Annotated in this window: 56 protein-coding genes, 2 tRNA genes and 1 rRNA gene (1 of these 59 only partly in view); 40 read left to right on the top strand and 19 right to left on the bottom strand. The window is 69.1% G+C overall.

Going from position 1 to position 56,307, the window contains the following annotated elements:
- Nucleotides 1–90: the 3' portion of a hypothetical protein gene (locus tag B116_RS0114135; RefSeq protein WP_027660446.1), read on the top strand. The gene continues 117 nt to the left of window position 1, outside the view; only the last 90 of its 207 coding nucleotides appear in the window; the start codon falls outside the window, past its left edge; it ends in the stop codon at nt 88–90.
- A 77-nt stretch (nt 91–167) separates the two neighbouring features.
- Here the strand turns inward: B116_RS0114135 and B116_RS0114130 are convergent, their stop codons facing one another.
- On the bottom strand, nt 168–986 hold the full coding sequence (locus B116_RS0114130; RefSeq protein WP_018724028.1) for an SURF1 family cytochrome oxidase biogenesis protein: 819 nt from the start codon (nt 984–986) through the stop codon (nt 168–170).
- Nucleotides 987–1,064: 78 nt separating this feature from the next.
- A complete protein-coding gene (locus B116_RS0114125) occupies nt 1,065–3,197 on the bottom strand; it encodes a transglycosylase domain-containing protein (RefSeq protein ID WP_027660445.1) in 2,133 nt (710 codons plus the stop codon).
- A gap of 121 nt (nt 3,198–3,318) precedes the next feature.
- Between B116_RS0114125 and cobC the strand changes: the two genes are divergently transcribed.
- Genes cobC through cobA form a run of 3 tightly spaced genes read left to right on the top strand, consistent with a single transcriptional unit; the run spans nt 3,319 to nt 6,846 of the window.
- Nucleotides 3,319–4,440, top strand: a complete 1,122-nt coding sequence (cobC, locus tag B116_RS0114120) for an Rv2231c family pyridoxal phosphate-dependent protein CobC (RefSeq protein ID WP_050591873.1) — start codon at nt 3,319–3,321, stop codon at nt 4,438–4,440.
- Nucleotides 4,440–5,531 (top strand): nicotinate-nucleotide--dimethylbenzimidazole phosphoribosyltransferase, encoded by a 1,092-nt coding sequence (cobT, locus tag B116_RS0114115; RefSeq protein ID WP_018724031.1) that lies wholly within the window; start codon nt 4,440–4,442, stop codon nt 5,529–5,531. The genes cobC and cobT overlap by 1 nt, the downstream gene beginning before the upstream one ends.
- A 34-nt stretch (nt 5,532–5,565) precedes the next feature.
- Nucleotides 5,566–6,846: a uroporphyrinogen-III C-methyltransferase gene (cobA, locus tag B116_RS0114110; RefSeq protein ID WP_018724032.1), complete on the top strand. Its 1,281-nt coding sequence runs from the start codon at nt 5,566–5,568 to the stop codon at nt 6,844–6,846.
- Nucleotides 6,847–7,040: 194 nt separating this feature from the next.
- Here cobA and otsB read toward each other — a convergent pair whose 3' ends face one another.
- The gene (otsB, locus tag B116_RS0114105) at nt 7,041–9,644 is read right to left on the bottom strand and encodes a trehalose-phosphatase (RefSeq protein ID WP_018724033.1); all 2,604 of its coding nucleotides are present in this window, start codon (nt 9,642–9,644) and stop codon (nt 7,041–7,043) included.
- A complete protein-coding gene (locus tag B116_RS0114100) occupies nt 9,641–11,041 on the bottom strand; it encodes an alpha,alpha-trehalose-phosphate synthase (UDP-forming) (protein WP_018724034.1) in 1,401 nt (466 codons plus the stop codon). Before B116_RS0114100 ends, otsB begins: the two co-directional genes overlap by 4 nt.
- Nucleotides 11,042–11,370: 329 nt before the next feature.
- On the opposite strand from B116_RS0114100, the gene ettA reads away from it, so the two are divergent.
- From ettA to B116_RS0114080, 4 genes are all read left to right on the top strand, one after another.
- Nucleotides 11,371–13,047, top strand: coding sequence for an energy-dependent translational throttle protein EttA (gene ettA, locus B116_RS0114095; RefSeq protein ID WP_027660443.1), 1,677 nt, complete (start codon nt 11,371–11,373; stop codon nt 13,045–13,047).
- A 3-nt stretch (nt 13,048–13,050) separates the two neighbouring features.
- Nucleotides 13,051–13,497 (top strand): acyl-CoA thioesterase, encoded by a 447-nt coding sequence (locus tag B116_RS0114090; protein WP_018724036.1) that lies wholly within the window; start codon nt 13,051–13,053, stop codon nt 13,495–13,497.
- On the top strand, nt 13,494–14,216 hold the full coding sequence (locus B116_RS0114085; protein WP_018724037.1) for a hypothetical protein: 723 nt from the start codon (nt 13,494–13,496) through the stop codon (nt 14,214–14,216). Before B116_RS0114090 ends, B116_RS0114085 begins: the two co-directional genes overlap by 4 nt.
- Before the next feature lie 130 nt (nt 14,217–14,346).
- Nucleotides 14,347–14,931, top strand: coding sequence for a type III secretion system chaperone family protein (locus B116_RS0114080; RefSeq protein WP_018724038.1), 585 nt, complete (start codon nt 14,347–14,349; stop codon nt 14,929–14,931).
- Between the two features lie 16 nt (nt 14,932–14,947).
- Here B116_RS0114080 and B116_RS0114075 read toward each other — a convergent pair whose 3' ends face one another.
- The 3 genes from B116_RS0114075 to B116_RS0114065 all read right to left on the bottom strand — a co-directional run bounded on the left by B116_RS0114075 (nt 14,948) and on the right by B116_RS0114065 (nt 18,108).
- Nucleotides 14,948–15,436, bottom strand: coding sequence for a globin (locus B116_RS0114075; RefSeq protein ID WP_317888964.1), 489 nt, complete (start codon nt 15,434–15,436; stop codon nt 14,948–14,950).
- A gap of 23 nt (nt 15,437–15,459) precedes the next feature.
- Complete coding sequence (locus B116_RS0114070) at nt 15,460–16,854, bottom strand: MFS transporter (RefSeq protein ID WP_027660442.1); 1,395 nt, start codon at nt 16,852–16,854, stop codon at nt 15,460–15,462.
- Between the two features lie 219 nt (nt 16,855–17,073).
- Nucleotides 17,074–18,108 carry a mechanosensitive ion channel family protein gene (locus tag B116_RS0114065; protein ID WP_027660441.1) on the bottom strand — a complete coding sequence of 345 codons (1,035 nt, stop codon included), beginning with the start codon at nt 18,106–18,108 and terminating at the stop codon, nt 17,074–17,076.
- A gap of 263 nt (nt 18,109–18,371) precedes the next feature.
- Here B116_RS0114065 and B116_RS0114060 point away from each other — a divergent pair, with 263 nt between their 5' ends.
- Complete coding sequence (locus B116_RS0114060; protein ID WP_012014741.1) at nt 18,372–18,905, top strand: HNH endonuclease; 534 nt, start codon at nt 18,372–18,374, stop codon at nt 18,903–18,905.
- 18 nt (nt 18,906–18,923) lie between these two features.
- On the opposite strand, the gene B116_RS0114055 is transcribed toward B116_RS0114060, so the two are convergent.
- The 3 genes from B116_RS0114055 to B116_RS0114045 form a co-directional block, all read right to left on the bottom strand.
- Nucleotides 18,924–19,763, bottom strand: a complete 840-nt coding sequence (locus tag B116_RS0114055; RefSeq protein ID WP_027660440.1) for a class F sortase — start codon at nt 19,761–19,763, stop codon at nt 18,924–18,926.
- 13 nt (nt 19,764–19,776) lie between these two features.
- Entirely contained in the window at nt 19,777–20,247 is a 471-nt protein-coding gene (locus B116_RS0114050) for a hypothetical protein (protein ID WP_026322045.1), read from the bottom strand.
- A gap of 112 nt (nt 20,248–20,359) precedes the next feature.
- Nucleotides 20,360–20,833 (bottom strand): Lrp/AsnC family transcriptional regulator, encoded by a 474-nt coding sequence (locus B116_RS0114045; RefSeq protein ID WP_018724045.1) that lies wholly within the window; start codon nt 20,831–20,833, stop codon nt 20,360–20,362.
- A 170-nt stretch (nt 20,834–21,003) separates the two neighbouring features.
- Here B116_RS0114045 and B116_RS0114040 point away from each other — a divergent pair, with 170 nt between their 5' ends.
- The 14 genes from B116_RS0114040 to B116_RS0113975 are packed head-to-tail and all read left to right on the top strand — an operon-like array spanning nt 21,004 to nt 33,876.
- Nucleotides 21,004–21,900 (top strand): tryptophan 2,3-dioxygenase, encoded by an 897-nt coding sequence (locus B116_RS0114040; RefSeq protein WP_027660439.1) that lies wholly within the window; start codon nt 21,004–21,006, stop codon nt 21,898–21,900.
- Between the two features lie 20 nt (nt 21,901–21,920).
- Nucleotides 21,921–23,210, top strand: a complete 1,290-nt coding sequence (gene kynU / locus B116_RS0114035) for a kynureninase (protein WP_027660438.1) — start codon at nt 21,921–21,923, stop codon at nt 23,208–23,210.
- On the top strand, nt 23,210–24,547 hold the full coding sequence (locus B116_RS0114030) for an FAD-dependent oxidoreductase (protein WP_027660437.1): 1,338 nt from the start codon (nt 23,210–23,212) through the stop codon (nt 24,545–24,547). Before kynU ends, B116_RS0114030 begins: the two co-directional genes overlap by 1 nt.
- A gap of 20 nt (nt 24,548–24,567) precedes the next feature.
- Nucleotides 24,568–26,049, top strand: a complete 1,482-nt coding sequence (locus B116_RS0114025; protein ID WP_027660436.1) for a 2-hydroxymuconic semialdehyde dehydrogenase — start codon at nt 24,568–24,570, stop codon at nt 26,047–26,049.
- Nucleotides 26,046–26,843, top strand: coding sequence for a 2-keto-4-pentenoate hydratase (locus tag B116_RS0114020; RefSeq protein WP_018724050.1), 798 nt, complete (start codon nt 26,046–26,048; stop codon nt 26,841–26,843). Before B116_RS0114025 ends, B116_RS0114020 begins: the two co-directional genes overlap by 4 nt.
- The gene (locus B116_RS0114015; protein WP_027660435.1) at nt 26,840–27,766 is read left to right on the top strand and encodes an acetaldehyde dehydrogenase (acetylating); all 927 of its coding nucleotides are present in this window, start codon (nt 26,840–26,842) and stop codon (nt 27,764–27,766) included. The genes B116_RS0114020 and B116_RS0114015 overlap by 4 nt, the downstream gene beginning before the upstream one ends.
- Nucleotides 27,763–28,818 (top strand): 4-hydroxy-2-oxovalerate aldolase, encoded by a 1,056-nt coding sequence (gene dmpG / locus B116_RS0114010; RefSeq protein ID WP_018724052.1) that lies wholly within the window; start codon nt 27,763–27,765, stop codon nt 28,816–28,818. Before B116_RS0114015 ends, dmpG begins: the two co-directional genes overlap by 4 nt.
- Nucleotides 28,815–29,588 carry a 2-keto-4-pentenoate hydratase gene (locus tag B116_RS0114005; protein ID WP_027660434.1) on the top strand — a complete coding sequence of 258 codons (774 nt, stop codon included), beginning with the start codon at nt 28,815–28,817 and terminating at the stop codon, nt 29,586–29,588. The genes dmpG and B116_RS0114005 overlap by 4 nt, the downstream gene beginning before the upstream one ends.
- Nucleotides 29,585–30,049: a RidA family protein gene (locus B116_RS0114000; RefSeq protein ID WP_018724054.1), complete on the top strand. Its 465-nt coding sequence runs from the start codon at nt 29,585–29,587 to the stop codon at nt 30,047–30,049. The genes B116_RS0114005 and B116_RS0114000 overlap by 4 nt, the downstream gene beginning before the upstream one ends.
- On the top strand, nt 30,046–30,570 hold the full coding sequence (locus B116_RS0113995; protein ID WP_027660433.1) for a 3-hydroxyanthranilate 3,4-dioxygenase: 525 nt from the start codon (nt 30,046–30,048) through the stop codon (nt 30,568–30,570). The genes B116_RS0114000 and B116_RS0113995 overlap by 4 nt, the downstream gene beginning before the upstream one ends.
- Nucleotides 30,570–31,655: an amidohydrolase family protein gene (locus B116_RS0113990; RefSeq protein ID WP_027660432.1), complete on the top strand. Its 1,086-nt coding sequence runs from the start codon at nt 30,570–30,572 to the stop codon at nt 31,653–31,655. The genes B116_RS0113995 and B116_RS0113990 overlap by 1 nt, the downstream gene beginning before the upstream one ends.
- Nucleotides 31,652–33,118 carry an amidase gene (locus B116_RS0113985; protein ID WP_027660431.1) on the top strand — a complete coding sequence of 489 codons (1,467 nt, stop codon included), beginning with the start codon at nt 31,652–31,654 and terminating at the stop codon, nt 33,116–33,118. The genes B116_RS0113990 and B116_RS0113985 overlap by 4 nt, the downstream gene beginning before the upstream one ends.
- A gap of 52 nt (nt 33,119–33,170) precedes the next feature.
- A complete protein-coding gene (gene ctaJ / locus B116_RS0113980) occupies nt 33,171–33,476 on the top strand; it encodes an aa3-type cytochrome oxidase subunit CtaJ (RefSeq protein ID WP_449619013.1) in 306 nt (101 codons plus the stop codon).
- On the top strand, nt 33,463–33,876 hold the full coding sequence (locus B116_RS0113975) for a DUF5130 family protein (RefSeq protein ID WP_027660430.1): 414 nt from the start codon (nt 33,463–33,465) through the stop codon (nt 33,874–33,876). The genes ctaJ and B116_RS0113975 overlap by 14 nt, the downstream gene beginning before the upstream one ends.
- A 69-nt stretch (nt 33,877–33,945) precedes the next feature.
- On the opposite strand, the gene pepN is transcribed toward B116_RS0113975, so the two are convergent.
- Nucleotides 33,946–36,492, bottom strand: a complete 2,547-nt coding sequence (pepN, locus tag B116_RS0113970; RefSeq protein WP_027660429.1) for an aminopeptidase N — start codon at nt 36,490–36,492, stop codon at nt 33,946–33,948.
- A 214-nt stretch (nt 36,493–36,706) separates the two neighbouring features.
- Here pepN and B116_RS0113965 point away from each other — a divergent pair, with 214 nt between their 5' ends.
- The 3 genes from B116_RS0113965 to B116_RS0113955 all read left to right on the top strand — a co-directional run bounded on the left by B116_RS0113965 (nt 36,707) and on the right by B116_RS0113955 (nt 39,241).
- Nucleotides 36,707–37,330 carry a mycothiol-dependent nitroreductase Rv2466c family protein gene (locus B116_RS0113965; protein ID WP_027660428.1) on the top strand — a complete coding sequence of 208 codons (624 nt, stop codon included), beginning with the start codon at nt 36,707–36,709 and terminating at the stop codon, nt 37,328–37,330.
- A gap of 122 nt (nt 37,331–37,452) precedes the next feature.
- The gene (locus tag B116_RS0113960; protein ID WP_027660427.1) at nt 37,453–38,667 is read left to right on the top strand and encodes a DUF1015 family protein; all 1,215 of its coding nucleotides are present in this window, start codon (nt 37,453–37,455) and stop codon (nt 38,665–38,667) included.
- A 106-nt stretch (nt 38,668–38,773) separates the two neighbouring features.
- Nucleotides 38,774–39,241, top strand: a complete 468-nt coding sequence (locus B116_RS0113955) for a ribose-5-phosphate isomerase (protein WP_018724063.1) — start codon at nt 38,774–38,776, stop codon at nt 39,239–39,241.
- 10 nt (nt 39,242–39,251) lie between these two features.
- Here B116_RS0113955 and B116_RS0113950 read toward each other — a convergent pair whose 3' ends face one another.
- Nucleotides 39,252–39,572 carry a hypothetical protein gene (locus B116_RS0113950; RefSeq protein WP_026322047.1) on the bottom strand — a complete coding sequence of 107 codons (321 nt, stop codon included), beginning with the start codon at nt 39,570–39,572 and terminating at the stop codon, nt 39,252–39,254.
- A gap of 22 nt (nt 39,573–39,594) precedes the next feature.
- Nucleotides 39,595–40,824: a GNAT family N-acetyltransferase gene (locus tag B116_RS0113945; RefSeq protein ID WP_027660426.1), complete on the bottom strand. Its 1,230-nt coding sequence runs from the start codon at nt 40,822–40,824 to the stop codon at nt 39,595–39,597.
- 133 nt (nt 40,825–40,957) lie between these two features.
- Here B116_RS0113945 and B116_RS0113940 point away from each other — a divergent pair, with 133 nt between their 5' ends.
- The 5 genes from B116_RS0113940 (at nt 40,958) to B116_RS0113915 (ending at nt 43,888) form a co-directional block, all read left to right on the top strand.
- Nucleotides 40,958–41,599, top strand: coding sequence for a hypothetical protein (locus tag B116_RS0113940; protein WP_027660425.1), 642 nt, complete (start codon nt 40,958–40,960; stop codon nt 41,597–41,599).
- 230 nt (nt 41,600–41,829) lie between these two features.
- Nucleotides 41,830–42,153 (top strand): DUF6059 family protein, encoded by a 324-nt coding sequence (locus tag B116_RS0113930; RefSeq protein ID WP_027660424.1) that lies wholly within the window; start codon nt 41,830–41,832, stop codon nt 42,151–42,153.
- A 124-nt stretch (nt 42,154–42,277) separates the two neighbouring features.
- A complete protein-coding gene (locus B116_RS0113925; RefSeq protein ID WP_033665686.1) occupies nt 42,278–42,628 on the top strand; it encodes an ArsR/SmtB family transcription factor in 351 nt (116 codons plus the stop codon).
- Nucleotides 42,628–42,909: a hypothetical protein gene (locus tag B116_RS0113920; protein WP_033660542.1), complete on the top strand. Its 282-nt coding sequence runs from the start codon at nt 42,628–42,630 to the stop codon at nt 42,907–42,909. The genes B116_RS0113925 and B116_RS0113920 overlap by 1 nt, the downstream gene beginning before the upstream one ends.
- Before the next feature lie 10 nt (nt 42,910–42,919).
- On the top strand, nt 42,920–43,888 hold the full coding sequence (locus B116_RS0113915) for an NAD(P)-dependent alcohol dehydrogenase (protein WP_018724069.1): 969 nt from the start codon (nt 42,920–42,922) through the stop codon (nt 43,886–43,888).
- A gap of 52 nt (nt 43,889–43,940) precedes the next feature.
- Here B116_RS0113915 and B116_RS0113910 read toward each other — a convergent pair whose 3' ends face one another.
- The 4 genes from B116_RS0113910 to B116_RS25145 form a co-directional block, all read right to left on the bottom strand.
- Nucleotides 43,941–44,459, bottom strand: a complete 519-nt coding sequence (locus B116_RS0113910) for a hypothetical protein (protein ID WP_223874582.1) — start codon at nt 44,457–44,459, stop codon at nt 43,941–43,943.
- A 399-nt stretch (nt 44,460–44,858) separates the two neighbouring features.
- Nucleotides 44,859–45,422, bottom strand: a complete 564-nt coding sequence (locus tag B116_RS0113905; protein ID WP_027660422.1) for a hypothetical protein — start codon at nt 45,420–45,422, stop codon at nt 44,859–44,861.
- 287 nt (nt 45,423–45,709) lie between these two features.
- Nucleotides 45,710–46,633 (bottom strand): adenosine kinase, encoded by a 924-nt coding sequence (locus B116_RS0113900; RefSeq protein ID WP_027660421.1) that lies wholly within the window; start codon nt 46,631–46,633, stop codon nt 45,710–45,712.
- A 912-nt stretch (nt 46,634–47,545) separates the two neighbouring features.
- Nucleotides 47,546–48,328 (bottom strand): XRE family transcriptional regulator, encoded by a 783-nt coding sequence (locus B116_RS25145; RefSeq protein WP_223874580.1) that lies wholly within the window; start codon nt 48,326–48,328, stop codon nt 47,546–47,548.
- Nucleotides 48,329–48,448: 120 nt separating this feature from the next.
- On the opposite strand from B116_RS25145, the gene B116_RS0113885 reads away from it, so the two are divergent.
- Nucleotides 48,449–48,862, top strand: a complete 414-nt coding sequence (locus B116_RS0113885; RefSeq protein ID WP_027660420.1) for a contact-dependent growth inhibition system immunity protein — start codon at nt 48,449–48,451, stop codon at nt 48,860–48,862.
- 227 nt (nt 48,863–49,089) lie between these two features.
- Complete coding sequence (locus B116_RS26680; RefSeq protein ID WP_223874579.1) at nt 49,090–49,311, top strand: helix-turn-helix domain-containing protein; 222 nt, start codon at nt 49,090–49,092, stop codon at nt 49,309–49,311.
- A gap of 196 nt (nt 49,312–49,507) precedes the next feature.
- Here B116_RS26680 and B116_RS0113880 read toward each other — a convergent pair.
- A tRNA-Gly gene (locus B116_RS0113880) sits at nt 49,508–49,581 on the bottom strand.
- Between the two features lie 281 nt (nt 49,582–49,862).
- On the opposite strand from B116_RS0113880, the gene B116_RS0113875 reads away from it, so the two are divergent.
- The 6 genes from B116_RS0113875 (at nt 49,863) to B116_RS0113850 (ending at nt 55,305) form a co-directional block, all read left to right on the top strand.
- A tRNA-Pro gene (locus tag B116_RS0113875) sits at nt 49,863–49,936 on the top strand.
- 143 nt (nt 49,937–50,079) lie between these two features.
- Nucleotides 50,080–51,426 (top strand): trigger factor, encoded by a 1,347-nt coding sequence (gene tig, locus B116_RS0113870; protein ID WP_018724078.1) that lies wholly within the window; start codon nt 50,080–50,082, stop codon nt 51,424–51,426.
- A gap of 170 nt (nt 51,427–51,596) precedes the next feature.
- Nucleotides 51,597–52,238, top strand: a complete 642-nt coding sequence (locus tag B116_RS0113865) for an ATP-dependent Clp protease proteolytic subunit (protein WP_018216647.1) — start codon at nt 51,597–51,599, stop codon at nt 52,236–52,238.
- A 14-nt stretch (nt 52,239–52,252) separates the two neighbouring features.
- Nucleotides 52,253–52,915, top strand: coding sequence for an ATP-dependent Clp protease proteolytic subunit (locus B116_RS0113860; protein ID WP_012183908.1), 663 nt, complete (start codon nt 52,253–52,255; stop codon nt 52,913–52,915).
- Nucleotides 52,916–53,119: 204 nt separating this feature from the next.
- Entirely contained in the window at nt 53,120–54,409 is a 1,290-nt protein-coding gene (gene clpX, locus B116_RS0113855; RefSeq protein WP_018724079.1) for an ATP-dependent Clp protease ATP-binding subunit ClpX, read from the top strand.
- 89 nt (nt 54,410–54,498) lie between these two features.
- Complete coding sequence (locus B116_RS0113850; protein WP_027660419.1) at nt 54,499–55,305, top strand: carbon-nitrogen hydrolase family protein; 807 nt, start codon at nt 54,499–54,501, stop codon at nt 55,303–55,305.
- Nucleotides 55,306–55,378: 73 nt separating this feature from the next.
- Here the strand turns inward: B116_RS0113850 and B116_RS0113845 are convergent, their stop codons facing one another.
- Nucleotides 55,379–55,600: a hypothetical protein gene (locus tag B116_RS0113845; RefSeq protein ID WP_026322049.1), complete on the bottom strand. Its 222-nt coding sequence runs from the start codon at nt 55,598–55,600 to the stop codon at nt 55,379–55,381.
- 631 nt (nt 55,601–56,231) lie between these two features.
- Here B116_RS0113845 and B116_RS0113840 point away from each other — a divergent pair.
- A 16S ribosomal RNA gene (locus tag B116_RS0113840) occupies nt 56,232–56,307 on the top strand; the annotation flags it as partial.

Here is a 56,307-nt window from a genome sequence, read left to right as displayed (position 1 = left end):
GCGCTGGTCACACTCGATTCGACGCTTGCCCGGGTCGCTGACGGGGTGCGCGCCCGGGGCCTGCGCATCGAGGAGCCCGTTTCGATCTGACGCCCGCCTGTGCCGTCCGCCTGCGCCGCCCGCCCGCGGTGCCGGTGTGGCGGCGGCGCGGACGTCGCACGTGATGATCAGGTGGAGGCTGTTTCGGCCGTCCGGTCGGTGGGACGTTCGCGCACCACGCCGGCCCGTCGCTGGGCTTCCCGCCGGGCGAAGTAGCCGAAGCCCAGCAGGGTCATCCCGGCGAAAATCCACCACTGCACGACGTACCCGTAGTTCTGCCAGTTGTTCGTGTAGCCGACCGGTACCGCCTGGAAGGTCGGGTCGGCGGTCGGGGTCTGCTGATCGAGCAGCACATAGCCGCCGTAGATCGGGTACGGCAGTTCCCCGGCCAGCTTGGGCAGGCTGACGCGGCGGGTCTCCAGTTTGCCGTCGCGGCGGGTGACCGGGAGCGAGCCGCCCTCACCGGCGCGGATCCGGCCGGTCACGGTCACCGGGCCGGCGGGGGCCGCGGGCACGGTCGGCTGGACGGTGGCGTCTCCGCCCGGCGCGGGCGGGACCCAGCCCCGGTTGACCAGCACGGCCGTGCCGTCGGTCAGCATCAGCGGGGTCAGCACCTCGAAGCCGACCGTACGGTCCAGCGAGCGCCCCCGGACCAGGATCACGTTCGCGGTGTCGTACTGCCCGGTGGCGTTGACCTTCGTCCAGGTCCGCTCGGTGGCGGGGGCGGGCCCGACGGTGCCGGCGTTCCCGGTCGGGGTGGTTACCGCCTCCGGCAGTGGCACCGGGTCCATCCGCTGACCAGCGTCGATCTGTTCGTTGATCGCGGTGCGGTCGTGGTAGCGAGCCAGTTGCCAGTCGGCGAGCAACACCATGATCGCCGCCGCGACCAGGGTCAGCGCGAGCGCGCCAAGCCAGCGTGGCGTCAGCAGGAACCGGTACACGGCCATGAGGTTACCCGGAGGCGGAGCGGGCCGATCGGCGCGACCACCGGTGGTGTCTGCCCCTTGCCCGGGTAGGCACCCAGGTCAGCCGACGATCGCGTCCGAGGGGGGCGTGAAGTCGCGGGTCGGTTTGTCCTCCAGCGCGTCGCGCAGGGTGTTGGCGACCGCGTGGATGGGAATCTGCGACTGGCCGTCACCGACGGCGTTGAAGGGGTTGTCCGGGTCGGAGATGAAGCTGGCCGCGGCTAGTTCGGGAGTGAACCCGACGAACCAGGCCGACCGGGTGCTGTCGGTGGTACCGGTCTTGCCGGCCACCGGCCGGCCGACGGTGCCGCGAACGCTGTCCGCCGTTGACCAACCGCCGCAGCCGCCCCGGGCTGGGGTGTCGCCGGTGGGGCAGCGGGCGGCGTCGGTGGCGGCCCGGGCGGCGTCGGCGCTGACCACCTGGCGGCAGCGGGGCTTGGCGACCTCCCGCTCGATCCCGCCGGCTGTCCGGAAGACCGCCGGGGTGCCGTCCCGGTTGTAGATCGCCTGCACCGGGATCGCCTCGCAGTAGCGGCCTTCGGCCGCGACGGCACCGTAGGCGTTCGCCATCTCCAGCGGGGTGGCGTCGGAGACCCCCAGGGTGAAGGCGCCCCAGGTCTTCGCGTTCGCCGGCGCGGCGTGGTGCCGGTCCACATCGGTGCGCCAGCGCAGCCCCAGCTGTTCGGCGAGGCGAACCGCCCGGTCTGCCCCGACCTGCTCCTCAAGCCAGACGAAGTACGTGTTGACCGATTTCCCGAAGCCGGACCACATGGTCTGCATGCCGGACATGGCGCCGCTCGCGTTCGACGGGGCCCAGCCGTTGTACACCTCCGACCGGTACCGGTGCGGCGCGTTGAAGGCGGTGTTCAGGGTCATACCCGCATCGAGGGCGGCGAGCATCGGAAACATCTTGAAGGTCGATCCCGCCTGGTAGCCGGGGAGGTCACCGCCGCCGAGCAGGGGGGTAACCGTGTTCGGGTAGTTGGCTTTGACCTTCGGGCCGGCCTCCGGGTTGCCGCTGAGCGGATTTTCGTCCAGGTTCAGGGAGTAGGTCCGGTTCACCGCCATGGCCTTGAGTCGCCCGGTGCCGGGCTCGGTGAGCACGATGCCGTTGGCGAACGGACTGCCGGTGTTCCCCTTCGTGCCGACGTTCTCCTCGGCCGCCTCCTGGATCTTCGGGTCTACGCTGAGCACGATCCGGTACCCGCCTCGGCGCAGCTTGTCCATCCGCTCCAGGCGGTTCTCGCCGAACGCGGGCTGGGCGCTCCACCAGTTCTTCACGTAGTCGCAGATGAACCCCCAGCTGTTCCACTCCGACGGCACCGACGCGCAGTCGTTGGACGGGTAGCTCAGGGTCAGCTGGATCGGTTCGGACTTGGCGCTGGTGGCAGCGTTCGGCGAGAGGTAGCCGAGTGCGGTCATTCGGTCCAGGATGTAGTTGCGGCGGGCGGTCGCCTCCTTCTGATCGGAACTGGCCGGGTCGAACCGGGATGGCGACTTGACCAGTCCGGCGAGGGTGGCGGCCTCGACCACGGAGAGGTCCTTCGGGGTCTTCGAGAAGTAGATCTCGCTGGCGGCGTAGATGCCGTAGGCGCGATGCCCGAAGTACGCGGAGTTGAGGTAGCGCTCCAGGATCTGCTCCTTGGTCAGCTCCTTCTCCAGGTCCATGGCCATCCGCATCTCCCGGACCTTGCGCAGGCTGGTCTGCTGGGTCGCCTCCTGCACCTCCTTCGGGGTGTTGGCGCTGTCCCGCAGGGCCATCCGGACGTACTGCATGGTGAGGGTGGAGGCGCCCTGGGAGATGCCGCTGGAGCGGGCGTTGGCGACGAAGGCGCGGGCGATGCCCTTGGGGTCGACGCCGCTGTGCTGGTAGAAGCGGGCGTCCTCGGCGGCGACGATGGCCTGCTGGATGTTCGGCGACATGTCGGCGAGCTTTGTGTACTGCCGGTACTCCTCGTAGAACATCGTCAGGACGGTCTTGCCATCCGGGGCGTACAGGTACGAGGTCTCGGCTGGCAGGGCCGTTTTTAGGATCTTGGTTTTGTGTTCCATCGCGTGCGCCGTGACCTTGGCGCCGAGGCCGGCTGCGGCAACGATCGGGTAGGCCAGGGCGGCGATGACGATGCCGGCGATGAGCCCGGCACGGAGAAGTGGGACGAGACGGCCGGCGGCAGCAAGGGGACGGTTGCTCACAGGGCCAAGTTATGACATTTCCGATTCGTACTAGAGAAATATTCATTAACCCGTCGCCCGTGACGTGGCCCACGTCCCGATGCGCTGTGCCACGCGCCCCCTTCCCGGCAGGATCGCGGTCATGCGTACGCAGTCGAGCGGGGGAGTGGCCGCGCCGGACAACCTGCCGGATGCCCCGGCGGACACCCCGGCGGCACCTGAGCTCGACCTCGGCCACCATGGAGATGTCGAGGCCGTACCCGGGCTGATCGATCTTGCGGTGAACGTGCGCCAGGCTTCGATGCCGGACTGGCTGGCCGACCCGATCACCGCTGCCCTCGGGGACCTGGCCCGGTACCCGGACTCCACCGCGGCGCGGGCCGCCGTCGCCGCCCGACACGGTCGGCCGCCGGCGCAGGTGCTGCTCACTGCCGGCGCTGCCGAGGGCTTCGTGCTGATCGCCCAGGCGCTGCGCGGAATCCGCCGCCCAGTGGTGGTGCACCCCCAGTTCACCGAGCCGGAGGCGGCCCTGCGCGCAGCCGGGCACCGGGTCGAGCGGGTGCTGCTCGACCCCGGCAGCGGGTTCCGGCTCGACCCCGCCCGGGTCCCGGCGGATGCGGACCTAGTCATGATCGGTAACCCCACGAACCCGACCTCGGTGCTACACCCGGCCGCTGATGTGGCCGCGCTCGCCCGGCCCGGCCGGGTTCTCGTCGTGGACGAGGCGTTCGCTGACACCACCCTCGTGCCCGGAGTCGCCGGCGAGCCGGAGTCGCTTGCTGCCCGGTCCGACCTGCCTGGCCTGCTGGTGGTGCGGAGCCTTACCAAGACGTGGGGGCTGGCCGGGCTGCGCGTCGGCTACCTGCTCGGTGCCGCGGAGCTGCTGGACCGCCTGGCCGCCGTGCAGCCGCTCTGGCCGGTCTCCACCCCGGCCCTCGCTGCCGCGACGGCCTGCGCCGGCCCCGAAGCGGAGCAAGCGGAACGCCAGATCGCGGCTGATCTCGCCGCCGACCGCGACCACCTCCTCGCCCGCCTGGCGGCCCTACCGGGGGTACACGTCGTCGGCCGGCCGACGAGCGCCTTCGTCCTCGTTCACTACCCGGGCGCCGACGCGGTACGTCGTGCCCTGCGCGAGCGAGGCTGGGCGGTGCGCCGCGGCGACACCTTCCCTGGGCTGGGGCCGGACTGGCTGCGGATCGCGGTTCGTGATCCGGCGACGACCGACGCATTCACCATCGTGCTGGCAGAGATTCTGGAGGGATGATGCTGGAGACGACGAGGGCGGCGATTGGACCGCTCGACGAGCAGGCGATGGCCGCCGCCGCGGATCTGCAGAGCCGGCTGACCAAACCCGCAGGCTCCCTCGGGGCGCTGGAAGACCTCGCCATTCGTCTCGCCGGCCTGGCCGGCACCTGCCCGCCACCGCTGCCCGAGCCGGCCGCGGTGGCCGTCTTCGCCGGAGACCACGGTGTGCACGCCCAGGGCGTCACGCCCTGGCCGCAGGAGGTCACCGGGCAGATGATCGGCAACTTCCTCGCCGGCGGGGCGGTGGTCAACGCGTTCGCCCGGCAAGCCGGCGCCGCGGTCACCGTCGTGGACGTCGGGGTCGCCACGCCGCCAACGCCGGTCGCGGCCGTACCGTCCGGATCGCGCCCGGCCAGCGGCGCCGGACCCCGGCTGGTCGAGGCGAACGTCCGGCGCGGTACCCGGGATCTGGCCGTCACTGCTGCCCTCACTCGGGATGAGGCCCGGGCCGCGGTGGAGACTGGCATTCGAGTCGCCGGCGAACTCATCGATGCCGGAGCTGCCATCCTGCTCACCGGGGATATGGGTATCGGCAACACCACGCCGGCCGCCGCGCTGATCGCGGTCTTCGCCGGGGCTGATCCCGCCACGGTGACCGGCCGGGGCACCGGAGTGGACGATCCAACGCACCAGCGCAAGATCGAGGTGGTCCGGGCGGCGCTGCGTCGGCATGAGCCGGACCCGACGGACCCGCTGGGCGTGCTGGCCGCGGTTGGTGGCCTGGAACACGCGGCCCTGACCGGGCTGATCCTGGGCGCCGCCGCCCGACGGGTGCCGGTGCTGCTCGACGGCGTCATCGCGGACTCGGCCGCGCTGGCCGCCGCGGCCTTCGCCCCGGCCGCCACCGGCGCGATGGTGGCCGGCCACCGCTCGGTCGAGCCGGGAGCCACGGTGGCACTGCGCCGGCTGGGGCTAACCCCCTTGGTTGACCTTGGGCTGCGCCTCGGCGAGGGCACCGGGGCGCTGCTGGCGCTACCGGTGGTCGCGGGCGCCGTCCGCGTGCTGCATGAGGTCGCCACCTTCGACTCGGCGGGAGTGGCGCAGAAATGAGTGCACCGACCGTCCGACCTGGCGGAACGGCGGCGTGAGCGGCAATCCGTACCCGCTCGGTCTGCGGCTGGCCGGTCGGCGGGTGGTCGTGGTCGGCGGCGGAGTAGTGGCCACCCGCCGGGTGCCGGCGCTACTCGCGGCGGGCGCGGACATCCTCCTGGTCGCGCCGGAGCTGACCCCAGCGCTGCGTGCCCATGCCGACGCCGGACGGCTGCGCTGGCAGCGGCGGCGGTTCGACCCGGACGACCTCGACGGCGCCTGGCTGGTGCAGGTCGCGGTGAATGACCCGAGCGCCGCCGCCGCGATCAGCGCGGTGGCCGACGAGCGGCGGATCTTCTGTGTTCGGGCCGACGACCGCGTCGCCGCCACCGCGTGGACACCGGCCGTGACCCGGCAGGGCCCGGTGACAGTGGCGGTCCTCGGCGGCGGTGATCCCCACCGGGCGATGGCCGTTCGGGACGCCGTCCGGGACCTGCTCGCCGCCGGGCCGGGCCGGCTGGCTCCGCCATCGGTCGATGCCGGGGCCGGCGGTGCTTCGGAGCCGGTGGACGTCGATCGCGGGCAGGCTTCGCCGCGCCCCACCCGCCGCGGTGGGCGGGTCGCCCTGGTCGGCGCGGGACCGGGTGACCCGGAGCTGATCACTGTCAAGGGACGGCGGCTGCTCACCGAGGCGGAGGTGGTGGTCGCCGACCGGCTCGTTCCCGGGCTGCTCCTAGACGAACTGGGCCCCGAGGTCGAGTTGGTGGACGCGGCCAAGATTCCCTACGGCCCGGCCCGTACGCAGGAGGAGATCAACCGGATCTTGGTGGATCGGGCGCTGGCCGGCAAGGCCGTGGTCCGGCTCAAGGGGGGCGACCCCTACGTCTTCGGTCGTGGTGGCGAGGAGCTGCTGGCCTGCGCCGGTGCCGGTGTACCGGTGACGGTGGTACCCGGAGTGACCAGCGCGATCGCCGCCGCGGCCGGCGCCGGTGTTCCCGTGACCCACCGGGCCGTCGCGCACGAGTTCACCGTGGTCTCCGGGCACGTTCCGCCGGACTCACCCGCCTCCATGGTGCGGTGGGAGCACCTCGCCGGGCTGCGCGGGACGTTGGTGATTCTGATGGGACTGAAAAATCTGGCAGCGATCTCCGCGACGCTTCTCGCCCACGGTCGCCCGGCCCAGACCCCGGCCGTGGTCGTGCAGGAGGGCACGACCGACGACCAGCGTACGATCCGCTCCACGCTCGGCGTGGTGGCAGCCGACGTGGCTGCGGCGGGCCTCCGTCCCCCGGCGATCGTGGTCGTCGGCGACGTGGTCGGGGCGCTGGACTCCTGAGGGCGGCCCGGCGTTCGTGGTGGTGGGCCAACGGCAGTGGCGATCGGTGCTCGTGGTGGCCCAACGGCAGTGGCGGGCCTCAAAGGCCAGTGGCGATCGGTGTTCGTGGTGGCCGGTGCTCGTGGTGGCGGCCCCGGTGCGGGGCCGCCACCACGAGGAGACTCGGCCGACGCGGTGCGCGTCGGGGTCGCAGCTCACTGCTTGAGCATGTTGTCCAACAGCAGGGCGCAGCGGATCACGCCAAGGTGGCTGTAGGCCTGCGGATGGTTACCCAGCCCGCGTTCGGTCAGTGGGTCGTACTGCTCGGGCAGCAGTCCGGTCGGCCCGGCGGTGTCGATCATTTGGGCGAACAGCTCCTCCGCGTCGCCGCGGCGGCCCGTGCGCAGGTACGCCTCGATCAGCCACGAGGTGCAGATGTGGAAGCCGCCCTCCCGACCAGGTAGGCCGTCCTCCCAGTGGTAGCGGTAGACCACCGGCCCGCTGCGGAGATCTGCCTCGATCTTGAGGACGGTGGAGACGAAGCGTGGGTCGTCCCCGGGGAGCAGGCCAGAGAGGCCGATCCAGAGTGAGGAGGCGTCACTGTCCTCGTGCCCGTACGCGACGCTGTACGCCTCGGCCTGCTCGTGCCAACCGAACTCGAGCACGTTGGCGCCGATCCGGTCGCGTAGCTCCACCCACTCGGGCTGCTCCGCGCCGCCGTGCTTGCGGACCACGTGCAGCGCCCGGTCGACGGTCAGCCAGCACATCACCTTCGAGAAGATGTGGTGTCGGGGCGCCAGGCGCGCCTCCCAGATGCCGTGGTCCGGTTCGTGCCAGCGGCGGCGGACCGCCTCCACCATGTTCTCCAGGACCCGCCACTCGTCGTCCCGGACGGAGCCGCGAGCGTCGGCCACGGCCGCGATCAGGTCGGCGATTGGACCGAAGACGTCGAGTTGGAGCTGGTGGTTGGCGAGGTTTCCGACCCGGACTGGTCGGGAGCCGGCGTAGCCGGGCAAGGTGTCGATGACGGCCTCGGCGCCCAATTCGTATCCGTCAACCGTGTAGAGCGGGTGTAGCCGTTCGGGGTGTCCACCGGTGCGGTCAACGACTCCGTCGATCCAGCGCAGCAGCGCCTCGGCCTCGTCGGTGGAACCCAGGTCGACCAGAGCGCGGGCGGTCAGCGCCGCGTCGCGGAGCCAACAGTAGCGGTAGTCCCAGTTGCGGACGCCGCCCAGCTCCTCGGGCAGGGAGGTGGTCGCGGCGGCCAGGATCGAACCGCTCGGCTGATGGCACAGCCCGCGGAGGGTGAGCGCGCTGCGGGCGACCAGGTCCCGACCGGTGGTCGGCAGCCGCAGCGTGGCCACCCAGTCTTTCCAGGGCTGCTCCGCCGCGGCCTGCCGTTCGTGAATCGGCTGCCGGTGGTGTTCCAGGCTGTGGGTGCCGAAGCGCATCTCCAGCACGACCGGCTCGCTCGCGGCGGAGAGGTCGACGACGGCCTTCGCCGTCTCGTACACGCCGTCGCTGACCACCTCCCACGTGACGCCGGGGGAGTAGAGCGCGACCGGGTGGTTGGAGCCGAGCACCAGCAGCCCGTCATCGAGCGGTTGGAGCTGGACGGCGACCTGGCCGAACTCGGGCCGGGGGGCGAATTCGAGCTGCGCCCGGCCGCGTCCGGTGAGCACCCGGACCAGGGTCGAGTCGGCGCTGACGATCGCCGGCCCATCCGGTGTGGTCTCGGTGGTTGGGGTGTCCAGCCAGTCGGTCACGGTCAGACCGGACCATCGAGTTTCCACGGTCATCGTGTTGGAGCGGTAGCGCTGCCCGAGCGGGATGCCACCGCGTTCCGGCACGACGCTGAAGTAGCCGGCGGGGCTGCCACCGACCAGGTCGGCGAAGATCGCGGCGGAGTCGGGCTTCGGGTTACACAGCCAGGTGACCTTGGCTTCGGGGGTGACGAGCGCGACCGTCCGGCCATTGGCCAGCATCGAGTGCCGCTCGATCGGCACCGCCCGTTCGCCGAAGAGCCAGTTCCGTCGGGTCTCCAGTAGCAGTCCGAGGGCGCGGGCGGCCTCGATCGGCTCGGCTACCCGATACTGCGCCTTGGTCTCGCCGGGCCCGATCTTGATGCCGACATCTGGCCCGTGCAGGTTGCCGAACGCGTTCTCATCGGTGACGTCATCGCCGATGAACAGCACCGCGCTGGCGGAGAGCTGGGTACGCAGCTGGTCAACGGCGGTGCCTTTGTGGGTGGCGACCACCGACAGCTCGATGACCTCTTTGCCCTGGGTGACGGTGACGTCGTCCCAGGTCGCGGGGCCATTGCGGACCGCCTCGACGGCTGCGGCGGCGACCTGCGGGTCAACCCCGCGGGTGTGTACGGCGACACTGGCCGGCTTGCGCTCCAGTCGAACTCCGGGGTGGGTGGCGACGATCTCGCGCAGTGCGTCGCGGAGCCGGGTGCGGACGGCGACCAGCTCGGGGGAGAGCCGTTCGACGAAGCCGATGTCGAACTCGGAGCCGTGGCTGCCGACGAGATGGACCTCGCTGGGCAGCCGGGACAGGGCGGCCAGGTCCCGCAGTGCCCGCCCGGAGACGACCGCCACGTTGGTCTGCGGTAGCGAGGCGAGCGCCCGTACCGCCGCCGCGGCCTCCGGCAGCGGTACGGCCCGGCTCGGGTCCTCGACGATCGGGGCGAGGGTGCCGTCGTAGTCACAGGCGATCAGCAGCTGGGGGACGCGGGCGATGCGGCCGATCGCGGTGCGCAGCTCTTGCTCCAGGCCGCCACCGACCGGGTTGCCGAGTGTGGTGCCGGTGCTCACGAGGCATCCGGTCCCGGCACGCCGAGTTCGGTGAGGAAGGACTTCGCCCAGTGCCCCACGTCGTGGGTGCGCAGATGACGTTGCATTGTCCGCATGCGGCGACGGGCCTCCGGCTTCTCTACGTGCACGGCCCGCAGTAGGGCCTCCTTGACCGCGTCCGGGTCGTGCGGGTTACACAGAAACGACTGACGCAGCTCGGTGGCTGCGCCGGCGAATTCACTCAGCACGAGCGCGCCACCCCGGTCGGCGCGCGCTGCTACGTACTCCTTGGCCACCAGATTCATTCCGTCTCGCAGCGGGGTCACCATCATCACGTCGGCGGCGACGTACATCGCGGCCAGTTCGGTGCGACTGTACGACTGGTGCAGATAATGCACCGCCGGTACCCCAACCCGGCCAAATTCGCCATTTATCCGACCAACCTCGCGTTCCACCTTTACGCGAAGTGCCTGGTAGTGCTCCACCCGTTCCCGGCTCGGCGTCGCTACCTGCACCATAACCGCGTCCGGAACTGTCAACTTTCCGTCAGAGAGCAGTTCACGGAAGGCCTTGAGTCGTAACTCGATGCCCTTGGTGTAGTCGAGCCGGTCGACCCCCAAGATGATCGTGCGTGGGTTCCCCAGCTCCTTGCGGATCTCCTCCGCCCGCGCCCGGATCGCCGGATCCACCGCCAGTCGCTCCATCTCCTGCGTGTCGATGGAGATGGGGAACGCGCCTGCCTTCACCCGACGGCCGTCGACCTGGATCATCTGCCCCTCGTAGCGCAGCCCGAGCAGGTGCCGGGCCAGTCGGACGAAGTTCTGCGCCGCCAGTCGTTGCTGGAAGCCCACCAGATCGGAGCCGAGTAGCCCGCGGAGGATCTCGGTGCGGAACGGCATCTGCATGAACAACTCGATCGGCGGGAACGGGATGTGCAGGAAGAAGCCGATCCGTAGGTCGGGGCGGAGCTCGCGGAGCATCGCCGGCACCAACTGGAGTTGGTAGTCCTGCACCCAGACCGTGGCGCCCTCCGCCGCGACCTCCGATGCGGCCTCCGCGAAGCGGGCGTTCACCAGCCGGTACGTCTCCCGCCAGCGGCGCTTGTATACCGGAGTCTCGACCGCGTCGTGGTACAGCGGCCAGATCATGGCGTTGGACTGCCCCTCGTAGTAGCGCTCCAACTCCTCCGCGCTCAACGGCACCGGATGTAGCCGGATGCCCTCCAGGTCGAACGGCTCCGGCGCGGCCCCCTTGCCGCCGGCCCAGCCCACCCAGGTGCCGTGGTGCTCGGCGAGAACAGGATGCAGTGCGGTCACGAGCCCACCCGGGCTGCGTCGCCACTGCCGTCCCTCGGGTGTGCTCACCTCGTCGACGGGCAGTCGATTGGCCACTACGACAAAGGAGCTGCGGACGGTCACGTTGGGCCACCTCCGGGTGCTGACGAATCCACCGCGTCGAGCGTACTGAGCGTAGCTGCGGCGTCTGGTGTACCGTGCCGGACTTACCCCACCTGCTTGCCGGTACCGAACCCCAAACGTGATCTTGTAGACAATTACTGGTGTTCTGTCGGGCGGCCAAGTCAGGTCGCCGGCCCGGCGGGGTGATGTGGGCGCAGCCGGGGTGACCTGTCAGGATTGACGGCGGGCCGGCGTGATCGGCCCGCCGACGGGCGACCTCGGCCCCGCATCCGCGGCCAGCCCCGCCCGTGTTGACCACACCCGTTGATCGATGGAGGGTAGCCCGCACCGTGGCCCAGTACATCTACGTCCTGGAAAAGGCGCGCAAGGCGCATGGCGACAAGGTCGTGCTCGACAACGTGACGCTGAGCTTCCTGCCGGGTGCCAAGATCGGTGTGGTCGGCCCGAACGGCGCCGGCAAGTCCAGTCTGCTGAAGATCATGGCGGGGCTGGACCGGCCGAGTAACGGCGAGGCCCGGCTGATGCCCGGCTACTCCGTCGGCATGCTGGCTCAGGAGCCACCGCTCAACGATGCGAAGACGGTTCTCGGCAACGTCGAGGAGGCGGTCGCGGAGACCAAGGCCAAGCTGGAGCGGTTCAACAAGATCGCCGAGCAGATGGCCACCGACTACTCCGACGAGCTGATGGCGGAGATGGGCCGCCTCCAGGAGGAACTGGATCACGCCGACGCGTGGGACATCGACTCCAAGCTCGAACTGGCCATGGACGCGTTGCGCTGCCCGCCGCCGGACGCCGACGTGACCCAGCTCTCCGGTGGTGAACGGCGTCGGGTCGCGCTCTGCAAGCTGCTGCTGGAGACGCCCGACCTGCTTCTGCTCGACGAGCCCACCAACCACCTCGACGCGGAGAGCGTGCAGTGGCTGGAGCAGCACCTGGCCAAGTACGCCGGCACCGTCATCGCGATCACGCACGACCGTTACTTCCTGGACAACGTGGCGGGCTGGATCCTGGAACTGGACCGGGGGCGGGCCGTCGGCTACGAGGGCAACTACTCCACCTACCTGGAGAAGAAGGCGGCCCGGCTGGCGGTCGAGGGCCGGCGGGACGCCAAGATGAAGAAGCGGCTCGCCGACGAGCTGGAGTGGGTCCGCTCCAACGCCAAGGCGCGCCAGACCAAGTCCAAGGCCCGACTCGACCGGTACGACGAGATGGCCGCCGAGGCGGACAAGACCCGCAAGCTGGACTTCGAGGAGATCCAGATCCCGCCGGGCCCGCGCCTGGGCAGCTCCGTGATCGAGGTGCAGAACCTCACCAAGGCCTTCGGCGACCGGGTGCTGATCGACGACCTGAGCTTCTCTCTGCCGCGCAACGGCATCGTCGGCATCATCGGCCCGAACGGCGTCGGGAAGACGACCCTCTTCAAGACCATCGTCGGGCTGGAACAGCCGACGGCGGGCAGCGTGAAGGTCGGTGACACCGTCTCCCTGTCGTACGTGGACCAGACCCGGGCGGGCTTGGCCGGGGACAAGACCGTCTGGGAGGCCGTCTCCGACGGCCTGGACCACCTGATGGTGGGCAAGGTCGAGATGCCGTCGCGGGCGTACATCGCTGCTTTCGGTTTCAAGGGGCCCGACCAGCAGAAGCCGACCAAGGTTCTCTCCGGGGGCGAGCGCAACCGGCTCAATCTGGCGTTGACGCTCAAGATCGGCGGCAACGTGATCCTGCTGGACGAGCCGACCAACGACCTGGACGTGGAGACCCTCTCCAGCCTGGAGAACGCGTTGCTGGACTTCCCCGGCTGCGCCGTGGTCATCTCTCACGACCGGATGTTCCTGGACCGGGTCGCCACGCACATCCTGGCCTGGGAGGGGGATGACCAGAACCCGGCGAAGTGGTTCTGGTTCGAGGGCAACTTCGACGCGTACGAGAAGAACAAGATCGACCGTCTCGGTGCCGAGGCGGCCCGGCCGCACCGGATCACCTACCGCAAGCTCACCCGCGACTGAACCATGGCGGACCGGTTTCTCTACCACTGCACGCTCCGTTGGTCCGACCTGGACGCGTACGGGCACATCAACAACTCGCGCTTCCTCACCCTCTACGAGGAGGCACGGGTAGCTCTGATGTTCGCCGGGGGCCGGGCCTGGGGCGTCGGCTCGTTCGCCGACGGCGTGGTGATTCGGCGGCACGAGGTCGACTATCTGAGGCCGGTCGACTACGCGCTCGGCCGGGCCACTGCGGAGGCGGCGCCGACTGTCCGGATCGAGCTCTGGGTGTCGGAGATCCGAGCCGCCTCCGTGACCGTCGACTACGAGATGTACGACGGTGATCTGCTGGTCAGTCGGGCCCGGTCGGTGCTGGTGCCGTTTGATCTGAGCCGGCAGCTGCCGCGCCGCCTCTCCGCCGAGGAGCGGGCCTTCCTGCGCACCTACCTCATCCAGGAGGGGGCGGCGTGACCGGCCCGGACACCGTGGGTCCGGGTGGTTCCCCGCCCACGGTGCCCGGTGGGGTGAGCCACGGGCTGACCGGTGTCGTTGACGCGGGCGCGTTCCTGGCCCGACTGGTCCGGCTGGACCGGGGGGCGTTGGTGCGGTTGCGGCCCGCCAGCGGGTCGGAGCGGACCGCCCTCTGGGCGCGGTTGCCGTGGGGGGTGCTGGTGGTTCACACGGTGGCCGGCGACGGCCCCGGTGACGCCACTGTTGCCGCCGGCGAGTTGTTGGCGGAGTTGACCGCGGGTGGCTCGGCGCTGCCCGTTCGGCGGGACGCACAGTGGCGCTGGCCACTGCCGCCGCCCGCCAGCCGGCAGGTGGAGACGCTTCCCGCGGCCGAGCTGCGGCGGGTGGCCGAAGCCGCCGCGACGGCCCTGCGCGATGCCGCCGGGCATGGGGTAGGGGGTAGGGCCCTCGGGGAGCGGGTGCTGCGCGATGCTCTTCTGGATCATGTGCCGGTGATCGTCACTCCGGACGACTCTCCCGCTACGCCGGTTGAGGTGCCCCAGCGGCTGGTTCAGGGCTTGGTCCGGATGGGCTTTCTCGGCGCGCCGGAGGCGCCCGGTGGGGTGCAGGTCCGGGTCGTCGGCCGATGGGTCGGCCTGGTCGGCCCCTACGGAGCAGTATGGTTGCAGAGGGTGACAGATCTGGCCATTCGCCCTATCCTTGGTCAGCAGTTCGGGTGACCCCCCATGGTCCTTCTGTCTTGGGGAGCTCATTAGGGGGGTGCTTCTTCCCGGCTGTCCGGGTACCGTCCATCCTCGGATCCAACGCAGCGTTAGGGGCTGGATCCGCTGGGGAGTGAGGTGGGTAGCGATGCCATGGTGGTCGTGGCGCCCCGGTTCCGCTGACGGCGGTGAGCCGGACAGCCGGAGCAGGGTCACGGTGGAGGACACGGCCCGGGTCAGCCCGCCGGCTCCCCGACAACCGGGCGACAGTTACTCCGGAGCTGACCGTTCCCCGGCTGCTGACACATCCGCCACGGTCGCACCGGTCACACTCAGCCGGATCAGCGCCGCGCTCGACCGGCTCGACGTGCGCTATCTGGCCGACGGCGACGGAAACCTGCTGGCGATGTGGGAGCGGCACGCGGTCCTGGTCGCGCTCGAGGGACCGGACGACGAGATTCTGGTGCTGCGCGTTCGGCCGCATGCGACCGTCCCGCCGGACTGGGAGGATCGGGCCTACCGGGTGGTCAACGAGTGGAACCACACCCGTCGCTTCTGTAAGGCGTACATCGGAGATCCGTCCGAACGGGGGCAGCTCCCGATCTATGCCGAGCTTCAGGTGCCGTTCGCCGCTGGCGTGCACGACGCGCTCCTGGTCGAAATGATCGACTGTGGGGCGGCGGTGGCCACCAGCTTCGTTGATTGGCTGCACGACGAAGGTGCCCTGCTCTGACCGCCCGGGCCCCCGGTCACGCCGGCGTGACCGGGTCCTCCGACACGTTCACCATGAAGTACGCAGCCCGCTCCAGATAGTCCCAGAGGGCGGTGGCGAGCTCCGGCGGCAGGTTCAGCCGGTCCACCGCCTGCCGCATGTGCCGCAGCCAGGCGTCCCGTTCCGCTGCCCCAATCCGAAACGGTGCGTGCCGCATCCGTAGTCGCGGGTGCCCACGCTGGGTGGAGTAGGTTTTCGGCCCGCCCCAGTACTGCATCAGGAACAGGGTGAGCCGCTCCGCAGCGGGCCCCAGATCCTCCTCTGGATACATCGGACGCAGCAGCGGGTCGCCGGCGACGCCCGCATAGAACTCGTCCACCAGCTTGCGGAAGGTGGGCTCGCCACCAACCGCATCGAAAAAGCTCGTTGAGGGGGCGGGGTTGCCCGATTCACCTGCGGGATGCACGGCTCCATCCTGCCAGGTTTTGGTGGCCGTCCGCCGCTGGCCGGACGTGGGTCGAATCACCTACCGGCCTGCCTCCAACCCGGTCAGGAGACGGTGTCGCGATGCCGCTTCTGAGTATCCCGCTGCTCCTCGTCCGGGTTACTGACTGGCTGGTCCGCCGGGTGGTCTGAACCCGGCCGGGGGCCAGGCGGTGCCGGCATCGGACTGGGGGCGTCAGCTCGCGAAGCCGCCTCGATGGCGGCGTCAACCTTCGTCTGACTCGGCCACGACAGTGCCACGGCGGCCATCAACAGCACCCCGGTGCTACTCCAGAGGCCGACCACGAGCGGGATGGAGAACCGCTCGGCGAGCAGCCCGGTGACCAGAACCGCCAGGCCCTGGATCACCTGCATGCCGGAGGCCATGACACCGAAGGCGCGAGCCCGGAAGCCGTCCGGCAGAGCCTGTACGAACAGGCCGTTGGCAGTTGGCAGCAGCCCGGCGACGGCGAATCCGCACCCGGCGGCCAGCAGCGCCACCACCAGTGGCGACGGGTCGAGCAGGCTGGGCACCAGCAGCAGCGGAGCCAGCACTGCCAGCGGACGCATCAGGGCGATCCGCCGGGCCGGCGTGACCAGCCGGCCGACGATCAGGCCGCCGAAGATGTACCCGACCGGCGCGGAGGCCATGATGACCGCCTGGGCAAGGCCCTGGTCCATGTCGTCGGTGTGCCGGCCAGCCCACGCCGCCGCCAGCCCTTCCGGGACGATGGAGAAGAGCATGGCGCTGAACACGAGGATCGCGATGGCGCGTAGCACGGGTTGGCCGAAGACTATGCGGAATCCCTCGCCGGTCTCCCGCAGCAGGTGGCTGCGGTGCGCGGCCTTCATCGCTGTTGGTCGGGCGATGATCCCGAGGCGGATCAGCGTGGCGGATACGGCGTAGGTAGCCGAGGTGATCAGCAGGGCGAGGCTGGGGCTGGCCGCCGCGATCGCCGCCCCGGCCAGGTAGCCAACAACCTGCGCGGCCTGGCCGATGCTGGCGTTGATCGACAACCCGACCACGAGGCGGTCACCGGTCAGGATCCGTGGCAGCAGCGCCGATCGGGCGGCCTGACTCGGCGGGTTGGCGAGGGTGGCGGTGAAGAGGAGCACCAGGATCAGTGGAGTCGGCATCCCGGGTACCGCGATGGCCAGCAGCAGCACCATCCGAATCAGATCGCAGATGATCATCACGGATCGGTGGGGATGCCGCTCGGCGACGGTTGCGAGCAGCGGACCGCCGATCAACCAGGGCAGGTAGCTGATAGCGAATGCCGCGGCGGAGAGCGCTACCGACTCGGTCTCTCGGTAGACCAGGAGGGTCACCGCAGCCTTCGCGAGGTAGTCGCCAACCCAGGAGAGGACTCCGGCCGTCAGAACAAATCGGTACTCGCGCTGGGCGAACACCTCGCTGAAGGTGGCCGGACGGGCTGGAGAAGGTCGGCCGTTGGGCACCATCGCCTCCATCGTTCCCGGACCTGGCACTCCTATTTGGCCGAGCCGGGAAGCATCGTCCGATTCGTCGACCAGCGAGGAATCTCCTCCGCTGCCGGGGAGCTGTCTCGGATTCTGCCGGAATCGCCGGCAGCCAGCCAGGGCGAAATGGTTGATCGTCGGATCGCCGACTGAACGAACGGAGGATGGTCGGAGAGGCCATGACCGAAACCACCGTTGCGGTCACGGTGTGCCGGTGGCCCGGGCCGCCTGCACCGGCAGGCCCGGGAACCGAGCCGCGGCGATCTTGTCGGTGAAGCCGGAGTTTTCCAGCGCGCCGGCCAGCCGGCGACGCAGTTCCCGGCCGACGGCGAATTGACCATCCGCCGTTGTCTTCACCACCGTGCGGATCACCGCGCCGTCCATCGTCATCTGCTCGACACCTAGCACCTCGGGCGGCTCAATGACCTCCGCCGCCAGCTCCGGGTCGACCGCGACCGATGCGGCTGCCTCCCGCAGCACCGCTGTCGCCTCCTCGGTGCTGGCGAAGCCGATCGGCAGGTCCACCACGACCAGCGCCCAGCCCTGACTCTTGTTACCGACCCGGATGATTTCTCCGTTGCGGATGTACCAGAGGACTCCGCGCGCGTCGCGTACCGTCGTCACCCGCAGGCCAACCGACTCCACAAAGCCGGTCACCTCACCGAAGTCGACCGTGTCCCCGACACCGTACTGGTCCTCGATCAGCATGAATAGCCCGGCGATCAGGTCCTTCACCAGACTCTGCGCGCCGAAGCCCAAGGCCACGCCGACGATGCCGGCGCTGGCGAGCAGCGGCGCCAGTTCGAAGCCGAACTCCTTGAGCACCATCAGCAACGCGATGCCAAAGATGAACGCCGTGGAGAGGCTGCGCAGCACCGAGCCGATCGCCTCGGCGCGCTGTCGGCGCCGCTCCGGCACGAACTCGCCCGGCTCGGTGGTCGCGGTGGGAATTCGCTCTCGCAACGGTCGCAGCATCGTGGGCATGCCTGCGCTGCTGGTGCTGCGGACGAGTCGCTTGATAGTCCGGCTGATCAGCCACCGGGCCACCAGGGCCAGTACCAGGATCAGGGCGATGCGGAGTGGCTTGATCAAGATCCAGTAGCTGCCCTCGGCGAACCACACCGCGCCGGTCAGATCGTAGAGAGCGGTGCAGAAGGGCTCCTGGAGGCACTCCGCGCTGGGCTCATCGGTGACGGGGGAGTCGGCGGCCACGGCCGAAACGATGGAGACATCCACCCTGCCTTCGTACCGCAGTCGACTCCGTTCGCCGCGCGCGGCCCGCCGGCGACGGCGAACCGTGGCCGGTGAGCCCGGGCCGGGTATCTCCAGATCGCCCCCCGCGGGGTACCCCCGATTAACACGTGCAATCCCGAGCCTTATCAGGGACGATTGGCGCACGGACGGCGATGATCTGGGGTCGACGTCTGGCCGGTGGGTCGCTGCGCCCGTTTCCGTCCGGTGGTGCGAGTGAGGGGCGCTGAACCGGAGGGGTGAGCGCGATGCCTGACATACGACCCACGGTGGGCTCCGGCGCGCTGGTCCTCAACGCCACCTACGAGCCCCTGTGTGTCGTGTCGGTCCGGCGGGCGGCCATCCTGGTACTCACCGCCAAGGCGGTCTGCGTCGCCGATGGTGACGGTGTGCTGCACAGCGCCCGCGACTCGCTGCCAGTGCCCTCGGTCGTGCGGCTCACCCGCTTCGTCCGGGTGCCTTTTCGGGCCCATGTCGGGCTGTCCCGGCGGGCGATCTTCGCGCGGGACGGGTGGCGATGCGCCTACTGCCGGGGCCCGGCGGAGACTATCGATCATGTCCTCCCGCGGAGCCGTGGTGGTCGGCACTCCTGGGAGAACGTGGTGGCGGCGTGTGCCCGGTGCAACCACACCAAGGGCGACAAGACGCCGGCCGAACTGGGCTGGCGGCTCCCCGCCCCGCCGACGGCGCCGAAGGGCATCGCGTGGCGGGTGCTCGGTCACCGACCTCCCGACCCGCGTTGGGTCGACTGGCTCGACCTGCGCGAGCCCGAAGCCGCCTGAGCGTCCTCCCCCGGGGGCCTAGCCGCTCCGCGCGTCGACCAGGGAGGCGAAGACCACCACGTTGTCGGCGTAGCCGGTCTGGCCGCCAACCCATCGGCCACCGCAGGTCACCAGCCGTAGGTTTGGTCGGTCGAAGTCTCCGAACACCTGGTCGGTCGGGAATCGTTCCTTGGCGAACCGCTCCACCGAGTTGACCTCGAAGACCGCGACCTGCCCGTCGGTCCGGTCCACCTCGACCCGGTCACCGGCGCGGAGGTTACGCAGCCCCTGGAAGACCGCCGGCCCGGTGTCGGTGTCCACGTGCCCGACGAGGACCGCTGGACCGTACTGCCCGGGTGTGGGTCCTTGGTCATACCAGCCCGCCTCCTGGGCGCGAGCCGCGTCCGGCGCCGCGATGGTGCCGTCCGGTGCCAGCCCAACGCTGTGCACCGGGGCCGCGACATCGATGGCATCGATCTCGACGGCGACCGGATTGCTCGCTGGTAGTACCGGAAACTTCTTCGGCGGCGGTCGCAGGCCGGCGGTGAACCGCTCCGGGAGGACGCTGATGCCGGTCACCTGTTCCACCCCGAGCATGGCGATGATCAGCATCATCAGGGCCCCGATGACCAGTACGGGCACCCCCGGGCTGCGGGAGAATCCCAGCCGCCGCCGGGCCCGTACCCACTGCCGGCGCGGACGCGGGGGCAGCGGCTCGGTGGCCGGGTCGGTGGTGACGACGCTCGCCGCGGACGCCTGCCCGGCGGCTCGGTGCAGCCGGCGGGCGGTCCCGGCGGCCAACCGGGCAGCGGCCGACACCGCGCGTCGGGTGCCGGCCCGGACCGCCCGTTGTCGAGTACGTCTGTCTGCGCGGGCCATGGCGACGTTCGGGTCAGGAACCGTTCCCGGCGCGGCGGTTACCGAAGAAGCCGAAGCCGATGGCCAGTGCCACCGCCACCACGCCCCCGACCAGTAGGTAGGAGCCGGTGCGACCGACGGCGGTGCCGCCGCTACCGGTCGCCGGTCCCTTCGTCGGCTGGGACATGTTGAGTACCGTCAGTGTCGTACTGGCGGTCTTGTTGTTTTCGCAGCGTAGATCAACCCGGTAGTCGCCGGCCCCTTTGTTACTCGGGATGGTGGCGTGGCCGGTGAGGAAGCCGTTGTCGGGTCGGAGGAAGACCTGACCATCGAAGGCGTCCGAGTGCACCGTCGCCTGACGGTTGTTGTCCTTGTCGCAGCTGGCTCGGAGATCGACGCGGGTGCCGGCCTGCGCCGGGTTCGGCGTGACCTCGATGAAGGTGTGTTCACCGGCGCTGGCCGGTGCGCCCCCGAACAGGACGAACGCCGCCACCAAGGCCAGCATGGCGAGTACGCGATGACCCCGCATGATTCCCCCTCCCGGTTCGACCACCGGACCCTCCCCGAGTACCGCGGCCTGCTTTCCCGCTGGCTTCCGGGCAAACCCTCGCGGGTGGTCAGCGGCGGCGGGACGGAGCCGGTTCGTTCTCATCGGAGCTGGGTGGAGTGACCGGACGCCAGCCGAGTGGGGTGGAGAGCACCATCGTGCTGGACGGTTGGCCGTACGGAGCGAGCCGATCAATAACCGCCTCGAACTCCTCGATCGAGCCGGCGGTGACGGTCAGCATGCTGCACGCGTCGCCGGTGATCCGATGGATCTGCATGATCTCCGGCCACTCTGTGATCTCCGGGCTGTTGAGGATGCAGCGGGCCCCGTAGCAGGACATGCGGATCAGCGCGACCACCGTTCGCCCGGCTCGGGCCGGGTCCACGTGTGCGTGATAGCCGGTGATGACGCCGGAGTCTTCCAGCCGACGTACCCGCTCGGCTACAGCCGGCGGGGAGAGGTGCACCCGTCGGGACAGCTCGCTGTACGACAGCCGGGCGTCGGCCTGCAGTTCGCGCAGCAGGGCCCAATCCATCTCGTCCACACTGGGGAACCTTACGTTCTCCAACCGAATCTGGGGTATCGCCTTGTGATTGGTAGGTGAACTGCCGTGACAGCCGTTGTCTCGGCATTCCACTGGCGCGACCCGTCGCGGCATCATGACCGCTATCGCAAATACGGCCAGATGGCCGGTTGAGCGGAGGGAGCGGACTGGTGGAACGAACAGAACTACGGGCGGCCACCGCGGCGGAGGTGCGGCCAGTAACCCCGCGGCAACGCGCTACCCGAGCCGCTCGCAACGGTGGCGAGCCGACCCTGGAATTCACTGGGCGGATTCCGTACGACGCGTACGTCCAGGCCAGCGTCCTGCACCGGTTGCAGACGCCGCTGAGCAGTGACCCAGGCGAGATGTCCTTCCTGGTGACCAGTCAGATCATGGAGCTGTACTTCAATCTGACCTGTCACGAACTGCGCGAAACCCAGCGGCTGCTGCGGGCGGACCGGATTCGGGATGCCCTGGCCCCGCTGCGTCGCGCCGCCTTGCACCTGGACGGGTTGAATGCGGCCTGGCGGAGCCTGCGCTGGATGACCCCCGCCGACTTCAACCGGTTCCGCAATCTCCTCGGCGAGGGCTCTGGCTTCCAGTCGGCGATGTATCGCCACCTGGAACTCCTGCTCGGTCTCCGCGATCCCGCCCTGATCCGTCCGTTCCGTCGGCAGGTCGAGGTACACGCAGAACTGACCGCAGCCCTGAACGCCCCCAGCCTCTGGGACGATGTGCTCGCTCTGCTCGCCCGGCACGGCCACGATCTTCCCCGGGAGCTACTCGGCCGCGACGTCGCCGAGGAGCACCAGCCGCATCCGGCGGTGGAGGCGGCCTGGGTGCGTATCTACGCCACCAGCCTGGACGACCAATTCCGGCTGCTCGGCGAGGCGTTGACCGAGGTGGCTGAGGGGTTCGGCGACTGGCGGTGGCACCACGTCAAGGCGGTGCAGCGGACGATGGGCGCCAAGGTCGGCAGCGGTGGCTCCGCCGGACTGGCTTGGCTGCAACGGAGCATGGCGCGGGTGGTCTTCCCGGAACTGTGGTCGGCCCGGACGGCGATGTGAGCGGGAAGCGGAGCGAACGCATGCACAAGGAAGAGCTGAGCCAGGAGGAGAAGGCGGCGAACCGCCTGGACACCGCTGACCCTGGCCACCGGCACCTGTTCCATGTCCCGCCCGCCGACGGCGGTTGTTACCAGCAGGCGGCATACCTGGCCGGGAACTCGTTGGGCCTGCAACCCCGGGCAACGAGGGACGAGCTCCTCGCCGACCTGGAGGCTTGGCGCTGTCTCGGGGTGGAGGGGCACCTGGCGGCCGACCGACCGTGGCTGCCCTACCACGAGTTGCTGACCGCGCCGACCGCCCGACTGGTCGGCGCGCGGCCGGCGGAAGTGGTGGTGATGAACTCCCTCACCGTCAACCTGCACCTGCTGATGGTGAGTTTCTACCGGCCGACCGGCACCCGTACCCGGATCGTCATCGAGGACAGCGCCTTTCCCTCGGACAGCTACGCCGTCCGTAGCCAGGCCCGGTTCCACGGCCTCGACCCGGACACCACGGTGCTGCGCCTGGCTCCCCGTCCCGGTGAGGACACCCTGCGTACCGCCGACGTGCTTGACCTACTCGCGGCGGAGGGCGACACGATCGCGTTGGTACTGCTCGGCGGCGTCAACTACCTGACCGGCGAGCTGATGGAGATCCCGGAGATCACCGCCGCCGGCCGGGCAGCCGGCGCGGTGGTCGGGTGGGATCTGGCGCACGCCGCGGGAAACGTGCCACTGGCCCTGCACGACTGGGGCGTCGACTTCGCGGCGTGGTGCTCCTACAAGTACCTGAACTCCGGGCCGGGCGGGCTCTCCGGAGTGTTCGTCCACGAGCGTCACCTCGCCGATCCGACGCTGCCCCGGTTCGAGGGCTGGTGGAGCACCGAGGCGGCTACCCGGTTCGAGATGTCGCCGGTCGCCCGACCGCCGGCGACGGCGGAGGCCTGGCAGGTCTCCAATCCACCGATCTTCGCGATGGGGCCGGTGCGTACGTCGCTGGAGCTCTTCGACTCGGTCGGCATGACCGCGTTGCGGGAGCGCAGTGTCCGGCTTACCGGCTACCTGGAGTGGCTGCTGGATCTGGTTACTCCGGGGCGGCCCCTGGCCGTGGTTACTCCGCGCGACCCGGCCCGTCGGGGCGCACAGCTGTCGGTGCGGATCGGCACCGGGAGCGCCGCTGATTTGGCGAAGCGGCTGCGGTTGGAGCACGGGGTTGTCGCGGATGCTCGGGAGCCAGATGTTGTCCGGTTCGCACCGGTGCCGCTTTACTCGACGTACCACGATTGCTGGCGGGTGGCCAACGCGTTGGCCGCTACGGTGGAGGTGCACTGATGAGCACAGAGCGCGCCGAGGTCGCCGTCGTCGGCGCCGGACTCTCCGGCTGCCTGCTCACCGCTTTCCTGGCCCGGCGGGGCTATCCGGTCGCCCTCTACGAACGGCGTCCTGACCCCCGGACCGGTCGGGTGGAGCGGGGCCGCTCCATCAACCTGGCGCTCTCCGAACGAGGGCTGGACGCGCTGCGCCGGATCGGCCTGGACGCCCGGGTGATGGCCGACGCGTTGCCGATGCGGGGCCGGATGATTCACCCGGTGGACGGCGAGCCGCAGTTTCAGGCGTACAGCGCGGCCGGGGATCGGGCGATCAACTCGATCAGTCGGGGGGCGCTGAACAACGCCCTGCTGACCGCGGCTGCCGCGCTACCGGGCGTGCGGGTCGCCTTCGACCACCGGTTGGTCGACCTCGACCCGGACACCGGGGAGATGACCTTCGAAACCCCACCGGGGAAGGTCACCGCCACCGCATCGGTGGTCCTGGGTGCCGATGGGGCCGGTTCGGCGGTTCGTGGCCAGCTACTCGGCCATGGGCTGCTGCGGGAGAGCCTGGACTTTCTCGACTACGGCTACAAGGAGCTGACCATTCCGCCGCTGGCCGGGGCCTTCGCGCTCGACCCGGAGGCGTTGCACATCTGGCCCCGGGGCACCTCGATGATGATCGCGTTGCCGAACCCGGACCGCTCCTTCACCTGTACGCTCTTCTGGCCCACTCACGGCACCGCGAGCTTCGCCTCGCTGGGCAGTCCGGCGGCGATCGAGCGCTACTTCGCGCAGCACTACCCGGACCTGCTCCCACTCGCGCCGACCCTGGTTGACGACTATCTACACAATCCGGTCGGAGTGCTCGGCACCGTCCGCTGTGATCCCTGGCAGGTGAACGGGAAAGTCGGGCTACTCGGCGATGCGGCGCACGCCATCGTGCCGTTCTACGGTCAGGGCGCCAACTGCGCCTTCGAGGACGTGGTGGAGCTGGACCGTTGCCTCGACGAGTGTGCCGACGACTGGTCCGCCGCGCTACCGCTGTTCCAGCGTCGCCGGCAGGCCAACGCCGAGGCGATTGCCCAGATGGCGCTCGCCAACTTCGTCGAGATGCGCGACCGGGTCGCCTCGCCGCTGTTCCAGCTCGGCCGACGGGTGGAGCAGACGCTGGAGCGGGCGCTGCCCGGCCGGTACGTGTCCCGGTATGAGTTGGTTTCCTTCTCGACCACCCCGTACGCGCAGGTGCGCCGTCGAGTCCGTCGCCAACACCAACTGCTGGGTGTGGCGGCCGGGGGCGTAGCGGCCCTGCTGGCCGGCGTGGTAGGGGCCGCGCTCCGCCGAGGGAGGCGCGGATGACCCGGTGGGATTCGCGCCAGATGACCGGCCGGGCACCGGACGGGCCGGCCCTGCTGCCCAACTTCATCGCTGGTGAGTTTGTTGACGCTGGTCGCCGCTTCACCAAGTACAGTCCGGTGACCGGGGAGCCGATCTTCGAGGTCGTCGCGGCGGATCAGGCCGGAGTGGACGACGCGGTGGCCGCCGCCCGCGCGGCGCTGCGTGGCCCGTGGGGCCAGCTCGGCGAACGAGAGCGCGCCGAGGTGCTGCTCCGAGTCGCCGACGAACTGGAGCGCCGCTTCGATGATCTGGTCACCGCCGAGGTGGCCGACACCGGCAAGCCGATTGCGCAGGCCCGGACGCTGGACATCCCGCGCGGCGCGGCCAACTTCCGTGCCTTCGCCGAGATCGCCGCGACCGCGCCGACCGAGTCGTTTAGCACCCGCACCCCAGCTGGTGGTCAGGCGCTGAACTACGCGCTGCGCAAGCCGGTCGGCGTGGTCGCTGTGATCGTCCCGTGGAACCTGCCGCTGCTCCTGCTCACCTGGAAGGTCGCGCCCGCGTTGGCGTGCGGCAACGCGGTGGTGGTCAAGCCCAGTGAGGAGACACCCGCCTCGGCGACCCTGCTCGCCGAGGTGATGGCCGCCGCCGGCGTGCCCGAGGGCGTCTTCAACGTCGTGCACGGCTTCGGGCCCGGCTCGGCGGGGGAATTCCTCACCCGGCACCCCGATGTCGACGCGATCACCTTCACCGGCGAGTCGACCACCGGCGGAGCCATCATGCGGGCCGCCGCCGACGGGGTGAAGGCGGTCTCCTTCGAGCTGGGCGGCAAGAACGCCGGGTTGGTCTTCGCCGACGCCGATCTGTCGGCGGCGGTGGCCGGCTCGGTGCGGTCCAGTTTCACCAACGGTGGCCAGGTCTGCCTCTGCACCGAACGCATCTACGTGCAGCGTCCGGTCTTCGCGGAGTTCACCGCCCGGCTGGCCGAGCGGGCCGCCGAGTTGCCGTACGGGTGGCCCGCTGACGAGGCCACGGTGAACATGCCGCTGATCTCGTCCGCGCACCGGAAGAAGGTGCTCGATCACTACGAGCTGGCCCGCGCCGAGGGGGCGGAGGTCCTCGCCGGCGGGGGGACGCCCCGCTTCGACGACGCCCGCGACGGCGGCGCGTACATCCAGCCGACGGTGCTCGCCGGGCTCGGCCCGGATGCGCGGACCAACCAGGAGGAGATCTTCGGCCCGGTCGTGCACGTGGCGCCCTTCGACGACGAGGAGGAGGCGTACGCGCTGGCCAACGGCACCGAGTACGGCTTGGCGGCGGCGGTGTGGACCCGGGACGTGGGTCGGGCCCACCGGGCCGGTGCCCGGTTGGACGCGGGGATCGTCTGGGTCAACACCTGGTATCTGCGTGACCTGCGTACCCCGTTCGGCGGGGTGAAGGCCTCCGGCGTCGGCCGCGAGGGCGGGCTTCATTCGCTGGGCTTCTATTCCGAGCTCACCAACGTCTGTGTGGACCTGACATGACCGTCGACTACGAGACCGCCGCCCGGGAGCTCATCGAGGCTCGGGAGAGCGGCAAACCCTGCCCTCCGCTTCGCGGGCGGCTCATCCCCGACGAGGACATTGACTCGGCGTACCTCGTGCAACAGGCGCAGGTGCGCCAGTGGCTGCGGCGCGGACACCGGCGAGTCGGCGCCAAGATTGGTCTGACCTCCGCAGCCGTACAGGCGAGTCTCGGCGTCTACCAGCCGGACTTCGGGGTGCTGACCGAGGCCATGGCGGTGCCCGACGGGGTGGAGGTGCCGTGTGGTCGGCTGCTCCAGCCCCGGGTGGAGGCCGAGATCGCGTTCGTACTCGGTGCGGACCTGCCGGACGAGCGGATCACCACCGCCGACCTGATCCGGGCGGTCGATCACCTGCTGCCGGCGATCGAAATCGTCGACTCCCGGATCGCCGGCTGGGACATTGCCATCGTGGACACGATCGCGGACAACGCCTCCAGCGGGCTGTTCGTGCTGGGTACCACGCCCCGCCGGCTCGCCGATGTGGATCTGCGCCTCGCCGGCATGGTGCTGGAGCAGGCCGGGGAGCCGGTCTCGGTCGGTGCCGCCGCGGCCTGTCTCGGCAACCCGCTGCACGCGCTGGCCTGGCTGGCGCGGACCTTGGCCCGTTCCGCTGATCCACTGCGGGCGGGCGACGTGGTGCTCTCCGGGGCGCTTGGCCCGTTGGTGCCGGTGACGCCCGGAGCCGCATATGAGGCGCGGATCTCCGGCCTCGGATCGGTACGTACCTGCTTCGCGAAGGAGGTCGAGGAGTGAGCGTCGGGGTGGCAGTGCTCGGTTCCGGGAATATCGGGACCGATTTGATGATCAAAGTTTTGCGGCTCAGCGACAGTCTGCGGATGGTCGCCATGGCGGGCATCGACCCGGACTCCGACGGGTTGGCTCGGGCCCGGCGACTCGGCGTCACCACCACCGCTGAGGGGGTGGCGGGGCTCGTGGCGCTGCCCGAGTTCGCCGACGTGGCGTTGGTCTTCGACGCCACCTCGGCCGGGGCCCACCGACACCACGACGCCGTGCTGCGCGCCCATGGCCGGGCCGTGGTCGACCTGACCCCCGCCGCGGTCGGGCCGTATGTGGTGCCGCCGGTCAATCTCGACGAGCACCTGCAGGAGCCCAACGTCAACATGGTTACCTGCGGCGGGCAGGCGACCGTGCCGATCGTCGCCGCCGTCGGCCGGGTCACCCCGGTCGCGTACGGAGAGATCGTCGCCTCAATCGCCGCCAAGTCGGCCGGGCCGGGTACCCGGGCCAACATCGACGAGTTCACCGAGACCACCGCCCGGGCGATCGAGGTGGTTGGCGGGGCCGAGCGGGGCAAGGCCATCATCGTGCTCAACCCGGCTGATCCGCCGCTGCTGATGCGGGACACCGTCTACTGCCTCTGCCCGGACGCCGACGCGGACCGAGCCGCGATCGCCACCGCCATCGCCGACATGGTCCGGGCCGTACAGGAGTACGTCCCCGGCTACCGCCTGAAGCAGGATGTGCAGTTCGACCGGGTGGACAGCTACCTACCGGCGCTCGGTCGGCGTCTCACCGGCCTGCAGGTCTCCGCCTTCCTGGAGGTCTCCGGTGCCGGGCACTACCTGCCCACGTACGCGGGCAACCTGGACATCATGACCTCGGCCGCGCTGCGGACCGCGGAGCGGCTGATCGCCCGGCGGGCGGTGCCGGCATGACTCAGCTCTACCTCCAGGATGTGACGCTGCGGGACGGGATGCACGCCATCGCCCACCGCTACACCGTTGACCAGGTGCGGACGATCGCCGCCGCGCTCGACGCCGCCGGAATCGCGGCGATCGAGGTGGCGCACGGCGACGGGCTGGCCGGGTCGAGTGTCAACTACGGGCACGGTGCGGCGAGCGACGCGGAGTGGATCGCGGCGGCGGCCGAGGTGCTGACCACGGCGCGGCTGACCACGCTGCTGGTCCCCGGAATCGGCACCATCGCCGACCTGAAGGCGGCGCGGGACCTCGGCGTGACCAGCGTTCGGATCGCCACCCACTGCACCGAGGCCGACATCTCCGCCCAGCACATCGGCTGGGCCCGGGAGAACGGGATGGACGTCTCCGGGTTCCTGATGATGGCCCACATGAACGACCCGGCCGGCCTGGCGGCGCAGGCCAAGCTGATGGAGTCGTACGGGGCGCACTGCGTCTACGTCACCGACTCCGGCGGCCGGCTGTTGATGTCCGACGTGGCCGAGCGAATCGACGCCTACCGGCAGGTGCTCGAACCGGAGACGCAGATCGGCATCCACGCCCACCACAACCTCTCGCTCGGGGTGGCGAACAGCGTGGTCGCGGTGGAGCACGGCCGGATCCTTGGGGCCGGGCCGCTGGACGCGCCGGCTGGCCGAACCGTCCGGGTTGACGCCTCCCTCGCCGGGCAGGGCGCGGGCGCGGGCAACGCACCGCTGGAGGTCTTCGTCGCGGTCGCCGAGCTGCATGGCTGGGAGCACGGCTGCGATGTCTTCGCGTTGATGGACGCGGCCGAGGACGTGGTCCGCCCGTTGCAGGACCGGCCGGTGCGGGTGGACCGGGAGACGCTTTCGCTGGGCTACGCCGGCGTCTACTCCAGCTTCCTGCGGCACGCCGAGCGGGCCGCCGAACGCTACGGCGTGGATGTCCGCTCGATCCTGGTCGAGCTGGGCCGGCGCCAGATGGTCGGCGGCCAGGAGGACATGATCGTGGATGTGGCGCTGGACCTGGCCGGCAAGGAGGAGATGTGATCGGACCAGATATCGCCGGGATCGCCGGCCAACTGGTCGCGGCGGCCGACCGGGGTGTGGCAATCGGACAGCTCGCCGCCGAGACCGGGCTCGACGTCGATGCTGCGTACGCGGTGCAGGCCGAGTTGGTGCGGCGCCGGCTGGACCGGGGTGAGCAGCTGGTGGGCCTCAAGATGGGGCTGACCAGTAGGGCGAAGATGGCCCAGGTCGGCGTGGACGAGGTGATCTGGGGCCGGCTCACGGACCGGATGCGGGTCGCCGACGGCGGAACCGTCTCGGTCGGAGACTTCATCCATCCCCGGGTGGAGCCGGAGGTGGCCTTCCTGCTGGACCGGCAGCCCGAACCGGGTGAGCCGGTCGCGGAGTTCGCCACCGCGGTCCGTGCGGTCGCACCGGCCATCGAGCTGATCGACTCCCGGTACGCGAACTTTAGCTTCTCGCTGCCGGACGTCATCGCCGACAACACGTCGGCGGGGGCCTTCGTGGTGGGGCCGTGGTGCTCGGTTCCGGAGGGCCTGGACAACCTTGGCGTGCTGCTGGAGATCGATGGACAGGTCACCCAGGTGGGGTCGACCGCGGCGATCCTGGGCGACCCACGCCGCGCCTTCGACGAGGGGGTCCGGCTCGCCGGCCAACACGGGGTTCGGCTCCACGCGGGCTGGGTCTTTCTGGCCGGCGCCGCAACGGCCGCTGTCGCGCTGCGACCCGGCGCGCACGTCCGTGCGGTGGTGGAGAAGCTTGGCACCGCGTCGCTGCGGGCGGCGGCGTGACCGGCCGGGCGCCATCGGCGCTGGAATCCGGTGGGCGGGCAGCCGCCCGGGTCGTGGCCGGGAAGGCCGTGCCGCGTGGATCGTTCCCGCACGTCAAGGTCGCCGGTGGCTTCATCTTCGTCTCCGGCACCTCCTCCCGCCGCCCGGACAACACCTTCGCGGGTGTCGCTGTTGACGAGTTCGGCACCACCGACCTCGATATCCGGGCCCAGACCCGGGCGGTGATCGCGAACATCCGGGATCTACTCGACCCGGTCGGTGCCGGGCTGGCCGACTTGGTGCAGGTGACCAGCTACCTGGTCAACATGAACGACTTCGGTGGCTACAACGAGGTGTGGGCGGAGTTCTTCGACGCGAGCGGGCCGACCCGGACCACGGTGGCGGTCCACCAGCTGCCGCACCCGCACCTGTTGATCGAAATGCAGGCCGTCGCCCTGTGCCCCGAAGGAGGTCCGTTGTGAGCGAGATCGCTGAGCCGTTCAGCTTCCCCGGTTGGATTGCGGATAACCAGCACCTACTGAAGCCGCCGGTGGGCAACAAGGAACTGCTCCCCGGCAGTTCCGACTTCATCACCATGGTCGTCGGCGGGCCGAACCAGCGCACCGACTATCACGTTGAGCCGTACGAGGAGTTCTTCTACCAGGTCAAAGGGGACATGCACGTCAACCTGATGCTTCCGGACGGGCCGCAGACGGTACACATCCGCGAGGGGCAGATGTGGATGCTGCCGCGCGGAGTTCCGCACTCGCCGCAGCGGCCGGAGGCCGGCTCGATCGGTTTGGTGATCGAGCGGGTCCGCGAGGAGGGCACCCTGGAACGGTTCCAGTGGTACTGCCCCGAGTGCACCAACAAGGTGCACGAGGTGGAGTTGCAGGTCCGGGACATCGCCGCCGACCTGCCTCCGGTCTTCGCCGCCTTCTACGCCGACGAGGCGGCGCGGACCTGCGACCAGTGCGGCACGCTGCATCCGGGCAAGGGCTGATGGGTACTCCGGTCATCGATGTGCACTCGCACGCCGTACCGCGGGGTTGGCCGGACCTCGCTGCGGCCTGCGGTGGTTCTGGCTGGCCCTGGCTGCGGGTCGACTCCGAGCGCGCTGCGATGATCATGGTTGGCGAGCAGGAGTTCCGCCCGGTCGGTGCGGAGTGCTGGGATCCGGCGATCCGATTGGCGGACATGGCCGCCGATGGTGTCGACGTGCAGGTGGTCTCGCCAACGCCCGTCTTCTTCTGCTACGACCGCCCCGCCGACCAGGCAGTCAAGGTCGCTCGGATCTTCAACGACCGCATGTTGGAGATCACGGCCGCCGGGGACGGCCGGCTGGTTCCGTTCTGCCAGGTGCCATTGCAGGACCCGGAGGTCGCCTGCGCCGAGCTGGACCGCTGCCTCGCCGCCGGGCACGCCGGGGTGGAGATCGGCAACCACGTCGGCGACCTCGACCTGGACGACAGCGGCATCGTCGAGTTCCTCACCCACTGTGCCGAGGTTGGCGCGCCGGTCTTCGTCCACCCGTGGGACATGCCCGGCGGGCCGCGGCTGGATCGGTGGATGGCGCGGTGGCTTACCGGGATGCCGGCCGAGACCCACCTGTCGGTGCTGGCGATGATCCTCGGCGGGGTCTTCGATCGGGTGCCGGAGACGTTGCGGATCTGCTTCGCGCACGGCGGTGGCAGCTTCCCGTTCTGGCTGGGCCGCGCGGACAACGCCTGGCACCGTCGCGGCAACCTGGTCCGCGGTGCCTCCGCCCGGCCCCCCAGCTCGTACGTGGGCCGGTTCTTCGTCGACTCGGTGGTGTTCGAACCGGCGGCGCTGCGGCTGTTGGTTGACACGATCGGCCTCGACCAGGTGCTGCTCGGCAGCGACTATCCGTATCCACTGGGGGAGCGGCCGGTCGGTGCGGTCGTGCACCGCTCCGAATTCCTCACCCCGGACCAGCGCGCCGGCCTACTCGGCGGCAACGCGCTGCGCTTTCTCTCCCCCCGGGGGCAGGGCGAATCCGGCGCGGCGGACCCGTACGGCCTGTCGGGGCAGCGGCCCGATCGGGCAGCGGGCAGGATAACGGCATGAACGAGTTGCACGATCTGACCGCGCTGGAGCAGGCCGCCGTGATCGCCAGCGGCGAGCGGACCAGCCGGGAACTGGTCGAACACCACCTGACCCGGGTGGCGGAGCTCGGTGACACCGTCGGTGCGTTCGTCACCGTCACCCCGGAGGCGGCTCTCGCTGCCGCTGACGCGGCTGACGCCGTTCCGAGCACGGCCCGGGGGCCATTGCACGGCGTGCCGACGGCGATCAAGGACCTGACCCTCACCGCCGGTGTCCGCACGACCTTCGGCTCCGCGGCCTTCGCCGACTTCGTACCGCCGGTTGACGCGGACGTGGTTCGTTTCATCCGGGACGCTGGCCTGATCAGCCTCGGCAAGACCACCACCTCCGAGCTGGGCTGCTCGCTCTACTCCGAAGGGCGGGTCGCCCCGCCGGCCCGTAACCCGTGGGATCTCGCCTACACCGCGGGCGGCTCCAGCGGTGGCGCGGCAGCCGCGGTGGCGGCCGGTCTCATTCCGGTGGCCCAGGGCTCCGACGGCGGCGGCTCGCTGCGTATCCCGGCATCGCTGTGCGGGTTGGTTGGCTACAAGCCCAGCCGCGGGGTGGTCTCCGGCGGCCCGATCGGCTTCGGTGCGTACGGCCTGCCGACCAGCGGCCCGATCGGGCGGACCGTGGCCGACGTGGCCGCGTTGCTTGACGTGTTGGCTCAGCCGGTTCCCGGCGAGCCCTACCTGGCGCCGCCACCGCCGGTCGGTGGCTGGCTCGCGACGGCCCGGAGTGCCACACCGGGCCGGCTGCGGATCGGCCGCTTCACCACCCCGATGCTCGCCGACGAGCCGGTGCACCCGGACTGCGTCGCCGCCGTGGACCAGGCCACCGACCTGCTCACCGCCGCTGGTCATGAGGTGGTCGAGGTGCCACCGCCGCTGACGCCGACAGCATGGCCGCTGTTCGAGATCGTCTGGTACGTGCTCGCGCTCGCCCCGGTGCCGCCCGAGCGGGAGAGTCAGCTGCTGCCGTTGACCCGGTTGCTGCGGGAGCGTGGGGCATCGATCTCTGCTGCCAGTCTGACCGCCACGCTCGGCGAGCTTCAGGCGCAGGTCCGGCTCGGGATACGCCGGACCGTCGGCTGCGATCTGCTGCTCTGTCCCACCCTCGCCGCACCGCAGGCACCAGTGGGCTGGTTTACCGACGTTCGTAACCCAGCGGACGACTTCGAGCGTCAACGGCGCTTCTCGCCGTTTTGTGCAATCTTCAACGTCACGGGTGACCCCTCGGTGTCGCTCCCGGTGGGTGCCACCGCCGATGGGCTACCGGTCGGCGTCCTTCTCAGCGGCCGGCAGGGCGACGACGCGCGGCTACTCGCCACCGCGGCCCAGCTGGAGCAGCTCAGTGGGGGGTGGGATCGCCACCCCGCAATCTGGCGGGCGGTTGACTCCGCTAACGTGAATACCACAAGCGGAGTCGGGGAATCGTCCGCATGACTGTCCACCCGACCCGGATTCCTGGTCTCTCTTTCGCCTGGGGGCGTTGGGATTGTCTGTAACCGATACGTTGCTGGTCTTCGTCGGAATCCCGGCGGTAGCAGCGCTGATAATCGCTGGTGTGGTCTACGCCGCCAGCAGCCGCGGCGCAGGTGGCGGTGGCAAGCGCTACCGGCCGGGCCGGCCCTTTGACTTCACTCCGGTCTGGTTCCTGAGTAGTCCGGAGGAGCTGGCCGACTCGGCGGGCACCGCACTGGCCGCCGGCGCCCAGGCGCCCGCGCTGTCGGGCCGTAAGCAGGAGCAGGCCGGCCAGAAGGCGCCGGCCGGTGGAACCGGAGGCGCAAGTGACCGTTGGTGAGCTGCAGTCGTCGTCTGAGACGGCGGCCCCGCCGGAGCTGGACGGCCCGTTCTCGACCCGCCAGCTGCTCCGGGTTGATGAGGCCATGCGCCTGGCCGACCAGAGCACCGGGCTGACCTTCTCGATCTTCGTCGGTGGCCTCGAGGAGCCGGTCCGGGAAGACGCCGAGCGGCGGCACCGCCAGCTCGCCGACCCCGACCGGTCGGTCCTGATCGCGATCTCGCCGAACCAGCGGCAGCTGGAGATCGTCACCGGCCAGCACGCCCGCCGGCGCATCCCGGACACGTACGCGCGGCTCGCCGCGCTGTCGATGGTGGCGGCCTTCGGTGGCGGTGACCTGACCGGTGGCATCGTCACCGGCCTCGACCAGCTGGCCAGCCACGCCGGTAAGGGCTGCTGACCCCCAGCAAGCACTCGGCCCGGGGCCGGTGTGGGCGAACGCTCCGCACCGACCCCGGGCCGACGCATGTCAGCCGCTTCGGGCGTCCCGCGCCCGGGCCTTGAGGGCCCGGACGACGCCATCGCGGCCCTCGGCGACCAGCCGCCGCAGCGGTGCCGGTTGGCCCTCGCCAGCCAGCCACCCGTCGGTCGCCGCCACGGTCTCCTCCTCAACCAGGTACGCCGGGTACGCCAGCAGGGCGAACTCCTGCGCCGGCTCACTGTCCCGGCTGGCCCAGACCTGCGCGATGGTGGCGAAGTACCGCTCCCGGTAGGGGCGGACCAGCTCGACCTGCGTCGGGTGGGCGAAGCCCCGCAACAGTGCGCGGTGCCGCCAGTTCGGCAGCGGCTCCGGACCGGTCAACCGGGCCCAGACGGCTGCCTTGTTCTCCGGCGTCGGCACGAGCGCGTGCGCGTACGCGGCTTCCCGCTCGCCGCTGGCGGTGCGGTCGGTGGCCAGCTCCGCCTCGATGTCGTCGGGGCCGGCCGCGCCGTTGGCCACCAGCGCGGTAAGTACCGTCCACCGCAGCTCGGTGTCCATGCGCAGCCCGGACGGCACGTCGTTCCCCTCCAGCCAGCCGCGCAACGTCGCCAGGTCCTCAGCCGACCGGCTGGCGGAGGCGTACGCCCGAGCCCAGGCGAGCTGGAAGCCGCTGCCCGGCTTGGCGGCGGCGAGGGCGGTCTTCGCGGTCCGAGCCAGGTCGGCCCAGCCGCTCGGTGCCCACGTTGGGTCAGCGTAGAAGGTGAGCGCGGTGGTGACCTGCCGCAGGGTGGCGGTGACCAGGTTGATGTCGGCCTCGGCGGGGAGGCCGGCGAGCACCAGCGCCACGTAGTCCCGGGCGGCCAGCTCAGCGTCGCGGATCATGTCCCACGCGGCAGTCCAGCACAGCGCCCGCGCCAGCGACGACTCGAAGCCGCTGATGTGCTGCACCACGGTGGCCATTGACCGCTCGTCGAGCCGCAGCTTGGTGTAGGTCAAGTCGTCGTCGTTGAGCAGCAGCACGTCCGCGGCGGGAACCCCGGCCAGCTCGGTCAGCTCGGTCGTCTCACCGACGACGTCAACTTCCAGCCGTTCGCGGCGGACCAGCCGGCCATCGGTGCGGTCGTAGAGGCCCACCCCGATTCGGTGGGTACGCAGGGTCGGGTGGTCGGCCGGCGCCTCCTGGCGGACCACGACCCGCTGGTAGCTGCCGTCGGCGCCGATCGTCACCTCCGGGCGCAGCGTGTTCACCTGGGCGGTCTCCAGCCACTGGGCGGCGAACTTGCGCAGCTCTCGCCCGGAGGCCGCCTCCAACTCGGAGAGCAGGTCGTCGAAGGTGGCGTTACCCCAGGCGTGCTTGCGGAAGTACGACCGGAGCCCGGCCACGAACGGCTCCTCGCCCACGTACGCGACGAGCTGCTTGAGCACGCTCGCACCCTTGGCGTACGTGATCCCGTCGAAGTTGACCTCGACCGCCTCCAGGTCCGGCATCTCGCAGTAGACCGGGTGGGTGGAGGAGAGCTGGTCCTGCCGGTAGCCCCAGTTCTTCCGCAGGGACAGGAAGGTGGTCCACGCCTCGGAGAAGCGGGTCGCGTGGGTGTTGCACCAGTGGCTGGCCCACTCGGCGAATGACTCGTTCAGCCAGAGGTCGTTCCACCAGCGCATGGTGACCAGGTCACCGAACCACATGTGCGCCAGCTCGTGCAGGATCGTGTTGGCGCGCTGCTCGTACTCGAAGTCGGTGACCTGCGACCGGAAGATGTACGCCGACTCGGCGTGCGTGACACAGCCGAAGTTCTCCATCGCGCCCGCGTTGAAGTCCGGCACCCAGAGCTGGTCGTACTTGGGCAGCGGGTACCGAATGTCGAACTGGGCGTGGAAGAAGTCGAAGCCCTGCTTCGTGATCAGGAAGAGATCGTCGGCGTCCAGGTACTGCGCCATCGACGCCCGGACGAAGACGCCCAGGTCGATGCCGTCGTGGCTGTCCCGCGCCTCGTGGTAGGGCCCCGCGCAGAGCGCGGTGATGTAGGTGCTCATCCGCACCGACTCCGCGAAGTGGACCGTCTTGAGACTCTCGCCGGCCGGCTCCTCCCGCTCCACGGGCATGTTGGAGACGACCTTCCAGTGCTCCGGCACGGTGGCGTGCCAGGTGTAGACACTCTTCAGGTCCGGTTGGTCGAAGGCCGCGTAGACCCGTTGCGCGTCTGCGGTCTCGAACTGGCTGTAGAGGTAGGTCTCGCCGTCGACCGGATCCACCGTGCGGTGTAGCCCCTGACCACTGTTGGAGTACGCGAAGTCCGCGTCCACCACGAGCGTGTTCTCGGCGGCCAGGTCGGGCAGGGTGAGCCCCTCCTCCGCCGACCAGCCGCCCAGCTCCAGCGGGGTGCCGTTGAGGGTGGCCGACCGTACCGACTGCGCGGCGACCTCGATAAAGGTACTCACACCCGGCTCACTGCACTGGAACCGGACTTCGGTCCGGGACCGGAACGTGTGACCCTCGGCCTGCACAGCGCTCGACAAGTCCAGGTTGATGTCGTACCCGGTCACGTCGAGTAGCCGGCTTCGCTCGGTGGCCTCCGCCTGCGTCAGGTTGCGCACTCCCGGCACTGTTCGTCTCCATCTCTCGTCTCGCCGCGGACGCGGCGTCGTCGGGCAACCGCTCGTAGCGGTCGCGCGAGTCGAGTCTTACACGCACCCGGGTCGGCGGGTGGGCCAGGTCACGGTCTCATTTCCGTGTTGTAGCTGGGTACTTGGGGCGAAGATCAGGTGCAGGCGCCGAGAACCGGCGCACCTGTCGTGAAGGGACTTCACTGTGAGTGAGCGTGTCGCCGTCGACATGTGGTTCGACCCGATCTGCCCATGGGCGTGGATCACCTCTCGTTGGCTGCTGGAGGTTGAGCAGGTCCGGGCCGTGGACATCCGCTTCCACGTGATGAGCCTGTCTGTTCTCAACGAAGGCCGGGACCTGCCCGCGGAGTACCAGGCGCTGATGAAGTCCGGGTGGGGCCCGGTTCGGGTCTGTATCGCCGCCGAGCAGCGGTACGGCACCGGGGTGCTGCGGGACCTGTACACCGCGTTGGGTAACCGGATCCATCTACAGTCCGAGCAGCTATCCGGGGAGCTGTTCACCGCTGCCCTGACCGACGCCGGACTGGATCCGGAGCTGGCTGGGGCGGCTGACAGCGCCGAGTACGACGGAGCGCTGCGCGCCAGTCATGAGGCGGGTATGCGGCCGGTCGGCACCGACGTTGGTACCCCTGTCATTCATGCCCCGGGCCCGGACGGGAACCCGGTCGCCTTCTTCGGCCCGGTCGTGACCCCGGCTCCCCGAGGCGAGGCGGCCGGCCGGCTCTGGGACGGCGTTCTGCTGGTCGCCGGCACGCCGGGGTTCTTCGAACTCAAGCGCTCCCGCGAGCTCGGCCCCATCTTCGACTGAGTGTAAGGCGGGCCCGGGCGGATGGCCGGGCCCGCAGTGCCGCCGGTGTCGGCCGGTCGCTCCGGTGCGCCGCGGGTGGGCCGGGGCGCCGGAGGTGAGCGATACCGGTAGCGTCAGCGGACATGACGGTCGCCCATCCAATCGCCCGGGCCTGGATCACCACTGGCGGCACCGGTGCGCAGAACTACGACGAGTTTGCCGACGACGCGGAGATCACCTCGATCATTGCGGTGAATCCACACAGCGCCCTCGGCATTGAGATGCCGCACCGGGCCCCGGAGAGCCAGGGGAAGGCGTTTCTCGAAGCGCTCCCGGAGGCGGTAGCCCGGCTCGCCGAGGCGAAGGCGGCGGGCAGCTACACCCCCGCCGAGCAGGTGGTGGTTCTCTACCGAATCAGCGCGCCGCAGGAGGAGCCGGGGTACGGGCTGTTCGTCATGGTCGATACCGACCAGATCTCCACCAGCGCCGCCGAGCCGGGTCTGGTCATCCGGAACGAGGATGTCTTCATCGCCAAGGTGCGCGAGCGGGTGGCCTTGGCCGAGGCACTGGGACATCTGCTGTCGCCGGTGCTCCTGCTCCAGACCGGCCGGGGCGACGAGCTACACACCGCCCTCGCGGCGGCGACCGACCGGGCCGGGGCGCCGGCCGCGACCGACACCGACCAGGCCGGGCGGACGCACGCCATCTGGCTGGTCGGTCCGGGCGAGCAGCAGGATGAGCTGACCGCGTTGGCCGGTGGCGGCGAGCTGGTCGTCGCCGACGGCAACCACCGTAGTCTCGCGGCCCAGACCGGCGGGCTACCGCGCTTTCTGGCCGTGGTCACCACGCCGGCCTCGGTCGCCATCGCCCCGTACAACCGGTTGGTTGACGAGCTCACCACCAGCCCGGAAGAGCTGATGGATCGGCTACGCGCCGCCGGTGCCCAGATCGAGCCGATCGACGGCCCGGTCGAGGTTCCGGCAGCCGGCGGCACCATCCACCTCCGGCTCCCCAATACGGCGTACGCCGTACGCCTGCCCCAGGTCGGCGCGGGGCGCCTGGAGAACCTGGACCATGCCCTGGTCGAGCGGTTGCTGCTGCGGGACGCGCTGGGGCTGGACCCGGGCGACAAGCGGATCACCTACGTCGGCGGCGACTACCCGGCGAGCTGGCTCACCGGTGAGGTCGACGCCGGCCGCGCCGAGCTGGCCGTGCTTGTCGCACCGGTGACCGTGGACGACTTCGTCGCGGTGAACCTGGCGCGGGAGAAGATGCCCCGCAAGAGCACCTGGTTCACCCCGAAGGCCCGGGGCGGACTGGTCGTCGCCGAGTTGCTGCCCGGACAGGGCGGAAGGTAGGCGCGTACTCAACCCGGGCTGTCTGACGTCGTCCCGGACTGTGCGGAAGTTGTCTCCGACCGACCCACGGGCGTCGGTCGGAGACGAGCCCTGTCAGACTGCCGGTATGCGTGTCTACCTGGGATCCGACCACGCCGGTTTCGAGCTGAAGGCGCACTTGGCCAACCACCTGGCCAAGGAGGGGTATGACGTGGTTGACGTCGGCCCGCACGCCTACGACCCGGACGACGACTACCCGGCATTCTGCCTACACACAGGCGACCGGGTGGTTGCCGACCGGGGTAGCCTCGGCGTGGTTATCGGAGGCTCCGGCAACGGCGAGCAGATCGCCGCGAACAAGATCGACGGTATTCGGGCCGCGCTGGCGTGGAGCATCGATACCGCGCACCTGGCCCGGGAGCACAACAACGCCAACATCGTCGCGATCGGCGGGCGGCAGCACACCCTCGATGAGGCCACCGCCATCGTCGAGGCGTTCCTGACCACCCCGTTCTCCGAAAAGCAACGTCACGTTCGCCGCATCGACCAGGTGGCCGACTACGAGCGCACCCGGAAGCTCCCGGAACTGCCCTAAACCGGGCCGGTCACCGACGGGGGAGGTCCTCGCGCGGAACCCAGTTGCGGCGGACCAGGACCACCCGAGCCTCCGCCTCCGCCAGGTCCTGCTCCGTCGGTTGGGTGGCGTCCCGGGCCCGCATCGCCGCGGTCACGCTTACCTGCGACGAGCCAGAGCCGACCAGGCCCCGCAGTCCGCGTTCGCTCTCTTCGGCGCTGCCCCGGCGGACTCGGGGCGGCCGGCCGCCGCTCTGCCCCCCGGCCGCCGTCTGGGCGGCCGGGCTCGGGCTCTCGGCAGCGCGGTCAGCGGGTTGCCGATGGCGCCGCCGTCGTCGCTCCATATCACCCATCAATCGACCGTACCCCGCGGCGTCAGAAGATCTCCATGGCAGCGGGAGCCCGCTGCCAACCGAAGGCCGGTCCGGTGGCGGCCAGAGCGCCGGGCCGCAGTTCCCGAACCCGACCGGCCGCCGCTAGCTCGCCCAGCCCGGTCCCGCCCAGGTACAGCTCACCGAGGGCCCGGACGTCGCAGGCCAGGTCGGCCGCCCCGGTGCTGGGTACGCAGCTGGCCCCGTCCAGCCCGCCGGTGAGCCGCCACCGGCCAGTGTTCTCCGCGAGTAGGTCGTCGGTGACCTCCAGCACCACGTCAACCGAGGTCGCGTACCGTCGGGCGGAGAGGGCCGCTGGCAGATTCACCACCCGCAACCAGAGGGCGTCGGTCAGCCGCGCGTCGAGCCGACGTGGCTCGTTGAGCAGCCGCAGCAGCGGGTCGTCCAGCGGTACGCCGCGTAGCGTGAGCCGGCGGGTCAGGTCGAGGGCGAGCAGCAGGCGCCACATCGCCAGATTGGCGGCCGGGTCGCCGCTCACCACCTCGTCAACCATGGTGACGGCTTTCGGCCCGACCGCGTCCCAGGCGTGGCGGGTGCGGAAGAGCGCGTACCCGTTGACGCCGTTGGGGCCCTCGTGCAGCAGAGCCCGACGTTCGGTGGCCCCCTCCCGGCGGGCGGCCGGGTCGGCCAGGACATAGTTCCACCACACCTCGCTGCGGCTGGACCAGCCGGGCCGGTCGGGCCGAACCCGGTCGTAAACCCGGGCCAGCTCGCCCTGGCAGTGCGCCGGTTTGATCAGGCGGAGGCGACCTTCAGCGGCGGTGGGATCGGGGAGGCGTAGCTCGGTGGTCTCACACTCCACCACCAACTGCTGGCAGGCCAGGCCGTAGCCGAAGCGTGGGTAGATCCGCCCTTCGCTGGCCCACAGCAGCGCGACCGGCTCGGTGCCGACATCGCGTACATCACGGAGCTGTCGCCGCATCAACTCGGTGAGCAGGCCACGGCGGCGGTGCGTCGGCGCCACTGCGACCATGCTGACGTGCGCTGCGGGCAGGCGCGCCCCCGGTACGGTCAGTTCGCGGGTGAAGGCGGTGGCGGTCGCCACCAGCTCGGTGTTGTCGCGGACGACCAGGGTGCGCTCGGGCTCCAGGAGGCTCTGCTGGACGGCCTGTGACTCGGCGTCCAAGCTGCTGTGAAAGAGGCTGCCGATCAGCTCGCCCAACTCCTCGAGATCCTCGGTACGAGCGACACCGAAGTTCGGTACGAAGGTCATGGCTTTGTGTCTAGCGCACTGAGCCGGGGCTGGCAGGCCCGGTGGTCCGTAGCGGAGACAAATTTGTGTCCTGGCTACCCTCGATAGTTAGACGGGACCCGCCGGTCCCCGTCTGCTCCAGGGGAGGGACGACATGGCCGACCAGACGCAACCGTGGGCCGAGCGGACCGTCGAGGTGCCGCCGCAGCCAGGCGTCGGGGTGCCGCCGCAGCCCGGGGTCGGGGTGCCGCCGCAGTGGGGAGGCGGGATGCCGCCGCAGTGGGGAGGCGGGATGCCGCCGCAGCCGGAGGCCGGGGTGCCGCCGCAGCCGGATGCCTTCCAGCGGGGGGTGGCCTCGGTAGGGCAGACCGGTACCCGTCGGACCACGCCGTTCCCCGTGGTCGAGCAGGAGGAGGTCGGGGCGGGCTGGCCGGAGGCGCGGGCTTCACGTCGGCCGATGAGCTGGCACCTGGCGCAGCTGCGTCCGGGCCGGGAGTGGAGCGCCGGCGGAGCGCTCTTCGCGTTCGTTTGTTGGGGTATTTGGGTGATTTCGGGTGGCGGCAACCTCGCCGCGCCACTGTTGATCTTTTTGTTGAGCCTGCTGGTGGCGGTCGGGCTGTTCGCCCTCGCCCGGCTGGTTGGCCGGGTGGTGCTGGAGCAACGTCTGGGCCGGGTGCGGCGCGGCGCCCGCGGTGCGCACCTGGTGACGGCCGTCTTTCTCGTCAGTCTCGGCTTCGCGTGGCTCAAGCAGACCGAGTGGGTGGTTTCGTTCTGGAGCTGGATTACCAACAGCTGACGGGGCCCTCCTTCCGCTGACTTGAGTCGGCGTTGAGTGGGGCTCGGGAAAATCGGTCGGCTCAGCTTGGCGCCGGACCCGAGGAGCCCCTTGACGTACGCATCAGTGGTTGGGCTGGCCGCGGCGGACCTTGCGCAGCTTCCTGCGTACGGGAACCTGGGTCGGCTTTTGACCAGTTTCAGCGACGAGAGTGTCGACCGTGCCGCCCCGGTTGAGGGTGGGGCGGGCTGATGGGTTGGCTCCGGCGAATCGCTGCCGAGATGGCGTTCGGCCTGAGTCTGTTCGGGGCATCGGTCATCGGTATGGATCCCCGGGAGATTCTGCGGCGCGGTCGGACTCGGTGGGGGGACGCGGCGCCCGCGGCTGGTGGTGCCGGCTGGGAGGGTGATTCCATCCCGGCCGACAGTCCTTCCCCGGTCGGTGGGGGCCGCCGGTTGGCGCTGCCCGGCCCAGGACCGCTCGTTGAGCAGCCACCGCCCGGTCACCCGGAGCGGCTCGTCCCAGATCAGCCCCTCACCGACGAGGAGCGGCAGATCTGGCTCCAGTTGTGGTGATCGTCGTCGGGCGTTGATCGTCCTCTTGCGTTGATCGTCCTCACCCGCACTTGAGCATTGCCGACAGGGATGGTGACTGCTAGGGTTTCACGTGTAAGAAAAAGATGACACGTGAAGGGATCTTGTGGCAGTGGGCGGACCGACCGGAGACGACCTGGTCGAGATGCTGGCGGCGCTGGCTAATCCGATTCGACTACGCATCGTCGCTACCTTGGCCAGCCGCCGTGACTACGTGAGCCAGTTGGCCCGCGAGATTGGGGTGAGTCGTCCACTCCTGCACATGCATCTGCGGCGGCTGGAGGCGGCAGGTCTGATCACCGGCCGGCTCGAGCTCTCCGACGATGGCAAAGCCATGAAGTACTACGAAGTCACCGATTTTGACCTGCACCTGACCGCATCGGCGGTGGCCGAGGCGGCCCAGACCCTCACCATGCCGGATTCAGGGAAGGGTCCCGCACCCAAGGAGTCAACGTAATGGACCCGCTTGGAGGGGAAATGTCCTGGCCAACGACTGTCTTCCTGCTGGTCGTGGTCATCGTGGCGGCCTTCCTGGTCGCCCTAGTCATCGTCGGGCTGTTCGAGGGCCGAAAAGAGAAGCGGGCGGCCGCCCGAGCAGACGACCTGCGTCAGCTCGTACACCGGTTCGAGAAGCTCGCTGAGAACACTCTCGACGCCCAGCAGCGAAGCGCCGTTGACCTCGCCGAACTACGAACCCGTACGGCATCGATCGAACACATACTACGCAGCGTGGAATGAGAGGGAACCGATGAAAGGAATCCGTTTCTACGCGTACGGCTCGTCCGAGGTCCTCACCCTTGAGGAGCTCGAGATGCCTGCCGTCGGTGACGACGACGTACTGATCCGGGTACGGGCAGCCTCAGTGAACCCGGTGGACTGGCACATGATGCGCGGCAGCCCGTACATCACCCGGGCGCAGGGTGGGCTGACCCGCCCCAAGTCGAACACGCTCGGGCACGACCTGGCCGGGCAGGTCGAAGCGGTGGGCAGCAACGTCACCACCTTCCAGGTAGGAGACGAGGTATTCGCCCTGAAGCAAGGGGCGCTCGCCGAGTACGTCACGATGCGCCACACCGCTGGAGTGCTGAAGAAGCCGGCCAGCCTGACCCTGGAACAGGCTGCTTCGGTGCCGGTGGCCGCCCTCACCGCCTACCAGGCGCTACGCCACCACGGGCGGCTGCAGCCCGGTCAGCGGCTCCTGGTCAACGGCGCGGCGGGCGGCGTGGGCACCTTCGCCGTGCAGATCGGCAAGGCGCTGGGAGCCGAGGTGACCGGGGTCTGCAGCAGCCGGAACGTCGAGCTGGTCCGCGATCTGGGTGCCGACCACGTCATCGACTACACCAAAGAGGAGTTCACCCGCGGTGGACGACGCTACGACGTACTCCTCGACAACGTCGGTAACCACCCACTCCTCACCTGCAGACGCATGCTCACCCCACGGGGAACACTCATCCTGAACAGCGGCTCAGGCGACGGGCTTCTCGGCCCGCTGGCTCGCGTGCTCCGTGGGCTCGCCCTGTCGCCGTTCGTACGGCAACGCCTGGTGTTCTTCGTGGCGAGCCCCAAACGGGAAGACCTGACAGCGCTCTGCGATCTCTTCGAATCCGGAAAGGTCACCCCGGTCCTGGACCGGACCTACCCTCTGAGTGAGGTGCCCGAGGCGATTAGCTACCTGGAGGAAGGCCACGCCCGGGGAAAGGTCATCATCACCGTCTGACCGGCCGGTCCGCCCTCGCTCGACGTCGCACCGCACTTCGGCCCCGGTCTGATTACGAAAGTACGAGGAACGTGGGGACCGCGACCAGCGCACCCACGACGGCTCCGGCGACGACCTGGCTGGCGCGGTGATCGCGGAGCCGGACCCGCGACCAGGCGACCAGCACCACGACCGGGACGACGACGAGCAGTGCTGGGCCGAAGACGTTGATGAGCACCCCAGCGGATCCAGCCGACACCGCGGCATGCGCGCTGAGCTTCCACACCTGGTTGATCCCGGTGGTGACCAGCAGGACCGCGAACATCACGACAACCATCGCGACAAGCGGCCGTGGCGCACCCAGCAAGACCAGCACGGCGAGGCCGGCGAGCACGGAGAGCAGCCCGTAGACCAGCGGCTTGCGGCGCTGTTCCCGTACGCCGATGTGGTGATCGGTGAGCATGCCACGGCGTACACCGAAGTAGATGATGCCGTACGGCACGAGGGAGCCGAACAGGACGGCGAGCAGCCCCCAACCGAGCCCGGCGAACCACGACGGCGCGGTGGCGTGGAGGGCGACGGCGAGTGGCATGGCCGTCGCCCACACCGCCGGCGCGAACACCTCAGTGACCGTACGGGCAAGGCGACTCGACGTTGGGTGAGGGACGGCTACCTCGGTAGATCCGACCACAGCGCTTCCTACCTCTTGACTTCTTCGACAGTGGCACCGGCGGGTACGGGAGCGCGCGAGCGGCCATCCCGGCGAATGATAGGCCCGAGCCACGGGCCGATTCACCGGGAGGGCAACGTTGAGCCGGAGCGCCGCGAACACCGACGACCGACGCAGCGAGGGCACCGCCGGCACGGTGGGGGCGACGGGGGTCTTGGGCCGGATACGGCGCCGGCCTCTGGTCGGCGCGAGATCAACGAGACGGGGCTTCGCCGCGCCAGGCCGCCGGGCGGAGGACGCCCACCGGGTCAAGGCGTCAGTTCACCCCGAAACATCGGCCGTACGGGTGAGGGCCCCTCGTCGCACGACATAGGAGAGCGTGAAGCCCGTCAGCAAGACCATCAGCAACGGCAACAAACTGACGTCCTCGGACATGTCAACCAACAGCGGCGTCTCGGTCTCGCTGCGCACCCCACCCAGATCCGTAACCGCACCGGTCAGCATCGCGGGCAACCAGTGCAGGGCGTACTCCCGGGGGGCGTCCGCCGAGCTGAACCTCATTACCACAAACGCAACCAGCGCCGCGTTAATCGCAATGGCACCACCAATCACGCTGACGACGGTCGCATGGAGTGAGTGCGAGTGTCGCACCAAGCTTGCGGTGGAGAAGAGGACCGCAGCCCAGAGCGCGGCGGCCAGCGTTACCGCCAGCGAACGCGTACCGAACGGGCCCGTGATCACCGTCAGCGCTATTACCGATGCGGTGAGGGCCCCCATCATGGGCAGAAGTCGCCAGTGTCGCCGCTTGGCCAGCCTCCCGCCAAGCAGGACGGCCGTCGTTAACAGCGCAACTACGACCCCGGTGTAGAGCAAGTCGTCGGACATGGGTGCCCTTCCGGCAGGACCCTTCAATGCGGCAGTGGACCATACCAATGGCGGGTGGGCTTCGCTATCCCGGAGGGAACGGTTGGTAGCCCAGGTGCGTGTGAGCGGTCAGCCACGGTGTACGGGGTCGATGACGAGGAATCCCGGCGTTCGCCCCGCTGCTGGAGCAGGTCAAGGCTCGGCTGGGCAGTCTGGCGAGGGTGGTGATCGTCGGCCGATGTGCCGGTCGGGGACCGGCACCGCGACACGCCACGCACTGACCGCGATCGGCGAGTACGTCGACCACGTCAACAACCACCGACCACGGGCGGGTCCAGTTCCGCCGCCCGGGCGAGCAGCGCACCCCGGCCGATGGAGTCGACGTTTGTCGCCGCCACGGTACAGGCGTAGGCCCCGGAGATCGCGCCGTACAGGGCGCACCGCTGCGCCGGCTCTCCTGCGAGCCAGCCGAGCAGGAAGCCTGCGGCGAAGGCGTCGCCCGCACCGTTGGAGTCCACCATCGGCCCCGGCGGATCGACCGCCGGAACATGGCTGAACTCGCCGTCGACCAGCAGGTACGCCCCCTCGGCTCCGGCGGTGGCGACGACCGTGCGGGCCTGGCCGCGTTCGATGATGCGCCGCATCGTCTGCTCGGGGTCGGTCAGTGCGGCCGACGACACGAAGACGAGGTCGGCCGCGTAGGCGAAGTCCTCGTGGTAGGGCTCGTTGCCGTCCCAGTTGTGCAGGTCCGTGGAGATGGTTACCCCCGCCGCGCGCAGCGTGGGGAGGGCGAAGGCGCACGGATAGGTGATCGACACGTGGGCGTGCCGGCTCGCCGCGGCGAGTGCGGTGACCGTCTCCACCGGGAGCCGGTCCCCCGCCTCGGATCGGCTGCTGTCGTACAGGGACAGCCGCCGTCCGTCCGGGGCGACGAGGTTGACCGCACGGCGGGTGCCGGCCCGCAGCGGAAGGACGGTGAGCGGGATGCCCCGCTCGGCGTGCAGGGCGCGGACCAAGTCGCCCTCGTGGTCGTCACCGATCACATCGATGTGGTGGGTACGCAGGCCCAGGGCGTGGACCGCCATCGCCACGAAGTCGCCGGTCTGTCCCGCGCGGGTCGTGATCGCCGGCACCAGGTAGCTGTCGGCGAACGGAAGGGGCAGCTGCGGTGCGTAGACGATGGTGTCCACGCCAGCGCCACCCAGGACAAGGACGTCGATCTCAGTGCTCACAGGTGCTCCTCCGGGGAAGCCTCCACTGCCACGATGCGAGTTCCGTTGATCGGCCTACGGCCGGCAACAGCGGCGGCAAGCCGATCGATGGTGTTGGCGGTCACGGCGAGACCCTACTGCGCTGACCATGATCAGAGGTGACGGTTGATCACCCTCGTGGTCATCCTGGCCCGTTCGTCGTACGGTGCAGGCATGGACCCGCTCGACCTGCCTGCCATTGTCGAGGTGTGCAGATCCCTCAAGCGAGGCTGGGACGTGCGCGGAATCAGCCAAGAGGCATGGGGCGCAGATCCAGACGAACTGCTAACCCCATTTGATCCTTTGGCAAGTGTGACGCTCAGGCTGGGTGAGACGTTCGGCGTCGCCGAGGTTTGGCCGACCGGATACGTAAGGCTGGTGCGTAGGGGTAGCCGGGTTGACCACGTCCAGGTTGGTGGCCCTGCTGAACTCCGGGATCAGCTTGTGCAGTTGACGAACTGGGTGACAGATCACGACCAAGGAGCTGGTTAATGCCTAAGCGAGCCCTGGTTGTCTCCTGGCTCGGGTCGGGCTACCGGGAGATCTGTTTCCACTGCGGAGTCTGAGGTTCCGTTGATGAACCGCTGTCCTGCATATGTAGCGAGCACTCGAATCAATTTCTTCGGTGGCTCGCGGAGTGAGTCCAGCGACAGCAGTGCGATGGAGGGGCGGCCGTCGACCTTGTTCTGATGTTCAGCCACCGTGCCCAAGCCGGCGTCCGCCGACGGAACCAACAGCAGCCGTGGAGCACCACTGCTGTCCAGCGTTCCTTGGTGGGACCGCAGAGTAAGATCACGGGGAAGCTAGTAGTTGCGCTCTCGGATGACAATGGCTCGCGCACGTGCGCAATGTAGAGTTGCCCTTGCCCGGCAGCTGCCGCGAGATCGCGGACAGCTATATCGTGTGCTGAACGGAATTTTCGTCCCGCCCACCGAGTCGGTGCAGCATCGAGCCGGCCTCGCTCACGACATCTTCTACCTGGCTTGCGGTGAGGCGTCGGGCTTCCCAGATCAGTGCAGCCACGTCCCGTGCTGCCAGGCTGGCCCTGGTCGTACCGGGCGGTCCGAGGTCGGTCAGCGCGGCCAGGTCTTCGGCACTTATGGCGAGCAGAGCAGCGAAGCTGGCGAGTAGGTCGGTGGTCAGTTCCGTATCGCCTCGGCCGATTCGTCCGATCGTGGAGGCGGCGAGGTAGTGGGGCGTCAACACGGCGAGGCATTTGGCTGTTCCCAGCAGATCCAGGTTCCGGTTACGGAGCAGGCGCAGGATCATGGCCCCCGGGGCCGGTGGGTGCGTGTCATAGGCCGGTGTCGGTGGGAACTGCCGTCTGCGCTTTGCCTGCGGTAGCGAGCAAACAATCTGGTGCAGGCGGTGGCGTTGCTTCGATGGAAGCTGCGCTGCTGCCCGGACAAGGGAAGCGACGGACCTACCTGCACCACCGTCCAGCGGGGTCAAATCGTCTGGTACGGGAAGCTCAGCGATGACGAACAGGTCTGCGGTGTGCAGGTTGAGGGCGGGCGCCAGGACTCGAAGTAGCCCGGGGCTCGGCCTGTCGCCGTCGCTGATCGCCTGTAGCTGCGCCTGCGGGATGCTGGTGCGCTGAGACAAAGCGAAAGGGGCTAGGGACCGGCGGTACAGCAGCCGGGCTAACGGTGTCTGCTGTGCTGCGAGACCGCTCATCGGAGCATGTTAGGGGCGGTTGGCGGGGCGGTGACACTACCAGCACGCCACCAGCGAGCCTGCCCGGGAGGTCGCCGACTCCACGCATTCAGAGGCACCGGGCTTACTAGCCTGACCGTCATGACGACCATCGAGCAGCTTGAGCTGGACGAATGGCCGGAATCCGGCCCGAACAGCACCTTCCTCGTCCGACGCTGCGCTGAGCTGCGGCGCAAGCCAGTAGCAGAGTTCACGGTCGAAGATCTGCGCATCATGCTCGGTCAGCAAATCGGGGTGTCAACTTTGCTGCCGCTGGCGGTGCAGGTCTTACTCCGAGACCCCTTGGCCGAGGGCGACTACGGTCCGGGCGACCTGCTCTTTCACGTGCTGCGGTTACCGGACTCGGCCTGGTCCAATCTCCGAGCCGAACGGGAGCGCCTGGTGTCTACGGTGGCTCAACTCGTTGCCAGCCCTTCGTTCTTCGAACCTGAACGCAGACGGCGTGACCCGAACCGGCAGCTGCGCGACGCCATGGAGCGCTTCCTTGATCGATGAGAGTCGCAGGCGATCCCACCTGTCGTATCCCAGCTGGTGCATTACACCCAGCGCTTGGTTGAATCCCTGGGCTCCGGCGGCAGTGGCGACGATCACCGGAGGACTCGCGCCATCGACCGGCCATAGAACGGCGGTTTCGTCATGGGACCCAGGACCTACAGCTCCGGTCCCGATGCCTCCTTGATCAGTGGCCCCGTCGACCATGGGCTCCGCTCAAAATCGCACGGATGACGAGCTGTTGCCCGCCGACGAGGTCGCCGCTCGTGAAGGCAACGCCGCGATTCGTGCGCCGACTGGTGGCTGAGCGGCGGATCGCGTTCGTCAAGGTCGGTCGGCTGGTGCGCTTCGAGGCGTCCGCTGTGGCTGCATACATTGAGACAAATCGGGGGATGTCGATGACTAGGCACAGTTACATGACTACCGGGGGAATGTGGCCTGATGGCGGGTAGCAAGGCCGGCGGCGTTTCGGCGACGTGCGGCGGGCAGGACCAAGCAGAAGTCGACCAAAGGCAAGACCACCCGGACGGCACGTGAAGCGGGCACGGCCGGCGCTACTGGCACGCGAATGGCACGGAAGATCAAAGAGAGCTGAAACGAGAACGGCCCAGGTTCGGCGATGACGCCGTTGACCTGGGCCGGAAGCGGTGGAGCGGGCGACGGGAATCGAACCCGCACCGTCAGTTTGGAAGACTGAAGCTCTGCCATTGAGCTACGCCCGCGACGGCCCCCGTGTGGAGGCGCGCCGACAGCGTACCCAATGCCGCCGATCTCTGCGCAGCCCGCCCAGGACGGTGGTCGGGAACGAACCTCGGGCCCGGGCTGGGCGCGCTCGGGACAGTGCTGCTCCCGGGTGGTGCGGTGCGACCGGACGGGCTGCTGTTGCCGTCCCCCACGAGCCGGGCGGTGGGCTCCGTTGGGCGACCCAACGGCGGGACACGCGATCAGATATGGCCCCGGGGAACTGTGCGTGGGTGCGGACGGCATAGACTGCTTCCCGCCACGGGGTGTGGCGCAGCTTGGTAGCGCACTCGCTTTGGGAGCGAGGGGCCGTGGGTTCAAATCCCGCCACCCCGACTGTCGTTCGCGGCCGGGTCGACCCGGGCACCGCCGTTCTGCGTGTGGTTCCCGGGCACCGCCTGCAGGCCGTACCGGCTCGCCTACACTCGATGGGCTGTAGACAGCGCCCAGACCACCAAGATCCGTCAAGGAGTACGCCTGTGAAGAGCACCGTCGAGACTCTGAGCCCGACGCGCGTGCGGCTCGCCATCGAGGTGCCGTTCGTCGAGCTCGAGCCGAGCCTCAAGAAGGCGTACCGGGAGATCGGCCAGCAGGTCCAGGTTCCCGGCTTCCGCCGGGGGAAGGTACCGGCCGCCGTGATCGATCAGCGGGTCGGCCGGGGCACCGTGCTCAACGAGGCGGTCCAGGAAGCCATCCCGCAGAACATCCTGTCGGCGGTGCGCGAGCACGACCTGAAGACGCTTGGCCGTCCCGAGGTCGAGATCACCGAGTTCGCGGACGGCGACTCGCTCAACTTCACCGCCGAGGTGGACATCCGGCCGGAGCTCAACCTCCCCGACCTGTCGACGGTCGAGGTGACCGTCGATGAGCTGAAGATCGATGACAGCGAGATCGATGAGCAGGTGCAGAGCCTGCGGGAGCGGTTCGCGACGCTGAAGACCGTCGAGCGGGCTGCCGCCGAGGGCGACTTCGTGCAGATCGACCTGAACGCGACCGTTGACGGCGAGGAGGTCCCGGGCGGCTCCGCGACCAACCTCTCGCACGAGGTCGGCAGCAAGCAGCTCCTGCCGGGCCTGGACGAGGCTGTCGTCGGCCTGGCGGCCGACGCGAGCACCACCTTCACGACGCAGCTCGTCGGCGGGGACTACGCCGGCCGCGACGCCGAGGTCTCGGTGACCGTCCGCACGGTCAAGGAGAAGGAGCTGCCGGAGCTGGACGACGAGTTCGCCGAGCTGGCGAGCGAGTTCGACACCATGGCGGAGCTTCGCGACGACGTACGTGAGCGGGTGACCCGGAGCAAGCAGGTCGAGCAGATCTACGCCGCTCGCGACAAGGCTCTCGAGCAGATTGTCGAGACGGTCGAGGTGCCGGCGCCGGAGGGTGTTGTCCGCGAGGAGGTCGAGAGCCGCAAGGCGGCGATGGTGGATCAGCTCGAGCGGATCGGTGCCTCGATGGAGGAGTACCTCGCCTCCGAGGAGAAGACCGAGGAGCAGATCAACACCGAGCTGACCGAGGCGGCCACCCAGGGCGTGAAGATCCAGCTCCTGCTGGACACCGTCGCCGACGCGGAGGAGATTCAGGTCTCCGACGACGAGTTCGGCCACGAGATCGTGCACCGGGCGCAGCGCGCCGGGGTGGCGCCGCAGCAGTTCTACGACCAGCTGGTCCGCGCCGGTTCCGCCGGCGCGGTCTTCGGTGACGTCCGGCGGGGCAAGGCCCTGGCCTCGATCATGGATCGCATCACGATCAAGGACGCTGCTGGCGAGGCGGTCAGCCTCGACGCTCTGCGCGCCGAGAACGAGGCCGCGCACGCCCACGCGGAATGATCGTAGGTTTCGGCCGCCGTCCCTGCCGTTGGTTGGGGCGACGGCCGAAACCTGTTTTCGGGTACGCCCGACCGGGCTGCGCTGAGAGCGAACAGTGCCCCGACCGGGGTTCTGCCGCTCGGTCGAGCCGTTAGTGTCGGGTAGGACGGTACGGAGAGCGAAGGGCTGCCATGACCGACATGCACATCCCACCGACGCCGCTCCGGGCGATCGACGCCCGCGGTGGCGACAACATTGGCAACCTCGACGACTCGGTCTACAACCGGTTGCTCAAGGAGCGGATCATCTTCCTGGGCAGTGAGGTGACCGACCAGGTCGCCAACCGCATCTGCGCGCAGCTGCTGCTGCTCGCCGCGGAGGACCCGGACCGCGACATCAACCTCTGGATTAACTCGCCGGGCGGCTCGGTCTACTCGGGCATGGCGATCTACGACACGATGCAGTTCATCGACAACGACGTGTCCACCGTGGCAATGGGTATGGCGGCCTCAATGGGCCAGCTGCTGCTCTGCGCCGGCACCAAGGGCAAGCGGTACGCCCTACCGCACGCCCGGATCATGATGCACCAGCCGTCGGGTGGCATGGGCGGTACCGCCTCGGACATCGCTATCCAGGCGGAGCAGATGCTCTACACCAAGCGGATGTTCCAGGAGCGGGTCGCCTTCCACACCGGCCAGACTCAGGCGGAGATCGAGGCGGACTCGGACCGTGACCGTTGGTTCACCGCCCAGGAGGCCATGGAGTACGGCTTCATCGACAAGGTGATCACCGGGGCCGCCCAGGTTCCGGAAGGCGCCGGGACCCTGAGCTGAGCGAGGAGCTGACGATGACCGACCTGAGCCTGCCGCCGCAGTTCGCGGCCGTGCACAACCGCTATGTCCTGCCGTCATTCGTCGAGCGCACGTCGTACGGGGTGAAGGAATCTAACCCGTACAACAAGCTCTTCGAGGATCGGATCATCTTCCTCGGGGTCCAGGTGGATGACGCGTCGGCCAACGACGTGATGGCCCAGCTGCTCACGCTGGAGGGCACGGACCCGGACCGCGACATCATCATGTACATCAACTCGCCGGGTGGTTCGTTCACGGCCATGACGGCGATCTACGACACCATGCAGTACGTCCGGCCGGATATTCAGACGGTCTGCCTGGGGCAGGCGGCCAGTGCAGCGGCGGTGCTGCTCTCGGCCGGCACGCCTGGTAAGCGGATGGCACTGCCGAATTCGCGGATCATCATCCACCAGCCTGCCACGGAGGGGGGCTACGGGCAGGGCTCGGATATCGAGATCCAGGCCCGGGAGATTCTGCGGATGCGTACCCAGTTGGAAGAGATGCTCTCCCGGCACTGTAATCAGCCGGTGGAGAAGGTCCGCAAGGATATCGACCGAGACAAGATTATGACGGCCGAGGAGTCCCGCGAGTACGGGTTGGTCGACACCATCCTCACCAGCCGTAAGAAGGGCTTGCTGGCCGCCAACGCCGCTAGCTGAGCCGGTCAGGTCAGAGGTCGGCCGGGGGGAGCCTCGACCGACCTCTGACACACCCGTATTAGGGGTCGGAGAAACCGGCGCCAGCGGGTAACGTCGGGTCTGTACCGCTTCGCCGGTCGAGCCGGCGGGGAGCTGAGATGGGCGGCGCGCGGTGTCCGGGGGCCATGGCCGGAGCGGTGGCCGATGAGTGCAGGGAGACTGTAGGTGGCACGGATCGGTGACGGCGGCGACCTACTGAAGTGCTCCTTCTGTGGGAAATCGCAGAAGCAGGTCAAGAAGCTTATCGCTGGTCCCGGCGTCTACATCTGCGACGAGTGTATCGATCTCTGTAACGAGATCATCGAGGAAGAGCTGGCCGAGTCGGGCGAAGTGAAGTGGGAAGAGCTTCCCAAGCCGATGGAGATCTGCCAGTTCCTCGATAGTTACGTCGTGGGTCAGGCTCAGGCCAAGAAGGCTCTCGCCGTCGCGGTCTACAACCACTACAAGCGAATTCAGGCCGAGGCGGCCGGTGCACCCAGCGCGGACAGTGTCGAGTTGGCCAAGTCCAACATTCTGCTGCTTGGCCCTACTGGGTGCGGCAAGACCCACCTGGCGCAGACCCTGGCCCGGATGCTCAATGTGCCGTTCGCCATCGCGGACGCTACTGCCCTGACCGAGGCCGGATATGTCGGGGAGGACGTCGAGAACATCCTCCTCAAGCTGATCCAGGCCGCCGACTACGACATCAAGCGCGCCGAGACCGGGATCATCTATATCGACGAGGTCGACAAGATCGCGCGTAAGTCGGAGAATCCGTCGATTACTCGCGATGTGTCCGGTGAGGGTGTGCAGCAGGCGCTGCTCAAGATGCTGGAGGGGACGGTTGCGAGCGTTCCTCCTCAGGGCGGCCGCAAGCATCCGCACCAGGAGTTCATTCAGATCGACACCACCAACGTGCTCTTCATCTGCGGCGGTGCCTTCGCGGGCCTCGACCAGATCATTGAGGCGCGTACCGGCCATGGCGGCACGGGTTTCGGTGCCCGGCTACGGGCGGTCTCGGAGCGGTCAACCGACGACACCTTTAGCCAGGTGATGCCGGAGGACATGCTGAAGTTCGGCCTGATCCCCGAGTTCATCGGTCGGCTTCCGGTGATCACCAACGTTCGCAGCCTCGACCGTGAGGCCCTGGTGCAGATCCTCACCGAGCCGCGTAATGCGCTCGTCCGGCAGTACCAGCGCCTCTTCGAGCTGGACGGCGTCGAGCTCGAGTTCGAGCCTTCGGCGCTGGCGGCGATCGCCGACCAGGCGATGCTCCGTGGCACCGGCGCCCGCGGCCTCCGCGCGATCATGGAGGAGGTTCTACTCTCGGTGATGTACGAGGTGCCCAGCAACCCCGACGCGGCCCGCGTTCTGATCAACCGTGAAGTGGTGCTGGAGAACGTCAACCCGACGATCGTTCCGCGTGAGTTCGCCAGTCGGCGGTCTCGGCGGGAGCGTGAGGAGAAGTCCGCGTGACCGGTTCGGTCCGCACTGGGGGGTAGCCAAACCCTCGACGACGCTCCGGAGTCCTGTTCTTGTGACCCCCCTGCCCGTAACCTGAGTCCATGCGAGTTGCGGTCTGCCAGTTGAACGCCCGGGATGACCGAGGGACGAATCTGGTAGCCGCCGAAGCCTTGCTGGAACGTGCGGCGGCCGGCGGTGCCGATCTCGCGATCCTCCCCGAGTACGTCGACTATCTCGGTCCGGCCGCCGGGCAACCGGTCGCGGAGCCGGTGGACGGGGAGGTCGGACGGTTCTTCGGCGACGTCGCGCAGCGGCTCGGTATCTGGGTCGTCGTTGGCTCGATCCACGAGCGGGGGCCGGACCCGGAACACTCGTACAACACCTGCCTGGTGTTCGATCGTTCCGGGACGCTCGCCGCCACCTATCGCAAGATCCACCTGTACGACGTGGAGATTCCCGGCCGGGTGTCGTATCTGGAGTCAGCCACGGTCGCTGCTGGCTCGCAGCCAGTAGTCGTTGATGTGGAGGGCATTCGGGTCGGGCTGTCGATCTGCTACGACCTTCGCTTCCCCGAGCTCTATCGCCAGCTCGTCACGGACGGCGAGGCAGACCTACTCCTCGTCCCGGCAGCTTTCATGTTGCACACGGGGCGGGACCACTGGGAGGTACTGTTGCGCGCCCGCGCCATCGAGAACCAGTGCTTCGTTGCGGCTGCCGCCCAGACGGGGGACCACGAGCCGAGCCGTACCTGCTTTGGGCGCAGCATGGTGATTGATCCCTGGGGGACGGTGCTCGCCCAGGTGCCGGATGGTTCCGGGCTCGCGATTGTCGACCTCGACCTGGAGCGGTTGCGGACGGTCCGAACCGAGTTGCCGAGCCTGGCGAACCGTCGTCTCCAGCTTTCCTGAGCCCGACCGAGCGGTCTGAGCCGCAGGTGGCGCACGGCTCGTCGTTGGGCCCGCTGTTCGGTGTAGGCCGTCCTCAGCCCTGAAGCAGCACACCGATCGTTGCGAGGCCGACGATGGCAGCGGCCGTGACCAGGAGCGCCGTCGTCATTCGGGACGGTCCCCGACGAGCCAATCGGCCGATCGACAGGACTAGGACGACGAGTACGAAGGCGCCGATGACGATTTGCCAGAACGGCAGGAGTAGTCCGAGTAGCGCGTCCTCGGCTAGCACCGGGGTCGCTGTCAGCTCGGCCATGCAGACACTCTCCCACGGATGAGCGGTTCCGGTCTTCGGCACGCGGTTGAGGGGGCGGCTGCCGGAGGTGTACCGCGCCAGTTGGTGCCAGTGATGGATCTTGATTTGCCTTCTGCCGGACATCCGCGTAACTTTCTCTTTGCACGCGGGAAGCCGGGCAAACCGGCAGAGAGCGGGCACCAGGACCGTGGCGATATTGCCGAGCGGGGCTGGGCGCGGGCGGTGTGAGGCGCTTCCGGAGACGGAGTTGCAATCACGAAGCCGACCGGGTAGAGTACTGAAGCCGGCAGGAGCCGGGCGGATAGCCGCGAAGCGGATGTCGGCCGGTCTGCCGATTCCCACAACAGTAGCGACCGCCAAATTGGCGTGCGTGATTGTGGGCCGGCTAGGACGAGTTTGTCGCCTGAATCGTCAGGTTGACGATCGCGGAATGGTCCGGGTAGGTTAGAGCGGTTGCCTCTGGAGGGGCCCTGGTTTGGGGTTCTGATGGTGTGTGGTTGTTCTTTGAGAACTCAACAGGGTGTTTGGAAAGCCAGTGCCGTTTTGGTCTGGGTTGGCCTGCTGTTTGGTGGGTTGGCTTGGGCTGGATTTGGCAGCAAATATTTTGTTGCTGGGATGTTTCTTCAAGTTTTTGTTGGAGAGTTTGATCCTGGCTCAGGACGAACGCTGGCGGCGTGCTTAACACATGCAAGTCGAGCGGAAAGGCC

It is taken from the genome of Salinispora fenicalii (assembly GCF_000514815.1).
Taxonomy (GTDB): Bacteria; Actinomycetota; Actinomycetes; order Mycobacteriales; family Micromonosporaceae; genus Micromonospora; species Micromonospora fenicalii.
This window is presented reverse-complemented; position numbering and strand designations above follow the sequence as displayed.

Bases quoted from the DNA above. Each gene is read 5' to 3' on its own strand.
- B116_RS0113860 (WP_012183908.1), top strand. From the start codon at position 52,253: ATGACCGACCTGAGCCTGCCGCCGCAGTTCGCGGCCGTGCACAACCGC.
- B116_RS0113985 (WP_027660431.1), top strand. From the start codon at position 31,652: ATGAACGAGTTGCACGATCTGACCGCGCTGGAGCAGGCCGCCGTGATC.
- B116_RS0113950 (WP_026322047.1), bottom strand. From the start codon at position 39,572: ATGGGTGATATGGAGCGACGACGGCGGCGCCATCGGCAACCCGCTGAC.
- B116_RS26680 (WP_223874579.1), top strand. From the start codon at position 49,090: ATGACGAGCTGTTGCCCGCCGACGAGGTCGCCGCTCGTGAAGGCAACG.
- B116_RS0113990 (WP_027660432.1), top strand. From the start codon at position 30,570: ATGGGTACTCCGGTCATCGATGTGCACTCGCACGCCGTACCGCGGGGT.
- B116_RS0114025 (WP_027660436.1), top strand. From the start codon at position 24,568: ATGACCGGCCGGGCACCGGACGGGCCGGCCCTGCTGCCCAACTTCATC.
- B116_RS0114080 (WP_018724038.1), top strand. From the start codon at position 14,347: ATGCCATGGTGGTCGTGGCGCCCCGGTTCCGCTGACGGCGGTGAGCCG.
- cobT (WP_018724031.1), top strand. From the start codon at position 4,440: ATGCTGGAGACGACGAGGGCGGCGATTGGACCGCTCGACGAGCAGGCG.
- B116_RS0114090 (WP_018724036.1), top strand. From the start codon at position 13,051: ATGGCGGACCGGTTTCTCTACCACTGCACGCTCCGTTGGTCCGACCTG.
- B116_RS0113915 (WP_018724069.1), top strand. From the start codon at position 42,920: ATGAAAGGAATCCGTTTCTACGCGTACGGCTCGTCCGAGGTCCTCACC.
- B116_RS0113920 (WP_033660542.1), top strand. From the start codon at position 42,628: ATGGACCCGCTTGGAGGGGAAATGTCCTGGCCAACGACTGTCTTCCTG.
- B116_RS0113960 (WP_027660427.1), top strand. From the start codon at position 37,453: ATGACGGTCGCCCATCCAATCGCCCGGGCCTGGATCACCACTGGCGGC.
- B116_RS0114020 (WP_018724050.1), top strand. From the start codon at position 26,046: ATGACCGTCGACTACGAGACCGCCGCCCGGGAGCTCATCGAGGCTCGG.
- dmpG (WP_018724052.1), top strand. From the start codon at position 27,763: ATGACTCAGCTCTACCTCCAGGATGTGACGCTGCGGGACGGGATGCAC.
- cobC (WP_050591873.1), top strand. From the start codon at position 3,319: ATGCGTACGCAGTCGAGCGGGGGAGTGGCCGCGCCGGACAACCTGCCG.
- B116_RS0113910 (WP_223874582.1), bottom strand. From the start codon at position 44,459: ATGCCACTCGCCGTCGCCCTCCACGCCACCGCGCCGTCGTGGTTCGCC.
- B116_RS0114060 (WP_012014741.1), top strand. From the start codon at position 18,372: ATGCCTGACATACGACCCACGGTGGGCTCCGGCGCGCTGGTCCTCAAC.
- B116_RS0113885 (WP_027660420.1), top strand. From the start codon at position 48,449: ATGACGACCATCGAGCAGCTTGAGCTGGACGAATGGCCGGAATCCGGC.
- B116_RS0114030 (WP_027660437.1), top strand. From the start codon at position 23,210: ATGAGCACAGAGCGCGCCGAGGTCGCCGTCGTCGGCGCCGGACTCTCC.
- B116_RS0114055 (WP_027660440.1), bottom strand. From the start codon at position 19,763: ATGGCCCGCGCAGACAGACGTACTCGACAACGGGCGGTCCGGGCCGGC.
- B116_RS0113955 (WP_018724063.1), top strand. From the start codon at position 38,774: ATGCGTGTCTACCTGGGATCCGACCACGCCGGTTTCGAGCTGAAGGCG.
- B116_RS0113850 (WP_027660419.1), top strand. From the start codon at position 54,499: ATGCGAGTTGCGGTCTGCCAGTTGAACGCCCGGGATGACCGAGGGACG.
- B116_RS0113945 (WP_027660426.1), bottom strand. From the start codon at position 40,824: ATGACCTTCGTACCGAACTTCGGTGTCGCTCGTACCGAGGATCTCGAG.
- kynU (WP_027660438.1), top strand. From the start codon at position 21,921: ATGCACAAGGAAGAGCTGAGCCAGGAGGAGAAGGCGGCGAACCGCCTG.
- B116_RS0114130 (WP_018724028.1), bottom strand. From the start codon at position 986: ATGGCCGTGTACCGGTTCCTGCTGACGCCACGCTGGCTTGGCGCGCTC.
- B116_RS0114070 (WP_027660442.1), bottom strand. From the start codon at position 16,854: ATGGTGCCCAACGGCCGACCTTCTCCAGCCCGTCCGGCCACCTTCAGC.
- B116_RS0114050 (WP_026322045.1), bottom strand. From the start codon at position 20,247: ATGCTGGCCTTGGTGGCGGCGTTCGTCCTGTTCGGGGGCGCACCGGCC.
- B116_RS0113905 (WP_027660422.1), bottom strand. From the start codon at position 45,422: ATGTCCGACGACTTGCTCTACACCGGGGTCGTAGTTGCGCTGTTAACG.
- B116_RS0113845 (WP_026322049.1), bottom strand. From the start codon at position 55,600: ATGGCCGAGCTGACAGCGACCCCGGTGCTAGCCGAGGACGCGCTACTC.
- B116_RS0113940 (WP_027660425.1), top strand. From the start codon at position 40,958: ATGGCCGACCAGACGCAACCGTGGGCCGAGCGGACCGTCGAGGTGCCG.
- B116_RS0113865 (WP_018216647.1), top strand. From the start codon at position 51,597: ATGACCGACATGCACATCCCACCGACGCCGCTCCGGGCGATCGACGCC.
- B116_RS0113930 (WP_027660424.1), top strand. From the start codon at position 41,830: ATGGGTTGGCTCCGGCGAATCGCTGCCGAGATGGCGTTCGGCCTGAGT.
- B116_RS25145 (WP_223874580.1), bottom strand. From the start codon at position 48,328: ATGAGCGGTCTCGCAGCACAGCAGACACCGTTAGCCCGGCTGCTGTAC.